The 54514-nt window shown below is 72.3% G+C and carries 54 protein-coding genes and 1 pseudogene (1 of these 55 cut by a window edge); 32 read left to right on the top strand and 23 right to left on the bottom strand.

Annotated elements, in window-relative coordinates:
- Nucleotides 1-873: the 3' portion of a DeoR/GlpR family DNA-binding transcription regulator gene (locus tag ACFCY1_RS30135; protein WP_241853005.1), read on the top strand. 84 nt of this gene lie to the left of the window's left edge; 873 of the gene's 957 nt are visible here — the last part of the coding sequence; its start codon lies off the left edge, out of view; the stop codon is at nt 871-873.
- An 86-nt stretch (nt 874-959) separates the two neighbouring features.
- On the opposite strand, the gene ACFCY1_RS30130 is transcribed toward ACFCY1_RS30135, so the two are convergent.
- The 6 genes from ACFCY1_RS30130 to ACFCY1_RS30105 all read right to left on the bottom strand — a co-directional run bounded on the left by ACFCY1_RS30130 (nt 960) and on the right by ACFCY1_RS30105 (nt 6538).
- On the bottom strand, nt 960-2735 hold the full coding sequence (locus ACFCY1_RS30130; protein WP_049655764.1) for a biotin carboxylase N-terminal domain-containing protein: 1776 nt from the start codon (nt 2733-2735) through the stop codon (nt 960-962).
- 236 nt (nt 2736-2971) lie between these two features.
- Complete coding sequence (locus ACFCY1_RS30125; protein ID WP_049655766.1) at nt 2972-3706, bottom strand: hypothetical protein; 735 nt, start codon at nt 3704-3706, stop codon at nt 2972-2974.
- A gap of 65 nt (nt 3707-3771) precedes the next feature.
- On the bottom strand, nt 3772-4374 hold the full coding sequence (locus ACFCY1_RS30120; RefSeq protein WP_074003898.1) for a nucleoside triphosphate pyrophosphatase: 603 nt from the start codon (nt 4372-4374) through the stop codon (nt 3772-3774).
- Nucleotides 4375-4421: 47 nt separating this feature from the next.
- Nucleotides 4422-4562, bottom strand: coding sequence for a morphogenic membrane protein MmpB (gene mmpB, locus ACFCY1_RS30115; protein ID WP_375876648.1), 141 nt, complete (start codon nt 4560-4562; stop codon nt 4422-4424).
- Nucleotides 4563-4700: 138 nt separating this feature from the next.
- Nucleotides 4701-4919, bottom strand: coding sequence for an acyl-CoA carboxylase epsilon subunit (locus ACFCY1_RS30110; RefSeq protein WP_049655770.1), 219 nt, complete (start codon nt 4917-4919; stop codon nt 4701-4703).
- Between the two features lie 29 nt (nt 4920-4948).
- The gene (locus ACFCY1_RS30105; RefSeq protein WP_049655771.1) at nt 4949-6538 is read right to left on the bottom strand and encodes an acyl-CoA carboxylase subunit beta; all 1590 of its coding nucleotides are present in this window, start codon (nt 6536-6538) and stop codon (nt 4949-4951) included.
- 232 nt (nt 6539-6770) lie between these two features.
- On the opposite strand from ACFCY1_RS30105, the gene ACFCY1_RS30100 reads away from it, so the two are divergent.
- The 3 genes and pseudogenes from ACFCY1_RS30100 to ACFCY1_RS30090 form a co-directional block, all read left to right on the top strand.
- Nucleotides 6771-7664 carry a biotin--[acetyl-CoA-carboxylase] ligase gene (locus tag ACFCY1_RS30100; RefSeq protein WP_375876646.1) on the top strand — a complete coding sequence of 298 codons (894 nt, stop codon included), beginning with the start codon at nt 6771-6773 and terminating at the stop codon, nt 7662-7664.
- A 173-nt stretch (nt 7665-7837) separates the two neighbouring features.
- Nucleotides 7838-8962: an adenylate/guanylate cyclase domain-containing protein gene (locus ACFCY1_RS30095; RefSeq protein ID WP_049655773.1), complete on the top strand. Its 1125-nt coding sequence runs from the start codon at nt 7838-7840 to the stop codon at nt 8960-8962.
- Between the two features lie 392 nt (nt 8963-9354).
- Nucleotides 9355-10581, top strand: a pseudogene (locus tag ACFCY1_RS30090) (diguanylate cyclase domain-containing protein); the annotation flags it as partial.
- A 623-nt stretch (nt 10582-11204) separates the two neighbouring features.
- On the opposite strand, the gene ACFCY1_RS30085 reads toward ACFCY1_RS30090, so the two are convergent.
- On the bottom strand, nt 11205-11825 hold the full coding sequence (locus ACFCY1_RS30085; protein WP_049659404.1) for a TetR/AcrR family transcriptional regulator: 621 nt from the start codon (nt 11823-11825) through the stop codon (nt 11205-11207).
- Nucleotides 11826-11953: 128 nt separating this feature from the next.
- Between ACFCY1_RS30085 and ACFCY1_RS30080 the strand changes: the two genes are divergently transcribed.
- On the top strand, nt 11954-13123 hold the full coding sequence (locus ACFCY1_RS30080) for a macrolide family glycosyltransferase (RefSeq protein WP_375876656.1): 1170 nt from the start codon (nt 11954-11956) through the stop codon (nt 13121-13123).
- Between the two features lie 132 nt (nt 13124-13255).
- Nucleotides 13256-14833: a histidine ammonia-lyase gene (gene hutH, locus ACFCY1_RS30075; RefSeq protein ID WP_375876645.1), complete on the top strand. Its 1578-nt coding sequence runs from the start codon at nt 13256-13258 to the stop codon at nt 14831-14833.
- A 46-nt stretch (nt 14834-14879) separates the two neighbouring features.
- Here the strand turns inward: hutH and ACFCY1_RS30070 are convergent, their stop codons facing one another.
- Nucleotides 14880-15305: a hypothetical protein gene (locus tag ACFCY1_RS30070; RefSeq protein WP_049650040.1), complete on the bottom strand. Its 426-nt coding sequence runs from the start codon at nt 15303-15305 to the stop codon at nt 14880-14882.
- A gap of 299 nt (nt 15306-15604) precedes the next feature.
- Between ACFCY1_RS30070 and ACFCY1_RS30065 the strand changes: the two genes are divergently transcribed.
- Together ACFCY1_RS30065 and ACFCY1_RS30060 are read left to right on the top strand one after the other, a co-directional pair.
- Nucleotides 15605-16474, top strand: coding sequence for a MurR/RpiR family transcriptional regulator (locus ACFCY1_RS30065; RefSeq protein WP_074003893.1), 870 nt, complete (start codon nt 15605-15607; stop codon nt 16472-16474).
- Nucleotides 16475-16546: 72 nt separating this feature from the next.
- On the top strand, nt 16547-16867 hold the full coding sequence (locus ACFCY1_RS30060) for a hypothetical protein (protein WP_375876644.1): 321 nt from the start codon (nt 16547-16549) through the stop codon (nt 16865-16867).
- Nucleotides 16868-16872: 5 nt separating this feature from the next.
- Here the strand turns inward: ACFCY1_RS30060 and ACFCY1_RS30055 are convergent, their stop codons facing one another.
- Nucleotides 16873-17445, bottom strand: coding sequence for a Uma2 family endonuclease (locus ACFCY1_RS30055; protein ID WP_117488143.1), 573 nt, complete (start codon nt 17443-17445; stop codon nt 16873-16875).
- A 181-nt stretch (nt 17446-17626) separates the two neighbouring features.
- On the opposite strand from ACFCY1_RS30055, the gene hutU reads away from it, so the two are divergent.
- The 6 genes from hutU (at nt 17627) to ACFCY1_RS30025 (ending at nt 24001) form a co-directional block, all read left to right on the top strand.
- Nucleotides 17627-19294, top strand: coding sequence for a urocanate hydratase (hutU, locus tag ACFCY1_RS30050; protein WP_117488141.1), 1668 nt, complete (start codon nt 17627-17629; stop codon nt 19292-19294).
- 20 nt (nt 19295-19314) lie between these two features.
- Nucleotides 19315-20496, top strand: coding sequence for an allantoate amidohydrolase (locus ACFCY1_RS30045; RefSeq protein ID WP_375876655.1), 1182 nt, complete (start codon nt 19315-19317; stop codon nt 20494-20496).
- Nucleotides 20487-21854, top strand: a complete 1368-nt coding sequence (locus ACFCY1_RS30040; protein ID WP_375876643.1) for a formimidoylglutamate deiminase — start codon at nt 20487-20489, stop codon at nt 21852-21854. The genes ACFCY1_RS30045 and ACFCY1_RS30040 overlap by 10 nt, the downstream gene beginning before the upstream one ends.
- A 32-nt stretch (nt 21855-21886) precedes the next feature.
- Nucleotides 21887-23062: an imidazolonepropionase gene (gene hutI, locus ACFCY1_RS30035; RefSeq protein ID WP_375876642.1), complete on the top strand. Its 1176-nt coding sequence runs from the start codon at nt 21887-21889 to the stop codon at nt 23060-23062.
- Between the two features lie 233 nt (nt 23063-23295).
- Nucleotides 23296-23493, top strand: a complete 198-nt coding sequence (locus ACFCY1_RS30030) for a hypothetical protein (RefSeq protein ID WP_375876641.1) — start codon at nt 23296-23298, stop codon at nt 23491-23493.
- The gene (locus ACFCY1_RS30025; protein ID WP_375876640.1) at nt 23477-24001 is read left to right on the top strand and encodes a DUF6879 family protein; all 525 of its coding nucleotides are present in this window, start codon (nt 23477-23479) and stop codon (nt 23999-24001) included. Before ACFCY1_RS30030 ends, ACFCY1_RS30025 begins: the two co-directional genes overlap by 17 nt.
- Nucleotides 24002-24218: 217 nt before the next feature.
- Here the strand turns inward: ACFCY1_RS30025 and ACFCY1_RS30020 are convergent, their stop codons facing one another.
- Together ACFCY1_RS30020 and ACFCY1_RS30015 are read right to left on the bottom strand one after the other, a co-directional pair.
- Nucleotides 24219-24614 (bottom strand): low molecular weight phosphatase family protein, encoded by a 396-nt coding sequence (locus ACFCY1_RS30020; protein ID WP_375876639.1) that lies wholly within the window; start codon nt 24612-24614, stop codon nt 24219-24221.
- A gap of 16 nt (nt 24615-24630) precedes the next feature.
- Nucleotides 24631-26058 (bottom strand): ASCH domain-containing protein, encoded by a 1428-nt coding sequence (locus tag ACFCY1_RS30015; protein WP_375876638.1) that lies wholly within the window; start codon nt 26056-26058, stop codon nt 24631-24633.
- 608 nt (nt 26059-26666) lie between these two features.
- On the opposite strand from ACFCY1_RS30015, the gene ACFCY1_RS30010 reads away from it, so the two are divergent.
- Genes ACFCY1_RS30010 through ACFCY1_RS30000 form a run of 3 tightly spaced genes read left to right on the top strand, consistent with a single transcriptional unit; the run spans nt 26667 to nt 28270 of the window.
- On the top strand, nt 26667-26945 hold the full coding sequence (locus ACFCY1_RS30010) for a hypothetical protein (protein WP_359827286.1): 279 nt from the start codon (nt 26667-26669) through the stop codon (nt 26943-26945).
- A complete protein-coding gene (locus tag ACFCY1_RS30005) occupies nt 26914-27414 on the top strand; it encodes a DUF6879 family protein (RefSeq protein WP_375876637.1) in 501 nt (166 codons plus the stop codon). The genes ACFCY1_RS30010 and ACFCY1_RS30005 overlap by 32 nt, the downstream gene beginning before the upstream one ends.
- Nucleotides 27415-27418: 4 nt before the next feature.
- A complete protein-coding gene (locus tag ACFCY1_RS30000) occupies nt 27419-28270 on the top strand; it encodes a helix-turn-helix domain-containing protein (RefSeq protein WP_375876636.1) in 852 nt (283 codons plus the stop codon).
- 96 nt (nt 28271-28366) lie between these two features.
- Here ACFCY1_RS30000 and ACFCY1_RS29995 read toward each other — a convergent pair whose 3' ends face one another.
- The 3 genes from ACFCY1_RS29995 to ACFCY1_RS29985 form a co-directional block, all read right to left on the bottom strand.
- On the bottom strand, nt 28367-28567 hold the full coding sequence (locus tag ACFCY1_RS29995; protein ID WP_375876635.1) for a DUF397 domain-containing protein: 201 nt from the start codon (nt 28565-28567) through the stop codon (nt 28367-28369).
- A 63-nt stretch (nt 28568-28630) separates the two neighbouring features.
- Nucleotides 28631-28831: a DUF397 domain-containing protein gene (locus tag ACFCY1_RS29990; RefSeq protein ID WP_375876634.1), complete on the bottom strand. Its 201-nt coding sequence runs from the start codon at nt 28829-28831 to the stop codon at nt 28631-28633.
- Nucleotides 28824-29690 carry a helix-turn-helix domain-containing protein gene (locus ACFCY1_RS29985; protein ID WP_375876633.1) on the bottom strand — a complete coding sequence of 289 codons (867 nt, stop codon included), beginning with the start codon at nt 29688-29690 and terminating at the stop codon, nt 28824-28826. Before ACFCY1_RS29985 ends, ACFCY1_RS29990 begins: the two co-directional genes overlap by 8 nt.
- A 286-nt stretch (nt 29691-29976) precedes the next feature.
- Between ACFCY1_RS29985 and ACFCY1_RS29980 the strand changes: the two genes are divergently transcribed.
- Both ACFCY1_RS29980 and ACFCY1_RS29975 read left to right on the top strand, forming a co-directional pair.
- Nucleotides 29977-30342: an ATP-binding protein gene (locus tag ACFCY1_RS29980; RefSeq protein WP_074003885.1), complete on the top strand. Its 366-nt coding sequence runs from the start codon at nt 29977-29979 to the stop codon at nt 30340-30342.
- Complete coding sequence (locus ACFCY1_RS29975) at nt 30339-30593, top strand: hypothetical protein (RefSeq protein WP_049650026.1); 255 nt, start codon at nt 30339-30341, stop codon at nt 30591-30593. Before ACFCY1_RS29980 ends, ACFCY1_RS29975 begins: the two co-directional genes overlap by 4 nt.
- Before the next feature lie 159 nt (nt 30594-30752).
- Here the strand turns inward: ACFCY1_RS29975 and ACFCY1_RS29970 are convergent, their stop codons facing one another.
- From ACFCY1_RS29970 to ACFCY1_RS29960, 3 genes are all read right to left on the bottom strand, one after another.
- Nucleotides 30753-31268, bottom strand: coding sequence for a DUF6879 family protein (locus tag ACFCY1_RS29970; protein ID WP_375876632.1), 516 nt, complete (start codon nt 31266-31268; stop codon nt 30753-30755).
- Nucleotides 31269-31335: 67 nt separating this feature from the next.
- Nucleotides 31336-33363 (bottom strand): prolyl oligopeptidase family serine peptidase, encoded by a 2028-nt coding sequence (locus ACFCY1_RS29965; protein WP_375876631.1) that lies wholly within the window; start codon nt 33361-33363, stop codon nt 31336-31338.
- 109 nt (nt 33364-33472) lie between these two features.
- Entirely contained in the window at nt 33473-34996 is a 1524-nt protein-coding gene (locus ACFCY1_RS29960; RefSeq protein ID WP_074003878.1) for a peptide MFS transporter, read from the bottom strand.
- A gap of 330 nt (nt 34997-35326) precedes the next feature.
- On the opposite strand from ACFCY1_RS29960, the gene ACFCY1_RS29955 reads away from it, so the two are divergent.
- Together ACFCY1_RS29955 and ACFCY1_RS29950 are read left to right on the top strand one after the other, a co-directional pair.
- Complete coding sequence (locus ACFCY1_RS29955) at nt 35327-36001, top strand: response regulator transcription factor (protein WP_030058577.1); 675 nt, start codon at nt 35327-35329, stop codon at nt 35999-36001.
- Nucleotides 36002-36059: 58 nt separating this feature from the next.
- Nucleotides 36060-37304 carry an ATP-binding protein gene (locus ACFCY1_RS29950; protein ID WP_049650022.1) on the top strand — a complete coding sequence of 415 codons (1245 nt, stop codon included), beginning with the start codon at nt 36060-36062 and terminating at the stop codon, nt 37302-37304.
- Between the two features lie 144 nt (nt 37305-37448).
- On the opposite strand, the gene ACFCY1_RS29945 is transcribed toward ACFCY1_RS29950, so the two are convergent.
- Nucleotides 37449-38009: a GtrA family protein gene (locus ACFCY1_RS29945; RefSeq protein ID WP_049650021.1), complete on the bottom strand. Its 561-nt coding sequence runs from the start codon at nt 38007-38009 to the stop codon at nt 37449-37451.
- Between the two features lie 259 nt (nt 38010-38268).
- Between ACFCY1_RS29945 and ACFCY1_RS29940 the strand changes: the two genes are divergently transcribed.
- Genes ACFCY1_RS29940 through ACFCY1_RS29930 form a run of 3 tightly spaced genes read left to right on the top strand, consistent with a single transcriptional unit; the run spans nt 38269 to nt 41180 of the window.
- Complete coding sequence (locus tag ACFCY1_RS29940) at nt 38269-39408, top strand: 5-(carboxyamino)imidazole ribonucleotide synthase (RefSeq protein ID WP_049650020.1); 1140 nt, start codon at nt 38269-38271, stop codon at nt 39406-39408.
- Nucleotides 39405-39929: a 5-(carboxyamino)imidazole ribonucleotide mutase gene (gene purE / locus ACFCY1_RS29935; protein ID WP_049650019.1), complete on the top strand. Its 525-nt coding sequence runs from the start codon at nt 39405-39407 to the stop codon at nt 39927-39929. The genes ACFCY1_RS29940 and purE overlap by 4 nt, the downstream gene beginning before the upstream one ends.
- 36 nt (nt 39930-39965) lie before the next feature.
- Nucleotides 39966-41180 (top strand): dipeptidase, encoded by a 1215-nt coding sequence (locus ACFCY1_RS29930; protein ID WP_375876630.1) that lies wholly within the window; start codon nt 39966-39968, stop codon nt 41178-41180.
- On the opposite strand, the gene ACFCY1_RS29925 is transcribed toward ACFCY1_RS29930, so the two are convergent.
- Both ACFCY1_RS29925 and ACFCY1_RS29920 read right to left on the bottom strand, forming a co-directional pair.
- Complete coding sequence (locus ACFCY1_RS29925) at nt 41177-41605, bottom strand: CoA-binding protein (protein WP_375876629.1); 429 nt, start codon at nt 41603-41605, stop codon at nt 41177-41179. The two genes, ACFCY1_RS29930 and ACFCY1_RS29925, sit on opposite strands and share 4 nt — an antisense overlap.
- Before the next feature lie 42 nt (nt 41606-41647).
- Nucleotides 41648-42985 (bottom strand): UDP-glucose/GDP-mannose dehydrogenase family protein, encoded by a 1338-nt coding sequence (locus ACFCY1_RS29920; RefSeq protein ID WP_117488108.1) that lies wholly within the window; start codon nt 42983-42985, stop codon nt 41648-41650.
- A 286-nt stretch (nt 42986-43271) separates the two neighbouring features.
- On the opposite strand from ACFCY1_RS29920, the gene ACFCY1_RS29915 reads away from it, so the two are divergent.
- The 3 genes from ACFCY1_RS29915 (at nt 43272) to ACFCY1_RS29905 (ending at nt 45766) form a co-directional block, all read left to right on the top strand.
- On the top strand, nt 43272-44438 hold the full coding sequence (locus tag ACFCY1_RS29915; RefSeq protein WP_049650015.1) for an acyl-CoA dehydrogenase family protein: 1167 nt from the start codon (nt 43272-43274) through the stop codon (nt 44436-44438).
- 110 nt (nt 44439-44548) lie between these two features.
- On the top strand, nt 44549-45055 hold the full coding sequence (locus tag ACFCY1_RS29910) for a GNAT family N-acetyltransferase (protein WP_375876628.1): 507 nt from the start codon (nt 44549-44551) through the stop codon (nt 45053-45055).
- 51 nt (nt 45056-45106) lie between these two features.
- On the top strand, nt 45107-45766 hold the full coding sequence (locus tag ACFCY1_RS29905; protein WP_375876627.1) for a class I SAM-dependent methyltransferase: 660 nt from the start codon (nt 45107-45109) through the stop codon (nt 45764-45766).
- 48 nt (nt 45767-45814) lie between these two features.
- On the opposite strand, the gene ACFCY1_RS29900 is transcribed toward ACFCY1_RS29905, so the two are convergent.
- Nucleotides 45815-46192: a MerR family transcriptional regulator gene (locus tag ACFCY1_RS29900; protein WP_049650041.1), complete on the bottom strand. Its 378-nt coding sequence runs from the start codon at nt 46190-46192 to the stop codon at nt 45815-45817.
- 222 nt (nt 46193-46414) lie between these two features.
- Between ACFCY1_RS29900 and ACFCY1_RS29895 the strand changes: the two genes are divergently transcribed.
- A complete protein-coding gene (locus tag ACFCY1_RS29895; RefSeq protein WP_049650012.1) occupies nt 46415-46909 on the top strand; it encodes a peptidylprolyl isomerase in 495 nt (164 codons plus the stop codon).
- A 294-nt stretch (nt 46910-47203) separates the two neighbouring features.
- Complete coding sequence (locus tag ACFCY1_RS29890) at nt 47204-47785, top strand: hypothetical protein (protein WP_049650011.1); 582 nt, start codon at nt 47204-47206, stop codon at nt 47783-47785.
- Between the two features lie 31 nt (nt 47786-47816).
- On the opposite strand, the gene ACFCY1_RS29885 is transcribed toward ACFCY1_RS29890, so the two are convergent.
- Complete coding sequence (locus tag ACFCY1_RS29885; protein WP_049650010.1) at nt 47817-48302, bottom strand: hypothetical protein; 486 nt, start codon at nt 48300-48302, stop codon at nt 47817-47819.
- Between the two features lie 38 nt (nt 48303-48340).
- A complete protein-coding gene (locus ACFCY1_RS29880; protein WP_375876626.1) occupies nt 48341-49699 on the bottom strand; it encodes an LCP family protein in 1359 nt (452 codons plus the stop codon).
- Nucleotides 49700-50148: 449 nt separating this feature from the next.
- Between ACFCY1_RS29880 and ssuE the strand changes: the two genes are divergently transcribed.
- From ssuE to ACFCY1_RS29865, 3 genes are all read left to right on the top strand, one after another.
- Nucleotides 50149-50703, top strand: coding sequence for an NADPH-dependent FMN reductase (gene ssuE, locus ACFCY1_RS29875; RefSeq protein WP_049658692.1), 555 nt, complete (start codon nt 50149-50151; stop codon nt 50701-50703).
- Nucleotides 50704-51028: 325 nt separating this feature from the next.
- Complete coding sequence (locus ACFCY1_RS29870; RefSeq protein WP_049658694.1) at nt 51029-51817, top strand: ABC transporter ATP-binding protein; 789 nt, start codon at nt 51029-51031, stop codon at nt 51815-51817.
- A gap of 16 nt (nt 51818-51833) precedes the next feature.
- On the top strand, nt 51834-54404 hold the full coding sequence (locus ACFCY1_RS29865) for an ABC transporter permease (protein WP_375876654.1): 2571 nt from the start codon (nt 51834-51836) through the stop codon (nt 54402-54404).
- Nucleotides 54405-54514 lie beyond the last annotated feature (110 nt).

Below are 54514 nucleotides of genomic sequence, written 5' to 3'. Positions count from 1 at the left end.
CGGGCGCTGGAGGCAGAAGGGCTCCTCGACCGCCGGCACGGCGGCGCGGTGCTCCCCGGCGGCTTCAGCCGCGAACCCGGATACCCGCAGAAGACCCACCTGTCCGCGGCGGAGAAGAGCGCCATCGCGGACTTCGCCGCCGGCCTGGTGGAGGAGGGGGACGCGGTGGTGGTCGGCGCCGGCACCACCACCCAGGAGCTGGCCCGCCGGCTGGCCCGGGTGCCCGGGCTGACGGTGGTCACCAACTCGCTGCTCGTCGCCCAGGCCCTGGCGCACGCCAACCGGGTCGAGGTGGTGATGACCGGCGGCACCCTGCGCGGCTCCAACTACGCGCTGGTGGGCAGCGGCGCGGAGCAGTCCCTGCAGGGGTTGAGGGTCAACAAGGCCTTCATCTCCGGCAGCGGTCTGACGGCCGAGCGCGGGCTGTCGACGGCGAACATGCTGTCCGCGAGCGTGGACCGGGCCATGGTGCTGGCGGCCGCCGAGGTGATCGTCCTCGCCGACCACACCAAGCTCGGCGCGGCCGGCATGTTCCAGACCGTCGCCACCGAGACCATCACCCGCCTGGTCACCGACGAGCAGGCCACCGCGGACGACAGCACCGTCCGCGAGCTGGACGCGCTCGCCGACTGCGGGGTGCAGGTCGACCTGGCCCCGCTGGGCGCCGGCCCGGGCGGTGACGCCCCGGTGCACGGCACCGGCAGCGGCCCGATGCACCAGCCCCAGCCCGGCCCGATGGCCCGCCGCGGCGGCCCGCCCCCCGGCGGCGCCCCGCTGCCCGGCCAGCGCCGCCCCGGCGCGCACGGCGGGCCCGTCGCCCCGGGCGGCATGCCCGCCAGGCTGGCCGAACTGGGCCTGCCGCGCGGGCGCTGAGCCCGTACGGTTACGGTCCGCGGAAACGGGACCGGTCCGCACACCCCCCGAGGGGCGTACGGACCGGTCCGGGGTCAGGGACGGTGTCAGTCCTTGATCTCGCAGAGCGCGGCGCCGCTGCTGACGCTCGCGCCGACCTCGGCCTTGAGGCCGGTGACGGTGCCCGCCTTGTGGGCGTTCAGCGGCTGCTCCATCTTCATCGCCTCCAGGACCACGATCAGCTCGCCCTCGGCGACGACCTGGCCCTCCTCCACGGCGACCTTGACGATGGTGCCCTGCATCGGCGAGGCCAGGGTGTCGCCGCTGACGGCCGAGCCGGCCTTCTTGGCACCCACCCGGCGCTTGGCCTTGGCGGAGCCCGCCGCACCGGCCGCCGGGGCCGCCGTGACGCCCAGCGAGGACGGCAGCGAGACCTCGATCCGCTTGCCGCCGACCTCGACCACCACGGTCTCCCGGGTCTCGGCCTCCTCGCCGTCACCGGCCGCGCCGGCGAACGGCGGGATGGTGTTGTCGAACTCGGTCTCGATCCACCGGGTGAAGACCGTGAACGGCCCGTCGCCGCCGTGCACCTCGGGCGCGAACGCCGGGTCGGTGACGACCGCCCGGTGGAACGGGATGGCGGTGGCCATGCCCTCCACCTTGAACTCGGCCAGCGCGCGGCGGGCCCGCTCCAGGGCCTGCTTGCGGTCGCGGCCGCTGACGACCAGCTTGGCCAGCAGCGAGTCCCAGGCCGGGCCGATGACCGAGCCGGTCTCCACGCCCGAGTCCAGGCGCACGCCCGGGCCGGACGGCGGGGCGAACAGCGTCACGGTGCCGGGCGCGGGCAGGAAGTTCCGGCCCGGGTCCTCGCCGTTGATGCGGAACTCGAAGGAGTGGCCGCGGACCTCGGGGTCGCCGTAGCCGAGCTCCTCGCCGTCGGCGATCCGGAACATCTCGCGGACCAGGTCGAGGCCGGTGACCTCCTCGGTGACCGGGTGCTCCACCTGGAGACGGGTGTTGACCTCCAGGAAGGAGATCGTGCCGTCCAGCGCGACCAGGAACTCGCAGGTCCCGGCGCCCTCGTAGCCGGCCTCCTTCAGGATGGCCTTGGACGCCCGGTACAGCTCGGCGTTCTGCTCGGCGGTCAGGAACGGCGCGGGCGCCTCCTCGACCAGCTTCTGGTGGCGGCGCTGGAGCGAGCAGTCACGGGTGGAGACGACCACCACGTTGCCGTGCTTGTCGGCCAGGCACTGGGTCTCCACGTGCCGCGGGTTGTCCAGGTAGCGCTCGACGAAGCACTCGCCGCGGCCGAAGGCGGCGACGGCCTCGCGCACCGCGGACTCGTACAGCTCGGGGATCTCCTCCAGCGTGCGGGCGACCTTGAGGCCGCGTCCGCCGCCGCCGAAGGCCGCCTTGATGGCGACCGGCAGGCCGTGCTCCCGGGCGAAGACGACGACCTCGTCGGCGCCCGAGACCGGGTCCGGCGTGCCGGCCACCAGCGGGGCACCGGCCCGCTGGGCGACGTGCCGGGCGGTCACCTTGTCGCCGAGGTCGCGGATGGCCTGCGGCGGCGGGCCGATCCAGATCAGACCCGCGTCGAGGACGGCCTGGGCGAAGTCGGCGTTCTCCGACAGGAACCCGTAGCCGGGGTGGACGGCGTCCGCACCGGAGTCGGCGGCCGCCTTGAGGACCTTGGCGATGTCCAGGTAGCTGGTAGCGGGGGTGTCACCGCCCAGCGCGTAAGCCTCGTCGGCCGCGCGGACGTGCAGCGCATCCCGGTCCGGCTCGGCGTAGACGGCGACGCTGGCGATACCGGCGTCCGAGCAGGCACGGGCGACGCGGACAGCGATTTCCCCGCGGTTGGCGATGAGCACCTTGCGCACTGTGGCTCCCTTCTTGAACCTCGTTGAGTTTATGGATTCCTGGGCAGTACCGGCGAGTAGCCCCGGGTTGTGAACTATCCCACACGCTCGGTGATGGGTTTTCCGGGCCCGTGGGCGGCCCCGTGGACGACGTCGCAGGTCGGCGCCGGTCTGCCCGGATCGGCGGGGGCCACAGCGGGTGACCGGCCCGCGGCGCGGCGGGAGGGTGGCATGGGCCACAGTCTCGCGCGGGCCGCTCAAGCGGCGCCGGAGCGGGCGGCGGGCCGCCGCAGCGCCTCGGCCGTCACGTCGGCCGCCACCTCGACCATGTCCGGCCCGTACGCCTCCGGGTTGACCACCCGCAGGACGAGCGCGAAGGTGCCGTCCTGCCCGTGCCTCCGGGCGAGTTCGCGGTGGTGGGCGACCAGGTAGCGCACCCCGGCCTGGTTGGCGGTGCCGGTCTGGCCGGAGACCAGGAACACCGGGCGGCCGCCGTCCGGGGTGGCGATCCGGGCGAGCAGGACGTGCGTCTCGTCCGGGCCGGCGGTGAAGTCCCGCTCGCCCACCACGAGGACGTTGCTGCCCGGGCCCGGCCCCGAGGTGATCAGCACGCCCGGCAGGCCCCAGGCGAGGTGCGCGGCCATCCGCTCGTTGCTGACCGGACCGCCCAGGCACAGCTCGGTCTTGGCGCCCAGGCCGCGGTGCGCGGCGTCGTGGGCCACCAGCTCGGGCCGCGCCCCGCACTCCTCGACCAGCCCGGCCAGCCACATCAGTGCGTACGCGTCGCGCCGGGTCACGGTGTGGGCGTGCGAGCCCGTCCCGATGCTGCGCGGCACCACGATCAGGCACTCGCTGCCGCCCGGCAGCCCGAAGAACGCCCGCACCCGCTCGACCCTGCGGCGCCGCCGCAGCGCCTGGGCGAGCCAGCCGAGTCCGGCGCTGATCGCGCTGGCCACCAGGCCGAGCACCACGTTGAGCACGCTGTCGGTCATCTGCCGCGTCCCCTCCCCGTTCGAACGCCGGTCAGCTTAGGGGCACCGCCGCGGTGTTCGGCAGGTCAGTTCGCCCACAGATCCGTGATGCGCACGTCGAGGTCGGCGAGCAGCCGGCGCAGCAGCGGCAGGGAGAGGCCGATGACGTTGCCCGGGTCGCCGTCGATGCCGTCGATGAACGGCGCGGAGCGGCCGTCCAGGGTGAACGCCCCGGCCACGTACAGCGGTTCGCCGGAGGCCACGTACGCGGCGATCTCGGCGTCGTCCGGGGTGCCGAAGCGGACGGTGGTGGAGGCGGTGGCCGAGGACTGCCGGCCGGTCGCGGTGTCGATCACGCAGTGGCCGGTGCGCAGCACGCCGGAACGCCCGCGCATCGACTGCCAGCGGGCCAGCGCCTCGGTGGCGTCCGCGGGCTTGCCGAGGGCCCGGCCGTCCAGTTCCAGGACGGAGTCGCAGCCGATCACCAGCTCGCCGTCGGCGAGTTCGGCGGCGACGGCCTTCGCCTTGGCCTCGGCCAGGACGAGGGCGAGCTCGGCGGGGGTGGCGGCGGTGATCGCGTCCTCGTCGACGCCGCTGACCACCACGCGCGGGTCGAGGCCCGCCTGGCGCAGCAGCCCGAGGCGGGCGGGGGAGGCGGAGGCGAGGACGAGGGGGCGCTGGTCGGTCATGTCCACCAGCGTAGGGGGTGCCGGTGTCCGCCGTTCGGGTGAACGGCTCAGGTGAAGGAGCGGGAGATTATGATCAGCACGGCGCCGACCAGCACGAGGGCGGCGAGCACCTTGCCGGCCCGCTGCATCCGCTCCTGCATCCGACGGGCCTCGGGCGAGGGCTCGTCACGGGGGTCTGACCAGAGCACCCGTCCAGAGTGCGCCGCGCGGGGGTGCGGGCGCCTGAGTATCCGTACTCAGGTTTCGGGCAAAGCGGGCGCCGGGCGCCCGGTACGGCACGGAGGGGGAGGGCGGCGGGGCCGTCCTCCCCCTCCACGCCGCGGAGTTCAGTGCGCCCAGCCCGAGGTCCGCCAGGCGTTCGGGCCCGGACGGGCGGCGAGACGGAGCCGGCGGGCGCGGTCGCCCCAGGGGGAGTCCGGGCCGGCGCCGGCCCTGCGGGCCGCCTCGGCGGCGGCCTGTGCGGCGGCGGCCCGGGCCTGGACCACCGCCAGGACGGTGGCCAGCTCCTCGGGGGTCGGCTGCCCGTGCAGCACGTGGATCGACATGGCTGGTTCTCTCCCGACAGGGACGGGGCCTACAGGGGGATATTGCCGTGCTTCTTCGGCGGCAGCACCTCGCGCTTGCCGCGCAGCGCCCGCAGGCCGCGGACGATGTGCCGGCGGGTCTCGCTCGGCGCGATCACCGCGTCCACGTAGCCGCGTTCGGCGGCCAGGTAGGGGTTCAGCAGGGTTTCCTCGTACGAGGCGATCAGCTCGGCCCGCTTCTCCTCGGCGGTGCCGGCCGCCTCGGCCTCGGCGATCTCCCGGCGGTGCAGGATGTTGACCGCGCCCTGCGCGCCCATCACGGCGATCTGCGCGGTCGGCCAGGCCAGGTTGAGGTCGGCGCCCAGGTGCTTGGAGCCCATGACGTCGTAGGCGCCGCCGAAGGCCTTGCGGGTGATCACGGTGATCAGCGGGACGGTGGCCTCGGCGTAGGCGTAGATCAGCTTGGCGCCGCGCCGGATGATGCCGTCCCACTCCTGCTCGGTGCCGGGCAGGAAGCCGGGCACGTCCACGAAGGTCAGCACCGGGACGTTGAAGGAGTCGCAGGTGCGGATGAAGCGGGCGGCCTTCTCGCTGGCGTTGATGTCCAGGCAGCCGGCCAGGTCCATCGGCTGGCTGCCGACGATGCCGACGGACTGGCCCTCGACCCGGCCGAAGCCGGTGATGATGTTGCCCGCGAACAGCGGCTGGGTCTCCAGGAACTCGCCGTCGTCGACGATGTGCTCGATCACCTTGCGCATGTCGTACGGCTGGTTCGCCGAGTCCGGCACGATGGTGTCGAGTTCGAGGTCCTGCGCTGTGACGGTGAGGTCGGCCTGCTCGGGGTAGGACGGCGGGTCGCTCAGGTTGTTGGAGGGCAGGTACGAGAGCAGGCTCTTGACGTACTCGATCGCCTCCTTCTCGTCCGCGGCCAGGTAGTGGGCGTTGCCCGACTTGGTGTTGTGGGTGCGCGCGCCGCCCAGCTCCTCCATCGCGACGTCCTCGCCGGTGACGGTCTTGATCACGTCGGGGCCGGTGATGAACATGTGCGAGGTCCGGTCGGCCATCACCACGAAGTCGGTGATCGCGGGGGAGTACACCGCGCCGCCCGCGCAGGGGCCCATGATCAGCGAGATCTGCGGGATGACGCCGGAGGCGTGCACGTTGCGGCGGAAGATCTCGCCGTACAGGCCGAGCGAGACCACGCCCTCCTGGATCCGGGCGCCGCCGGAGTCGTTGATGCCGATGACCGGGCAGCCGGTCTTCAGCGCGAAGTCCATCACCTTGACGATCTTCTCGCCGAAGACCTCGCCGAGCGAGCCGCCGAAGACGGTGAAGTCCTGGGCGAACACGGCGACCTGGCGGCCGTCCACGGTGCCGTAGCCGGTCACCACGCCGTCGCCGTACGGCCGGTTCCTCTCCTGGCCGAAGTTGGTCGAGCGGTGCCGGGCGAACTCGTCGAACTCCACGAAGGAGTCCTCGTCCAGCAGTTCCACGACCCGTTCGCGGGCGGTCAGCTTGCCCTTGGCGTGCTGCTTCTCCACGGCCTTGGACGAGCCGGAGTGCACCGCCTCGTCCAGCCTGCGCCGCAGGTCGGCGAGCTTGCCGGCGGTGGTGTGGGGGTCGTACGGCGCCTCGGTCATCCGGTGGCTCTCCCTGATCCATGGCCGCGACCTGTTCGAGTGCGCGCGGGGCCGGGTGGTGGGCCCGCGCATGAGGGCAGGGCGGCGCTACGAACTACCGCTGGGTAGCGTAGCCAGCGCGGAGGGCTGTCCGGCACGTCCCGGCGTCATGACCATCGACACAGTTCTGTTGACGGGTGTTCTGCGGGACGATGGGGCGGCCTACGTCCCGGACCCGCTCTAGGGTTTTCCCATGACCGCACCCGAGACCCCCCGCCGCAGCGGACTGCGCGGCTTCGGCCACGCCGGACCGTCGCCCTGGACCGACCTGGACCGTCCGCCGCTGGACGAGGAGGCGCTGCGCCGCGACCTGCTCGTCCCGGGCGGCCTGTGGACCTCCCTGGACGTCGTCGCCGAGACCGGCTCCACCAACAGCGACCTCGCCGCCCGGGCCGCGGCGGGCGCCGGGCAGGGCGCGGTGCTGGTGGCCGAGGCGCAGAGCGCCGCCCGCGGCCGGCTGGACCGGCGGTGGACCGCCCCGCCCCGCTCCGGGCTGTTCCTGTCCCTGCTGCTGCGCCCAGAGGAGGTGCCGCTCGAGCGGTACGGCTGGCTGCCGATCCTGGTCGGGGTGGCCGCGGCCAGCACGCTGGGCCGGGTCGCCGGGGTCGAGGTCGGGCTGAAGTGGCCCAACGACCTCCAGACGGAGATCGACGGCGCGGAGCGCAAGCTCGGCGGCGTCCTCACCGAGCTGGCCGGCGGCGCGGTGGTGGTCGGCATGGGCCTCAACGTCTCGCTGCGCGCGGAGGAGCTGCCCGTCCCCACCGCCGCCTCGCTCGCGCTGGCCGGCGCCACGACCACCGACCGGGGCACCCTGCTGCGCGCCCTGCTGCGCGAACTCGCCGAGCTGTACCGGGAGTGGACGGCCGCCGCGGGCGACCCGCACGCCAGCGACCTGCTGCGCGCCTACGTGGACCGCTGCACCACGCTCGGCCGCCAGGTGAAGGTGCACCTGCCGGGCGACCGCGAGCTGGTCGGCGAGGCCGTCGCGGTGGACGGCGACGGGCGGCTGGTGGTCCGCACACCCGACGGCGTACGCCGGGCGGTCGGCGCGGGCGACGTCGTCCACGTACGCCCCGAGCCCCGCTGAACGGCACTCTTCACCTCTCCTTGACCCGGGCTGATGCCCCGGATCCGACGATTCCGTGCGAACATTCCACCTGGCAGCGGTGTGAGGCGCGCCACTGCCCGCCCGGGTGGCGGAGTGCGCGCCCGGACAGGTAGGACACGAGGCGAGTGCGGCGATCGCACGGGGACGGACCGGTGGCAGAGGACGGCAGCAGCGGCGCGACGGCGGGCAGCAACGACCCCACGGTCGCGCTCGAACTGGAGCGCCTGATCCTGGACGCGCCGCGCCGCTACACCCCGTACCAGGCCGCGCGCGCCGCCGACGTCCCGATGGAGCTGGCCACCCGCTTCTGGCGCGCCATGGGCTTCCCGGACATCGGGCAGTCCCGGGCGCTCACCGACGGCGACGTGATCGCGCTGCGGCGGCTGGCCGGCCTGGTCGAGTCCGGGCTGCTCAGCGAGTCGATGGCGATCCAGGTGGCCCGCTCCACCGGCCAGACCACGGCTCGGCTGGCCGGCTGGCAGATGGACACCTTCCTGGAGAACCTCACCCAGGCCGTCGAGCCCGGGCTGACCCGCGCCGACGTCGCGTACCCGCTGGTCGAGCTGCTGCTGCCGGAGCTGGAGCAGTTCCTGGTGTACGTCTGGCGGCGCCAGCTGGCGGCCGTCACCGGCCGGGTGGTGCAGGCCGCCGAGGACCACGAGATCACCAGCGGGCGGCTCGCCGTCGGCTTCGCCGACCTGGTCGGCTTCACCCGGCTGTCCCGGCGGCTGGAGGAGGAGGAGCTCGGCGAGCTGGTCGAGACCTTCGAGAACACCTGCTCGGACCTGATCGCCGGCCAGGGCGGCCGGGTGATCAAGACGCTCGGCGACGAGATCCTCTACGTCTCCGAGGACCCGGCGACCGCCGCCGAGATCGCGCTGAGCCTGATCGAGGCGCTGGCCGGGGACGACACCATCCCGCCGCTGCGGGTCGGCATGGCCTTCGGCACGGTCACCTCGCGGATGGGCGACGTCTTCGGCACCACCGTCAACCTGGCGAGCCGGCTCACCTCGATCGCGCCCAAGGACGCGGTGCTGATCGACGGCGAGTTCGCCGCCGCGCTGGAGCAGAACGGCAGCGTCGCCCCGGCCGACGCGGAGGGGCCCGGCCTGGCCGAGGCGCTGTCGGCCGCGGCCGGGATGCCCGCCTCCGGGCTGCCGATCCCGGGACCGGACGCCGGGGCGCGGTTCCACCTGCAGCCGATGTGGCGGCGGCCGGTGCGGGGGCTCGGCCTGGTCGAGCCGTGGCTGCTCACCCGGCGGCTGAAGGCCGAGTAGCGCCTGCGCGCGGGGCCGTACGCGGCGGTGGCCGTAGGCGGGTGGCGGCCGTACGCGGTGGTGGCCGTACGCGGGTGGCGCGCGTACGGCGGGCCCGCGCGGGGAAGACGCATCCGGTGGACGTACGGGGACGCGCGCTTCGGCCGTCCGCGGGCAGACGCATGCGGTGACGGCGTTCGTGGGCACGCTTCCCCACGGCGGACGGGCGGTTGCGGGTGCTGAACGGTTGAAACCCGTACGTTCTGCTGCGGGTCCGCCCGGGCAAACGGGGCATAAGCGAACGAAACCGCCCTAGTCTTGGTGCAAGCGGCCGGTCGGGTGCGGCCGGCCGACGGGGGTCCGGCAGGACCGAGCACAGGGAGCGAGGCGAGCCGGTGAGCAGCGAGGCGATCATGACGGACCGCGACTGCGACTGCGGCGGCTCGCGGCACTCCGACCCGCTGCCCGACCTGAGGCTGCAGTCCGTGGTCGAGCTGGCCCAGGACATGGCCGCCGCGCTCACCCCGCTGGAGGCCGTCCGGGCCGCCGCCGCCCGGGCCACCGAGGCGCTCGGCGCCACCATGGCCGCCGTCTCCGTCTGGGACCGCGAGTCCGGCCGGCTGCGGGTGCTGGTCAACCACGGCGACCTCGCCCCGGGCGAGGAGGAGCTGCCCGAGGACGAGTCGTACCCGGTCGCCGACTTCCCCGAGATCGTCACGTACCTGGAGGAGCGCTGGACCACCGGGCGGCTGCCGCGCGCCTGGTTGCAGAGCGCCGAGAACAGCGTGCAGCACGCCGGGCACGCCCACCCGACGGCCGGCGCGTACTGCCAGGAGCGCGCTGCGGCGCTGCGCCGGCGCGGGCGGGCCTGCTGCGTGGTCGCGCCGGTCGTGCTGCACGGCCAGGCCTGGGGCGAGCTGTACCTCGCCCGGTCGGCCGGGATGCCGGAGTTCACCGAGGCCGACGCCGACTACGCGACCCTGCTCGCCGCCCAGGTCTCCGCCGGGCTGGCGCAGACCGAGCGCCTCGCCGACCTGCGCAGGCTCGCCTTCTCCGACCCGCTCACGGGCCTGGCCAACCGGCGCGCCGTCGACGCCCGGCTGGAGAGCGCGCTGGAGGCGCACAACCGGGACAACACCGTGGTCTCCCTGGTGGTCTGCGACGTCAACGGGCTGAAGCGGGTCAACGACCAGCTCGGCCACGAGATGGGCGACCGGCTGCTGGAGCGGTTCGCCCACCAGCTCTCGCTGGCCGCCGCCAAGCTCCCCGGCAGCCTCGCCGCCCGGCTCGGCGGCGACGAGTTCTGCCTGCTCGTGGAGGGGCAGAAGGCCGACGAGGTGGTCTCCGTCGCCGAGGAGCTGTGCGCCCGGGCGCTCGCGCTCTCCGAGGGCGAGGGCGTGGCCTGCGGGGTCGCCTCCACCGGGGACTCGATCGGGCCCGTCACCACCCCCGACCGGCTGTTCCGGCTCGCCGACGCCGCCCAGTACCGGGCCAAGGCCGCCCGGGCCGCCCACCCCGTCGTCGCCGGGCGCAGCCACGGCCCCGGCTTCTCGCCCGACCCCACCGTGCTGCTCGCCGACGCCGCCGACCCGCACCACCGGGCGGACGGGCGGCGCGGGCCGAACGGCCGGGCCGGGGCGGGCGACCGGCGGCGGTTCCGCGGCGCCGCCCACAGCGCCGACCCGGGGCAGCTGCTCACCGCCGTGCTCGCCTCCCTCGACCAGGCCGCCACGGCCCGGGCCGTCCACCCCGCGGACACCCTCGGCAAGCTGGTCGTCGTCGCCGAGGCCTCCGCCCGGCTGCTGGACGCCGTCGGCTGGTGGGTCTCGTACGTCCCGCCCGGCTCCCACCTCATGCGCACCGCCCAGCACGCCGTCTACCGGATGACCAGCGGCCCCAGCAGCGTCCGCGCGGAGACCCAGCGGGCCCAGATCGAGGCCCCCGACGCGGTCTTCGACCTCCGGCACTACCCGATGACCCGCCGCGCCGTCCGCGGCGGCTCCTTCGCGCTGCGGGCGGGCGCGGCCGGCAACGACCCGGCGGAGGAGGCGATGCTCGTCGTCTCCGGGTACCGGGGCATGGTCGCCGCGGGCGGCCAGAACCCGGCCGGCGGCTGGCTGGTGGAGCTCTTCGCCGACGACGCGACGCTGCCGCTGGGGCAGGCCGCCTCCGCCATGCGCGCCCTGGTCTCGGTCGCCCTGGCGGGGCCGGCCTCGCCGCCGGCGGTCTGAGGGACCGGCCGCGGTGGTGGCCGTCCGCTGGTTCAGGCGCCGGAACCGCCGCCGGCGGACGGCGGGTTGAGGGCCCGCAGGGCGGCGTCGACCAGGCGGTCGGCGTGCTCGTGGGTGAGCGGGCCGAGCCGGTACTGCCAGCGGTAGTAGAGCGGGCCGTAGACGATTTCGACGGCCAGGTCGAGGTCGGTGTCGGGGGCGATCTGGCCGGCCTCGCGGGCGCTGCGGAGGCGGTCGCGGGTGACGGCCAGCAGGGGGTCCAGCAGGCGGGTGCGGTGCTCGGCCTGCAGCGCCGGGTCGTTGAGGATCTCCGCCATGATCGCCCGGTAGGTGCGGTCGGTGTCCGGGTCGGCCAGTTCGTCGCTGGTGGGGCGCAGGACGGCGCGGAGGTCGGCGGCGAGGTCGCCGGTGTCGGGGAGCGCGATGCCGCCCTCGTGCTCGCCGGCGGCGAGGAAGGCGTCGAAGACCACGGCGCCCTTGGAGGGCCACCACCGGTAGATGGTCTGCTTGCCGACGCCGGCCCGGGCGGCGATCGCCTCGATGGTCAGCCTGCCGTAGCCGATCTCGGCGACGAGTTCGGTGGTGGCGGCGAGGACGGCGGCGTGCGCGCGCTCGCTGCGTCGGGCGGGGTCGGGAGCTGTTCTGGAGGCCATGGGAAAAATTCTATGCGAAACAACGAGACGAGACGTATTGTCTTCCCATGCCATCGCGAGACGGATCGTCTCGTCTCATCCCCCCTTCCCCGGAGGTGCCCGTGAACCGCCCCCCTGCACACATCCTGATGGTCTCCATTCCCGCCCATGGGCATGTCAATCCCAGTCTCGCGGTGATCACCGAGCTGGTCGCCCGGGGCCACCGGGTCAGCTACGTCAACGACCCCTCCTTCCGGGAGGTCGTCGAGTCCACCGGCGCGACCTTCGTCCCGTACCCGACCAAGCTGCCGCTCACCGACGACCCGGCCGGCTGGCCGTCGGACCTGGTGGCGATCCAGGAGGTGTTCCTGGACGACACGCTGTCGATGTGGCCCGTCCTGCTGGAGGCCTTCGAGGACGACCGCCCCGACGTGGTGCTCTACGACATCGGTGGCTTCGCCGGGCGGGCGCTCGGCGAGCGGCTGGGCGTGCCGGTGGTGCAGCTGTCGCCCGCCTTCGTCGGCTGGGAGGGCTTCGAGGAGGACCTCGCGGCGATGTTCGAGCCGATGCGCAACGGCCCGGGCGGCCCTGAGCACTACCGCCGGTACGCCGACTGGCTGGTCGAGGCGGGCGCGGTGCAGCGCGACGTGGAGGGCTTCAAGAACCGCCCCGAGCGGTGCGTGGCGCTCGTCCCGCGCGCCCTCCAGCCCAACGTCGACCGGGTCGACGAGCGGCGGATCAGCTTCGTCGGGCCCTGTTTCGGCGACCGCGCCCACCAGGGCGAGTGGCAGCGGCCGGAAGGCGCCGAGAAGGTGCTGCTGGTCTCGCTCGGCTCGGCCTTCACCCACCAGCCCGCCTTCTACCGGGCCTGCGTGGAGGCCTTCGGCGACCTGCCGGGCTGGCACACCGTGCTCCAGGTCGGCAAGCACACCGACCTGGCCGAGCTCGGCGAGGTGCCGGACACCGTCGAGGTGCACCGGTGGGTGCCCCAGCTGTCGGTGCTCTCCCAGGCGGACGCCTTCGTCACCCACGCGGGCATGGGCGGCTCCAGCGAGGGGCTGTTCCACGCCGTGCCGATGATCGCGGTGCCGCAGGCCGCCGACCAGTTCGCCAACGCGGACGCCCTGGTCGGCCTCGGCGTCGCCCGCCGGCTGGACACCGAGCAGGCCACCGCGGAGGCGCTGCGCGCCGCCCTGCTGGAGCTGACCGGCGACCCGGCGGTGGCCCAGCGGCTGGCCGAGCTGTCCGCCGCCGGCCGGGCCGAGGGCGGCACCACCCGGGCCGCGGACCTGATCGAGGCCGAGCTGCGCGTGTCGTGACGCCGCCCGTGCCGTGATGCGGGGGGCGATAGGGGGCCGCGGTGTGCGGCGCCGATCCGGAGGGCGGAGAATCCGGATGGCGAGCACCTGTTGTCATATCTTCATTCACCTGATGAGATGGTGTATATGGATATGCACAGTGCTGTGGCCCCCGACGCTCCGCTGGTCCTGGTCGGCAAGGCCGACGTCGGTGCCGAGGACGTCCTGGCCGTCGCCCGGGGGAACGCCCGGGTCGAGATCGGTCCCGACGCGCTGGCCGAGATGGCGGCCGCCCGTGCGCGGATCGACGCCCTCGCGGCCGAGCCGCGCCCCGTCTACGGCGTGTCGACCGGCTTCGGCGCGCTCGCCGTGCGCCACATCAGCCCCGAGCTGCGCGCCCAGCTGCAGCGGTCGCTGGTGCGCTCGCACGCCGCCGGCATGGGGCCGGCGGTCGAGCGCGAGGTGGTCCGCGCGCTGGTGTTCCTGCGGATGAAGACGCTGGCCTCCGGCCGTACCGGCGTCCGGCCGCTGGTCGCGCAGACCATGGCCGCCCTGCTCAACGCGGGCATCACCCCGGTGGTGCGGGAGTTCGGCTCGCTCGGCTGCTCCGGCGACCTCGCGCCGCTCTCGCACTGCGCGCTGGTCCTGATGGGCGAGGGCACCGCCACCGGCCCGGACGGCGTGGAGAAGCCCGCCGCCGAGCTGCTCGCCGCCGCCGGCATCGAGCCCGTCGAGCTGCTGGAGAAGGAGGGCCTCGCCCTCATCAACGGCACCGACGGCATGCTCGGCATGCTGGTGATGGCCATCGCCGACCTCCAGCGGCTGTTCACCACCGCCGACATCACCGCCGCGATGAGCCTGGAGGCGCTGCTCGGCACCGACAAGGTGCTCGCCCCCGAGCTGCACGCCCCGATCCGCCCGCACCCGGGCCAGGCGCTGAGCGCCGCCAACATGCTCGCCGTCCTCAAGGACTCCGGCCTCACCGGCCACCACCAGGACGACGCCCCGCGGGTCCAGGACGCCTACTCGATCCGCTGCGCCCCGCAGGTGGCCGGCGCCGGCCGGGACACCGTGGCGCACGCCCAGCTGGTCGCCGCGCGCGAGCTGGCCGCCTCGGTCGACAACCCGGTGGTGCTGCCGGACGGCCGGGTGGAGTCCAACGGCAACTTCCACGGCGCCCCGGTCGCGTACGTGCTGGACTTCCTCGCCATCGCCGCCGCCGACCTCGGCTCGATCTCCGAGCGCCGCACCGACCGGCTGCTCGACAAGGCCCGCTCGCACGGCCTGCCGGCCTTCCTGGCCGACGACCCGGGCGTGGACTCCGGCCTGATGATCGCCCAGTACACCCAGGCGGCGCTGGTCAGCGAGAACAAGCGGCTCGCCGTCCCGGCCTCGGTCGACTCGATCCCGTCCTCCGCGATGCAGGAGGACCACGTGTCGATGGGCTGGTCGGCCGCGCGCAAGCTGCGCCAGGCGGTGGCCAACCTCGGCCGCATCCTGGCCGTCGAACTGACCGCCTCCGCCCGCGCGCTGGAGATCCGCCGGCAGGCCGACGGGGCCGGCGGGCTCGCCCCGGCCACCGCGGCCGCGCTGGCCGCCGCCCGCGAGGCGGGGGTCGGCGGCGCCGGCCGCGACCGCTTCCTCTCGCCGGACCTGGAGGCCGCCGCCGAACTGGTCGCCTCCGGCGAGCTGGTGCGCGCGGTCGAGCGGGTCACCGGTCCGCTGGCCTGACGTCCGTCCGACCGGGCCGATGGCGCCGCCACGGGGTGACGGGGACTCAGTCCCAGTCGTCGCTCCGCGGCGAGCGCTCCCCGCGGCCCCCGCGGTTGCGCAGCTCGCCCAGGGCGGCGGCCAGGTTGACCCCGACGATGCCCGCCCAGCAGACCACCAGGCCGGCGAAGCCGCCGCTCTCCGGACTGCCCGCGATCGCCGTCAGCGGGACGCCGATGACCAGCGAGGTCACCGCGAGCCCGGTGTTGGAGCGCTTGCCGAAGCCCGAACGGCGGGGGTGGCCCCGGTGCTCGGAGCGCGGCTCGTCGTCCAGCCGCTTGGCCACCGAGCGCTCGACCCGGGCGTCCAGACGGGCGTCGAGCCGCCTCATGAAGGAGTCGACGAGTTCGTCCTCGTACTCCTTGCCGAGCTCCTTGCGGGCCTGGAGGGTGGCGTCGAGGTCGCGCCGCAGTTCGTCCTGACGAGTGTCCATAGGACCAGAGTGGGGCCGCGGGGGCGTCCGGTCCATCCGTTCGCGGGAGGAATCCGGGCGGGCTCAGGGAGAAATCAGGGTTGCCCCGCTCCGGCCCGGGTTTGTCCGACCCCGGCCCGGGTTTGCCCGACCCCGGCTCAGGTCTGTCCGACCCCGGCCCACCCGGCCCGGACCACCGCCGGGCCGTCCGACCCGCGGGGCGTCCCACCGGACGTCCCGCCGTACGAGACGTCTTTGCCAGGCGCCGCCCGCTCCTGCACAGTCGTCGTCCGAACCGCACGCACCCGGAGGTACCGCTGATGACCGCCACCGACGAGGCCGGCAGCGTCGGCCCCTCCGCCCGGCTGCTCCAGCTCTTCGAGGGGCACCGGCTGACGCCGACCCAGCGCCGGATCGCCCACTCGCTGGTGCGGCACGCCACCGAGGCGCCGTTCCTGTCCAGCGTGGAGGTCGCCGAACTCGCGGGCGTCAGCCAGCCGTCCGTCACCCGCTTCGCGGTCGCGCTCGGCTACGACGGCTACCCGGCGCTGCGCAAACAGCTGCGCGAACTCGGCGGCGGCGAACCGGCCGCGCCGGAGACCCCGGACGACGCGGTGCGCAACGAGCACCAGCAGGCCGTCCTCGCCGAGATCGCCCACCTGCGCCACCTCGCCGAACTCCTCGCCGACCCGGAGCCGATCATCCGGGCCGCCCGGCTGCTCGCCGCCTCCCGCCCGCTGCCGGTGCTCGGCCTGCGGGCCGCCTCGGCGCAGGCGCGCGGCTTCGCCTACTTCGCGTCCAAGGTGCACCCGGACATCCGGCTGCTGGACGAGGGCGGCAGCATGCTCGCCGACCGGCTGGAGCAGGCCCGGGCGGCCGGCGCCAGCGCGCTGCTCTGCTTCGCCCTGCCGCGCTACCCGCGGGAGCTGATGGACGCGCTGACGGTGGCCCGCGAGTGCGGGCTGACGGTGCTGACCGTCGCCGACAGCGCCTTCGCGCCGGTCGCCAAGCTGTCCGACCTGATGCTGCCGGCCGCCGTCGGTACCGGGCTGGTCTTCGACACCGCGTGCGCGCCGATGATGCTCGGCCGGGTGCTGCTGCAGTCCATGTGCGACGAACTCCCGGGTGCGGAGGCCCGGTTGGAGGCGATCGAACAGTCGGCGGCGGCGCGCGGACTCTTCCTGGAATAACCGCGGCCCGCGGTGGCGGTGGGGGAGTAGCCGCCACGAACCCGGGCATCCCCCCTGCAGGGGGTGCCGCCCATGCGCGTGATCCACGAGATGAAGTTCGTCGCCCGCCTCTCCTCGGGTGCCGACGAATGGTCCTGCCCCACCTGCGGACGCCGCGTCACCCTGCGGCGCCTGCCCGAACCCGAACTGACCGTCCTCGACCCGGGCGACGAGTCCGCCGTCCACGTCGGCGTCATCGAACCCGACGCCCGCGCCGCCGCGGCCGCCGAGAAGTACGGCCTCGGCCCCGTCCAGAACATCCCCCGCCCGCCATCCCCGCCCACCCCCGACGCCGACGACCGCCGCTGGCTCGCCGAGATCGGCATCGACTGGGACGGCGGCGCGGCGGCCTGAAGAGGTCAGCGACGAGGGGTGTAGATCGGAAGCTCGTCGGTCTGCAGTTCTGCGGGCAACGGGTCGGTGAGTGGAATGGGCTCGCCGTACTTGCCGTGAAGCACGCCCTGGTACTCGCCGTCGCGTGGATGCGTGTAGAGCGTCCAGGTGCCGTCGCGAGGGTCGGCGGCGACCAGGACGGCCACACCCGCGATGGCGTACCACTCGGTCTTGGCGGCGATGCCGCTGATCCGCTCGGAGGTGGAGATCACCTCCAGGGCGAAGGCGACGTCACCCGGGTCCGCCAGCCATTCGTCGTCGTCGCCCCAGTCCTTCGGGAAAACGACCAGGTCGGGAGTGGCGTAGTCGTCCTCGTTGTCCGGCATGCAGATCGACGAGTTCTCGTAGACGCGCAGGTCCTTGGGCAGCTTGGGGATGAGCTGGTCCCGTAGAACCTGCACGGTTCCCGCGTGCTTGCCGCGAGGCGTCGGGGACATCACCAGGGTTCCTCCGATGATCTGGACGCGAAGTCCTGTGCGCTGCTCGATCTCCTCCGCCACATCCCGGAGTCTGCCGGGCCGCACGGTGATGGCCGTCATCGTGTCCTCCGTTCTCTGGAGCTGGGCCGAGTGGCTGGTGTCCGCCGGGTTCAGGCTAGCGCGCCAAGTGGGCCGGTGCCGGGGCTGATCGGATGGTTCCGGGGTCTGGTCGAAAGCCGACTGTTTAGTTATATTCAATCGAACATAGCTTGAATGAATCCATCCGCAGGGAGGCCGGACTATGGTGCAGCAGGCGAGCGGGCCGCGAGAGGTGCGCGCGGCGCGGGGGACGGGGCTGACGGCGCAGGGGTGGCAGCAGGAGGCCGCCCTGCGGATGCTGATGAACAACCTCGACCCGGAGGTGGCCGAGCACCCGTCGAAGCTGGTGGTGTACGGCGGGACGGGCAAGGCGGCGCGGGACTGGCGGTCCTTCGACGCCATGGTGCGGACGCTGGAGGGGCTGAAGCAGGACGAGACCATGCTGGTCCAGTCCGGCCGGCCGGTCGGCGTGATGCAGACCCACGAGTGGGCGCCGCGGGTGCTGATCGCCAACTCCAACCTGGTCGGCGACTGGGCCAACTGGGAGGAGTTCCGCCGGCTGGAGAGCCTCGGGCTCACCATGTACGGGCAGATGACCGCCGGCTCGTGGATCTACATCGGCACCCAGGGCATCCTCCAGGGCACCTACGAGACCTTCGCGGCCGTCGCCGGCAAGCGCTACAACGGCTCGCTGGAGGGCACCATCACCCTCACCGCCGGCCTCGGCGGGATGGGCGGCGCCCAGCCGCTGGCCGTCACCATGAACGGCGGCGTGGCGATCTGTATCGACTGCGACCCGTCCCGGATCGCCCGCCGGATCGAGCACCGCTACCTGGACGTCGAGGCCAAGGACCTCTCCCACGCGCTGGAGCTGGCCACCGCCGCCCGCGACAAGAAGCAGCCGCTCTCCATCGGCGTGCTGGGCAACGCCGCCGAGCTGGTCCCGCAGCTGCTCGCGATGGACGCGCCGATCGACATCGTCACCGACCAGACCAGCGCCCACGACCCGCTGGCCTACCTGCCGGTCGGCGTCGCCTTCGAGGACATGGCGGACTACGCCGCCGCCAAGCCCGCCGAGTTCACCCAGCGGGCCCGCGAGTCGATGGCCGCGCACGTCGAGGCGATGGTCGGCTTCCTGGACCGCGGCGCCGAGGTCTTCGACTACGGCAACTCGATCCGCGGCGAGGCCCAACTGGCCGGGTACGACCGCGCGTTCGCCTTCCCGGGCTTCGTCCCGGCGTACATCCGCCCGCTGTTCTGCGAGGGCAAGGGCCCGTTCCGCTGGGCGGCGCTGTCCGGGGACCCGCAGGACATCCACAAGACCGACAAGGCCGTCCTCGACCTCTTCCCGGAGAACGAGTCGCTGGCCCGCTGGATCAAGCTGGCCCAGGAGAAGGTGCACTTCCAGGGCCTGCCGGCGCGCATCTGCTGGCTCGGCTACGGCGAGCGCGACAAGGCCGGCGAGCGCTTCAACGACATGGTCGCCTCCGGTGAGCTGTCCGCCCCGATCGTGATCGGCCGCGACCACCTGGACTGCGGCTCGGTGGCCTCCCCGTACCGGGAGACCGAGGCGATGCTGGACGGCTCCGACGCGATCGCCGACTGGCCGCTGCTCAACGCCATGGTCAACGTCGCCTCCGGCGCCTCGTGGGTCTCCATCCACCACGGCGGCGGCGTCGGCATCGGCCGCTCGATCCACGCCGGCCAGGTCACCGTCGCCGACGGCACCGCGCTGGCCGGGGAGAAGATCCGCCGGGTGCTCACCAACGACCCGGGCATGGGCGTCATCCGGCACGTGGACGCCGGCTACGACCGGGCCACCGAGGTCGCCGCCGAGCGCGGTGTCCGCGTCCCGATGGGCGAGCTGTGACGGTCCCGTCGTTCGAAGAGATGTGGGCGGAGCTGCTCCCCGTGGGCCGCTCCGCCGCCTCCGGCGGCTACCGCCGCTTCGCCTGGAACTCCGCCGACGCCGAGTGCCGCGCCTGGTTCGAGCAGCAGGCCCGCGGCCGCGGCCTGGCGTACGAGCTGGACCGCAACGGCAACCAGTGGGCCTGGCTGGGCGATCCGACCGCCGGCGGCGCGGTCGTCACCGGCTCGCACCTGGACTCCGTCCCGGACGGCGGCGCCTTCGACGGCCCGCTCGGCGTGGTCTCCTCCTTCGCCGCGCTGGACGAACTGCGCTCCCGCGGCGCGGAGTTCACCAGGCCCCTGGCGATCGTCAACTTCGGCGACGAGGAGGGCGCCCGGTTCGGCGTGGCCTGCATCGGCTCCCGGCTGACCGCCGGGGTGCTCTCCCCGGAGCAGGCGTACGGGCTGCGCGACGCCGACGGCGTCCGGCTGCCCGACGCGATGGAGAAGGCCGGCTACGACCCCACCGCGATCGGCGCGGACGGGGACCGGCTGGCCCGGATCGGCGCCTTCGTCGAGCTGCACGTCGAGCAGGGCCGCTGCCTCGCCGAGGGGCAGCCGGTCGGTGTGGCCGGGGCGATCTGGCCGCACGGCCGCTGGCGGTTCGACTTCCACGGCGAGGCCAACCACGCCGGCACCACCCGGATCGAGGACCGCCGCGACCCGATGCTGACCTACGCCAACACCGTGCTGGCGGCCCGCAAGAAGGCGAAGCAGGCGGGCGCGCGGGCCACCTTCGGCAAGGTCGCGGTCGAGCCCAACGGCACCAACGCGATCGCCTCGCTGGTGCGCGGCTGGCTGGACTCCCGGGCGGCCGACGAGCACACCCTCACCGAGCTGGTCGAGGCGATCGAGCGGGCCGCCGCCGAGCGCGGCGAGCGCGACGGCGTCCGGGTCGAGCTGACCCGCGAGTCCTACACCCCGGTGGTGGACTTCGACGGGCCGCTGCGCGACCGGCTGGCCAAGCTGCTGGACGCCCCGGTGCTGCCCACCGGCGCGGGACACGACGCCGGCATCCTGGCTTCGGCGATCCCGACCGCCATGCTGTTCGTGCGCAACCCCACCGGCGTCTCCCACTCCCCGGCCGAGCACGCCGAGCAGGCCGACTGCCTGGCCGGGGTCGCCGCCCTCGCCGACGTACTGGAGGACCTGGCGTGTCATTGACCCCGTCGAGCCCCGTGGCGTACTGGGCCCAGTACGCCTGGCTGCCGCACGACAACGGGCCGGTGGTCGAGCGGGACGTGCTGATCACCACCGGCCCCGGCGGGACGATCGCCGCCGTCGTCCCGGACAGCGGCCCCTGCCCGCCCGGCGCCGTCCGGCTCGACGGGCTGCTGCTGCCCGGCCAGGCGAACGCCCACTCGCACGCCTTCCACCGGGCGCTGCGCGGGCACGTCCAGGTCGGCTCCGGCACCTTCTGGACCTGGCGCGACACCATGTACCGGTTCGCCGGCGCGCTGGACCCGGACCGCTACCTGGCGCTCGCCACCGCCGTCTACGCCGAGATGGCGCTGGCCGGTGTCACGGCGGTTGGCGAGTTCCACTACCTGCACCACGCGCCCGGCGGCGCCCGGTACACCGACCCGAACGCGATGGGCGAGGCGCTGATCGAGGCCGCCGCCCGGGCCGGCATCCGGATCACCCTGCTGGACACCTGCTACCTGTCCTCCGGTTTCGGCGCCGAGCCGACCCACCCCCAGCTGCGGTTCAGCGACGGCGACGCCGAGGCCTGGGCCGCCCGGGCGGACGCGCTCAAGCCGCGCGAGCACGCCCGGATCGGCGCCGCCGTCCACTCGGTGCGGGCCGTTCCGGCCGAGCAGCTGGACACCGTCGCGCACTGGTCGGCGGTGCGTGGGGCGCCGCTGCACGTCCACCTGTCCGAGCAGACCGCCGAGAACGACGCCTGCCTGGCCGCGCACGGCGTCACCCCGACCCGGCTGCTCGCCGACCACGGCGCGCTCGGCCCGCGCACCTCGGCCGTGCACGCCACCCACCTGACCGACGAGGACGTCAGGCTCCTCACCGACTCCTCCACCACGGTCTGCATGTGCCCCACCACCGAGCGGGACCTCGCGGACGGCATCGGCCCGGCCCGCCGGCTCGCCTCGGCGGGCTCCCCGATCACCCTGGGCAGCGACAGCCACGCGGTGATCGACCCGTTCGAGGAGGCCCGCGCGCTGGAGCTGGACGAGCGGCTGCGGACGCGGACGCGCGGCCACTGGACGGCGAACGCGCTGCTGCGGGCCGGCACCGAGGACGGGCACGCCTCGCTCGGCTGGCCGGAGGCCGGACGGATCGAGGCCGGGGCGCTCGCCGACTTCACGGTGATCGCGCTGGACACCGTCCGTACGGCGGGCCCGCCGCCCCGGCTGGGCGCCGAGATCGCCGTCTTCGCGGCCTCGGCGGCGGACGTGCGGCACCTGGTGGTCGGCGGCCGGCACGTCGTCCGGGACGGCGTGCACCTGCTGGTGGCCGACGTGCCGGGTGCGCTGCGCTCGGCGATCCGCGCGCTGGACTACTGACCCCCGTTCAACCCCCTTCGGAAGGCGTTGTCTTGAGCACCACGACCACCCTGATCACGGGCATCGGCAGCCTGGTCACCAACGACCCCGGGCAGGGCGCCGGGCCGCTCGGCCTGCTCACCGACGCGGCCGTGGTGGTCGACGGCGGCACCGTCGCCTGGGTCGGCCCGGCGGCCGACGCCCCGGCGGCGGACGAGCGCTTCGACGCCGGGGGCCGGGCGCTGCTGCCCGGCTTCGTCGACTCGCACGCCCACCTGGTGTTCGCGGGCGACCGCACCGCCGAGTTCAACGCCCGGATGTCCGGGCAGGCGTACTCGGCGGGCGGCATCCGGACCACGGTGGCGGCCACGCGGGCCGCTTCGGATGCCGAACTGGAGGCCAACCTGGCCGGGTTCGTCCGGGAGGCGGTGCGCCAGGGCACCACCACCATCGAGTGCAAGTCCGGCTACGGGCTGACGGTCGAGGACGAGGCGCGGGCGCTGCGGATCGCCGCCGGGTACACCCCGGAGACGACGTACCTGGGCGCCCATGTGGTCGCCCCGGAGTACGCCGAGGACCCGGCCGGGTACGTGGAGCTGGTGACCGGCGAGATGCTGGACGCCTGTGCGCCGCACGCCCGTTGGGTGGACGTGTTCTGCGAGAAGGGTGCGTTCGACGGGGACCAGGCGCGGGCTGTTCTGACGGCGGGGATCGAGAAGGGCCTCACGCCGCGCGTGCACGCCAACCAGCTCACCTACGGGCCCGGCGTGCAGCTGGCGGTGGAGCTGGGGGCCGCCTCGGCGGACCACTGCACCCACCTGACGGACGAGGACGTGGCGGCGCTGGCCGGCTCGGCGACGGTGGCCACCCTGCTGCCGGGAGCGGAGTTCTCCACCCGGGCCGAGTACCCGAGCGGGCGCCGACTGCTGGACGCGGGCGCGGTGGTGGCGCTGTCCACGGACTGCAACCCGGGCTCCAGCTTCACCAGTTCGATGGCGTTCTGTATTGCCGTGGCGGTGCGCGAGATGGGCATGACCCCGGACGAGGCGGTCTGGGCGGCGACGGCGGGCGGCGCCCGCGCCCTGCGGCGCAGTGACGTCGGGACGGTGGCGGTCGGCTCGCGGGCGGACCTGCTGCTGCTGGACGCGCCCTCGCATGTGCACCTGGCCTACCGTCCGGGTGTCCCCCTGACGGCCGCGGTCTGGCGCGCGGGCGTCCGCGAGGTCTGAGCGGTGGGTTCGCGTCGCCCCGTCGAGCAGCGGCTCGGCGGGGCGACGTGCTGTCCGTCTGCGGTCGCCAGGGTGCGCGGGTTCCTCGGCCGGGACACGGCAGCGCTTCCGGGCAGGCCGTGATCATTAGTCCAGGACGGGAATACTGCCCGAACCGTGTGGACAGGACACGCGGCCAGTCCATAGCGTCTCGCCCAGGCGGTCCAATCCGGGCCGAGCTGAAGGGGGTTGGCATGGCTCACCAGCGGCTCACGGGTGTCGGCGTCGGAGACTGCAAGGAGGGAGACTGCCCGAACGTCTACCTCACCGACCGGGGCACCCTCGTCTTCCAGGGGAACCAGTACGCGGAGCTGGCGGTGCTGGTACACGAAGGCGTCGTGGAGCTGCCCGAGCATGTCGTGAAGGAGGCCATTCGTGTTCTTGGATGGTGAGGACTGGCAGAGGCTTCTGCATGGTTTCTCGCGGTCGGCGTTCCGGCTTGAGACTCTGCCCGCTTACAAGGTCGCGGGGGAGGCGGAAGAGATCGAGGAGTTCCTGAACGGGTACCGGATCGACCCCGGTACCTACTCGTCCGGCTGGACCGACAGGCTCAGGGCTCATACCGCGGCCGGCCGTACGGTTCAGCGCGTACACATCGTTACCCGGCCGCTGAGTGACTACCTGCGGTACGAGTTCATGTACTACACACCGCATGCCAGGGCCGGCGAGGACATCCGCATTCTCGACCTGACCGACAGGCCGAACCCGGGCCTTCCGGCCCAGGATTTCTGGGCCTTCGACGATTCGACCGTGGTCCTGATGAACTACGAACCCGACGGAACGCAGATCAACCGCGTGCTTGTCGAGGACGACGTCGAGAAGTACCGGGAATGGCGGCGGATCGCCGTGGCTGAGTCGGTGCCCTTCATGGACTATGTGGAAGAGCACGGGTGGCAATAGACCCGGAAGAGCTGGGGCTATGACCTGTGGTGATGCCGTTCGGCGGAGCCAGATCGCCACGCGATCGCCGCACCTCGGCCAGCCGTCACGCATCACGTCGCTCGAACAAAGCAAACCGCCCCGGCCTTCTCGGCTGGGGCGGTTCTCTCATCTGCTCGAACTGACCGTTAGCGCCACGGGGGAAGCGACGGGCAGCCCGGGCTGCTCGGGATGGCGGTTAGGCCGCGTAGAACAGGGCCGTGGCTTCCTGGATCTCCAGGACGGCAGCGGCGAAGTCCTCGGGACCGCCGCCCCACGGGTCGGTGATGCCCGAGCCGAGGATGCGAACGGGCCGGTGCGGACCGGCGAGCGCTTCGACCGCGAGAGCGGTTTCGTCGTCCACCGCGACCAGGGCGTCAGCCCAGTCAAGTAGCTCCGTGTCCAGCACGGCGCCCCGGTGCCCGGTGAGGTCGTAGCCGAAGGCGGCGGCGGCCTCGATCATCAGCGGGTGCGCGGGCTTGGCCACGTGCCAGTCGCGGGTGCCCGCCGAGCGCACGTCCAGCGCGCCCCCGGACCGCTCCGCGATGATCAGGGCGGCGATCGGGGAACGGCAGTGGTTTCCCTTGCAGACCACCAGGACCCGCCTTCGCCTACTCACCGGGGTTCACTCGCTCGATCTCGAACGTGATCACGCCGAGGGCTTCCTTCTCCGGCGGGAAGATCGCGTGGATTGCCCGCAACTGCTCGGCCTCGGTCGCGTGCGGGTTGACCGCCTTCACGTCCTCGGTGCCGAACATCTCCTTGAAGGTCCTGTACGTGCCGATGCGCTTCACCTTGGTCAGGCACTCCTCACCGCGACAGGTGAAGTTGAGCAGGTCCCCGACCCTGATTCGCTTCATCGAGGCGTAGGCGACCCGGACTTCGACGGTCTTGGAGCCGTCGGCGATCAGGTCGAAGTACTGCTTGTAGATCTGGATGTTGCGGGGACGGCCATGCGCCTGGGATTGGTTCCTGGCAGGCTGGCGGGTGGTCATCAGGGCTTCCAATGCGGTCGTGGTGTAGGACCGGAAGAAGTGCCTCGGGCTGCTGAGCATCAGCTCACCGGCACCCGTGAGCGCTTCGACGTAGTCCGCTTGCGTGCCGGGCCAGGCGCCCGGGTCGAGCAGCCATTCCGCGGTGCTGCCTCCCGTCGCGTCTCCGGCTTCGGCAGCCGCGCGAAGGAGGCTCTTGGAGAGTTTCCCGCCGTCGCTGCCGAGGATCTGGGGGGTGAAGACACGTAGCGGCACCGGAGCGGCCGGCGCCCCGATCGCGACGTGGGCGCCGTCCACCAGTTGGCAGCCGAACGCCCAGTCGCCGCCCTTCACCATCACGTGCAACGTGCCGTCGTCGGGGCGGTAGGACCGTTCCTTGACCACGTTCCGGTACAGGGTGGAGAGGTCCAGGTACCCGCCGCCGAGCGGCGTGACGTCCACCTCGTAGCGGCCGTGCTCGTGGCACATCGCTTCGAACAGTGCCCCGGAGCCGTCCAACTCCAGTAGCCGCGTGTGGTCGGCGTACTTCTGGGCCCACCCGCACACCGGACACGGCAGCCGGATGTGTGCCGTACCGCTGGCCGGAGCCAGCCAGAACCGGATCTGATCCAGGAACTCCAGCGTCCGCAGGAACTCGGCCCGGAACTCCGGACCCGCCTGCTGCTCGGTGTAGCTGCTGACCCGGTACTCCACGCCCGTGCGGCTGGTCATCGCGTCCAGAAGAGGGGCGTAGTACTCAGCGACCAGAGCGCGGATGCCGTGATCACCGAGCTGGTGGTGGTAGGTGAGCTGGTACATGCGGCCGCCATCGGTGATGGTCTCCGCCGGGGCGTTGTCCAGTGCCACGAAGTCCACGGCCGCATCGACCCCGAACTCATCGCGGGCCCGCTCGGCGACCAGGAACGACAGGCTCTGCACCAGGTGCGTGCCGATGTGCGGACGCCCGTTGAGCTGCGTCCCCACGGTGAACTCGATCCGTTCCGTCCCGGTCTCCAGGAGGCGGGGACGGAGCACGTCCAGGGCATCGTCAACGGCGTTGGCCAGCACGGTGTTCGGCGACCTGAGGAGGTCGATGGTGTTCAAGTGGTGCCTCCGCTCTGCTCAGGAACCGGCTGCGGCCGGCTCAGTGCTGGTGTCGGTGGCGCATGCGCTCGGCATGCAGGGTCCTGAACCGCTCCACAACGGCGCTCACGACATCTGGCGCTTCCGGGGTGTTGGGCGGCTTGGCGGACGTTGAGGACTCGCCCGCCTCGGTCGGCGGGGGAAGGGCGACCGCGTCATTCACCGGAGCTCCCAGCGCGACACCGGGGACACCCACATTCCGGCGGCAGCGGGTACCGCACCGGCCGGGACTCCGACTGTGCCACCCGGTACTCGTTCAGGATCGCGGTCATCTTCTGCGGACTGGCACGTTCTCTGCTCCGGCGCGAGCCGGCGGACCTCACAGCAGCGGACATACCTGGCTCCCTCTCCTTCGCCGATGCGTAGGGGCGTGGAGTAGACCGTACGAACCTCGGCCAGCGGCACTCAACAAAGTTGCTCATAGTTGCTGGAACCCCTCTGAGCGAGCTTCGGTGCCGTCGAACGCTTGACCTTGGGGTGGTCATAGGGCGAAGGTCGGAGGTGACACGCGGCCGGATCGCGGGGGGAGCAACATGCGGCAACACAGCAGCGACGGCGACGACTTGACCGCTACGTTCTTCTGCACGGACCCCAACTCTCAGGGTGGCGTCGAGTGCGAGACGTTCTATGAGACCGACCGTGACTCATGGATCGTGCAACTCAAGAAGCGCGGGCCGAAGGTTCGGGATCAGCTCGTCGCACTTGCCGACGACGAGACGTTCGGGGAGTTGTCCGGGCGGACCATGGATGTGTTCGTGCGGAAGTACGTCAGGGAGCGTTATGGAATTGATCTCGGCGGCACGCCGAATTGAGCTGCTGTTCGGTGAGCCCGCCCAAGAGGTCCGAAAGCTTGAGCTACGGGACTTCTACGAGGTGGACCGCCCGTTGTTCGAGGCATGGCGCTCAAGTGACCGTGGGACGGTCGAGGAGACGATGCGTGGACATCGGGCGTTCCTGACCGGGAAGGCCGCCGCCGGCTTCCCTTACCGGCGTGTGCGGGTCGTCTCCGAGCCCCTCTCGGACTACCAGCGGATGGCGGTCGAGCTGGCCGACCCCACGGAACGTCTTCGGTGGCTTCCCCGCCGTCTCGTGTCGGCTCTGCCCTTGCCGGGGAACGACTGCCTGATCCGGGATGACCTGGTGGTCTTCAACCTCATCGGAGGAGACAACCAACAGGCCGACATCCAGCTCTCAACCGATCCGGACGTGATCCGGTTCTGCAACGATGCGTTCGAGCAGGCATGGTCGCTCGGCGTCCCCAATGGTGAGTACAAGCCGTAGCGACATGTCCGACCAGGAACCATCCGAGTCCGCAAGGCGCGCTTTCGGGACTCAGCTCAAAGAACTCCGTCGGGATGCCCATCTCTCGGGTGTCGAGCTCGCGCAACGCTGTGGCTGGCACAAGACCAAGGTGTCGAAGATCGAGCACGGGACGCAGATCCCGACCGAGGAAGACATCCGACGATGGGCAACGGCTTGTGCCGTCGAGGGGCAGACTCCCGAACTCATCGCAATGAGTCGTGAGATCGAGCAGATGTGGACCGACTACAAGCGATGGCACCGACCGGGGATGAAGCGTCTCCAGTTTCAAGCCATGGACTTGTACGCGAAGACCAAGCTGCTCCGGGTGTACGAGTCGCTGTTCGTCCCCGGTTTCCTACAGACGGTCGAGTACGCCAAGGCGCAGTTCACCATCCATGCCAAGCTGCACGGCCTGCCGTTGGATGACGTGGAGGAAGCGGCACAGAACCGCATGGTCCGGAAGCGGTTCCTCGGCACCGGGGCGCCGATATTCTCGTTCCTCCTGGAAGCCTCAGCGCTAACCAACAATACGGGTGGCGCTGAGGTGATGAACGGGCAACTTGACCACCTCCTGGAAGTGTCCAGGCTCCCGTACGTGTCCATCGGGGTCATCCCGCAAGGTCGGCCACGGTCGCTCTACCCTGGCGAGGGCTTCTACCTGTTCGACGAGAGCTTGCTAAAGCAGGAGTTCTGGTCGGGGGCATTCCAGACGTCCAGGCCCGAGAACATCTCGTACTTCGTCCGCGTGTTCGCCGCTCTGCGGGACCAAGCGGTGTTCGGTACTGCGGCCCGAAACGAGATCGAAGCGGCCCGTGGCCGTCTTCAAGGGGCCTGAGAGCGCCACCCCGGGGCATCGTCAGAGTCGGCCTGTACGCCGGGTTCATGTCGCCCCCGTCGAGCAGCGGCTCGGCGGGGGCGATGTGCGTTCCCTTCAGGGGTTGGTGGTGAGGTGGTCGAACTCGCCGGCCTTGGCGCCCTGGAGGAAGTTGGCGAACTTGGGGTGGGTGGTGCGGACGATGACGTCTGCGTCGTCGGACTCATGGAGTTCAACTACCCCGTCGGCAGCCCGGACCTCAACGCATGCGTTGCTGGAGCCGGAGTAACTGGACTTCTGCCATGCGGGGCTGGTCATGAGGCCCAGGCTAGCCACCGGCGGCCTCTTGCGGGGGAGCAAGAGGCCGCCGGAACGATTCACTCAGGCGTTGGTGATCAGGTGGTCGAACTCGCCGGCCTTGGCGCCCTGGAGGAACGTGGCGAGGTTGAGGGGGGTGGTGCGGACGATGACGTCGCCCTCATCGGACTCGCGCACTTCGATCAAACCGTCGACGGAGCGCACCTCGACGCAGTTGTCGCTTGCGGCAGAGTAGCTGGACTTCTGCCACGCGGAGCTAGACATGCTGGCCTGCCATTTCTTCCTTGATCGACTGCAGGAGGTCACGTGACTTCTCCTCGGAGAGTGCCGTGGAGCCCATCATGGCAAGGAGAGCGCGGAACCTTGTGAGGTGGGCGGGGCTGTCGAAGAGCTGGCCGCCATGGCCTGTGTCCATCTGCGCAGCGTCGAGGTCCGTTATGGGCCCTTCGGCATAGATGAAGTTCTCGCACGGGCTCGGGACAGCACCGGAGGCGAACGGTACGACTCGGACCGAGATGCTGGGCTGTTCCGAGTCGGCGAGGAGTGCCTCGATCTGTTCGATGTTGACCTTCGGATCACTGAACTGCATGCGCAGGGCAGCCTCGTGGATGAAGGCCGTATACGGCGTCGCTCCGGATCGGACGATGCGCTGTCGCTGCATGCGAAAGGCCGTCTTGAGATCGACCTCGTGACGCAGCGGTGGCGGGTAGGCCTGAGCGAACAACGCTGCCGTGTAGGCGCCGACTTGGAGTAGGCCAGGCACGAAGGTGGTCCCGTAGGTCGAGAGCCTCCGAGCGTGACCCTCCAGTTCGGCGACGTCGAGGAAGTCTGCTGCCAGAGTCTCCCGATACTCCTCCCACCATCCGGGCTTGCTGCGCTCGGTGATGATGTCGGCGAGCGCGTCGATCAGCGGCTGGTTGGAGCACATGCATGTCGTGGCGATCGTGTGCAACCGCTCCACGCTGATGCCGATTCTTCCGGCCTCCATCTGCGTCACCTGCGCTGGGCTCATGCCGACGAGGCGGCCGAGCTCGCTGCCACCGAAGCTGGCCTGCTCACGCATCCTTCGCAGCTCTGCACCGAGCCGTCGCTGACGGAGCGTCGGGTTTGCGCGTGGAGCCATGACTTCCTTCCGGGGTGGGTCGTCCCAGTCTGCCGCGCGTCTTGCCGGTCGGTCCATCTGGGGCGGCCAGTACCACGATAGAGGGAAGATCTGAGCTTGGGGTAAAACTTGATCTCACTTTGGGCTATCGTCATTCTCAGGTCAATCCGACGGACCGTCAGTAATCCCTGTGTCCAAGGCAGTAGGCGCCTGCTGCCCGCACGCCGAAGAGCAACCGCCGCCCCGGCCTGGCTCACGGTGACGACCGTCATCCCCCTCCCCACGCCACAGCCTCACGGAGGTTCCCGTGTGCACCCGTAACACCCCCTCGCTCACCCTCTCCCGCCAGGCCCTGCGGGACGCGATGACCCGTAGCGGCGGCTGGGACGCCGACAGCATCTTCAACGCCGAACTCGCCCTGATGGAGCTCGTCGTCAACGCCTGGCGGCACGGCGACACCCCCGCGCCCGTCGTCTGGTTCTCCGTCCTCGGCCGCACCCTCCGGGTCACCGTCTCCGACGAGAGCGACGCCCTCCCCCGGCGGCGAACCCCCGCCGACTCCGCCGAGTCCGGCCGGGGCCTCCAACTCGTGGAGGGCCTCACCCACCGCTGGGGCGTCGACCCGCAGAAGCGCGGCAAGTCCATCTGGTACGAGCTGGACTGCCGCGCGTGACCGGCTACCCCGTCCTGCCGGAGGACCCCCGGATGCGTGACTACACCAAACCCCACCTCATGGCCCTTCTGGGCGAGTTGCACAGGCGCGGCCTGCCGCACGGGCTCCTCTGGGGGTCCGCCTCGCCGGGTGAGACCACCATCGACGGACGCATCCTGATCGACTTCGGGAACGCTCCGGTGAGCACTTTGCTCAACCTCCTCCGCCTGCTCCGCGAACTGGACGATGACGACGAGGCGTGGCGCCAGTGAAGTTCTTCATCGGCGCGATCCTCCTCGCCCTCCTCGCCCTCGGCGTCCTCGCGACCCTCAGGATGCCCCGCCCCGAGGCGCGCGACGAGCAGTACTGAAACACGCGAAGGCCCTCGCCCACCCAGGGCGAGGGCCTCGCGGGCATGGAGCCGGTCTTCGTCAGATCTCGTACAGATGGTGCGGGAGCGCTCGCTCCCAGACTGCTTCGAACGCGGTGGTGCACAGCGTCACGGCGTCCGGCTCTGTCGTGATCTCGTCCTCGACCACGGTGCCGTCCCCGGAGAAGTGGTGCACTCGAAGCGGCGCACCGTCGAACAGCCAGAAGTCGTTCCCGGGCAGGGGGATGCTCGTGGCCTGCCGCCGTGGCAGCCAGCGGACCTGCTCGCCGGCCGTGACGTTGGCGTGGGTGACGTAGTGCTCCCACCGGATGTACTCGGACACGGGCTCGGAGACCACCCGGGCTCGGCGAATGACCACGCCCCGCGCCACGGCGTCCGTGATCAACTGGTCATAGGGATGCCACCAGGACGCCTGGTCCTCCCAGTTGATCCGCTCACCGCGCTGCCAGGCCTCGAACCGATCCGTCGGAGCGTACGAGTCCCGCAGCTCCAGATGGACGGCGGACCGCCGGCACTGCTCAAGCAGCTCAGCGAAGCCGGGCACGCTCGACGGCATCACATGCCTCCCCTGATCATGAGCACCGGCCCGTTCGCTGGGCAGGCGTTCGGTGGCGCGGTGCTGATCACTTCATTCCCAACGAGCGGCGCAGGAAGTGCAGTTCGTGGTGCAGCAGGTTTTCCACCACCGCCTCGTCCGTCGGCCGGTGGCCGGTGGCGCGTAGGGGGAGGAGCTCGTGCGGGCGGCCGGCGGCGAGGAGGGCGGCGGAGAGCCGCAGGGTGTGGGCGGGGTAGACGTTGTCGTCGGCGAGGCCCTGGATCAGCAGCAGCGGGCGGCTCAGCTTCGGCGCCTCGGCGATCAGCGAGCCGCTGTCGTAGTGCTCGGGATGCTCGTCGGGGTGGCCGAGGAAGCGCTCCTGCCAGTGGGTGTCGTAGAACCGCCAGTCGGTGGGGGCGGCCCCGGCGGAGGCGGCGTGGAAGACGTCCGGGCGCCTCAATACGGCGAGGGCGGCGAGGTAGCCGCCGTAGGACCAGCCGCGGATGCCGACCCGGTCGAGGTCGAGCAGTCCGGGCCGCAGCCGGGCGGCCGCCCGCAGGCCCTCGACCTGGTCCGCCAGCGGGAGCGTCGCCTTGTCGCCGTACACGGCCTTCTCCCAGCGGGGCCCGCGGCCGGGGGTGCCCCGGCCGTCCACCACGAGGACCGCGAAGCCCTGGTCGGCGAACCACTGGGAGACCTGGTCCCACCAGAGGCCGCCGGTGGTGGCCTTCTGCGTCGCGGGCCCGCCGTACGGGTCGAGCAGGACGGGCAGCGGGCCGTCCCCGGGGCGGTGGCCGGCGGGGAGGAAGAGTGCGGCGCGCAGGGCGTGTGGGCCGAGCCTGAGCAGCTCGGGCGCGGCAGTGACGACGGGCGGCTCGGCGTACGAGGTGAGCGGGCGGGGTGCCGAGCCCTCCCGCAGAGCGGTTGTGAAGCCGCCGGGGTGCCCGGGGGTGCGGGTGGTGAGCACCAGCGTGCCGCCGCGCCGCACGCCGGTGTGCAGGCCGGGGCCGTCGCTCAGCCGACGGATGCCCCCGTCCGGTCCGTACGTCCAGAGGTGGGTCTCGGTGGGCTCCTCGGAGGCGGTGAACAGCACCTGCTCGCCCTCCGTGCCGAGCACCGCGCGCAGCTGGAGCCCGGGCGGGGTGACCGGCTCGCCGCCGACGGTCAGGTGCCGGGTGTCGCCGAGGTCGGCGGTGTCCACCAGGGCGCCGCCCGCGGTGCGGGCGGGCAGGCCGGGCAGCAGCTCGACCCAGTGGGCGTCCCGGCGCTCGGCGAGCGGCCGGGTGGTGCCGTCCGGCTCGACGGCCACCACAAGGACGGTGCGCTGGTCGCGGCTCTGCACGGCGGCGTACGGGCCGTGGCCGTCCCAGCCGGCGGCGGTCAGGTACTCGAAGGCGGTGCGGTCCCAGCGGACCTCGGTGTCGCTGCCGTCGAGGCCGAGCAGCCGCAGCGAGACCTCGGCGTTGGCGGTGCCGGCGAGCGGGTAGCGGACGGCGCGCGGCGGGCGGTGCGGGTCGGCGGGGTCGGCCGGGAAGAGCCGGGCGAGCGGGCGGTCGTCGACCCGGGCGACCAGCAGCGCGGTGCCGTCGGGGGACCACCAGTGGCCGCGGTCGCGGTGCATCTCCTCGGCGGCGACGTACTCGGCGAGCCCGTAGGAGACGTCCTCGGCCTCGGGTTCGGCGAGCGGGCGGTCGTCGGTGCCGTCGACGCCGACCACCCGCAGGGCGCCGCCGCGGACGTAGGCGATCCGGCGGCCGGTCGGGTCGAGCCTGGGGTCCTGCGGCGGGCCGGGGACGGGGACGGCGCGGACGGTGCCGGCGGCGGTGTCGGCCAGCCACAGGGCGCCGTCCAGGGCGAAGGCGGCGAGCGTTCCGGCGGCGTCGGTGCTGTACGCGGCGATGCCCTCGTCGGCGCCCAGCGCGGCCGGGTCGGCGAGCAGCCGCTCCTGGCCGGTGGCGGTGTCCAGGGCCCAGAGGCAGGCGAGCGGGTCGGTGCCGGAGCGGCCGCGCAGGAAGAGCACGGTGGCGCCGTCCGCCGAGGGCTCGGGCCGGGTGGGGACGCCCAGGGTGAAGCGCCGGGTGCGGGCCAGCTGGCGGGGTAAGGAGGGGGTCGTCATGCCGGGCACCATAGGCACGGCCGACGGGCTCCTGTCGAGCGGGAAAAGCACTCGGGGCCGCCGCGGATCCTGGAATCCACGGCGGCCCCGGAGCGGGCGGGGACGGGCGTCAGTGCACGTCGCCCATGAGGGCCTGGACCTTCTTGCGGTAGGTGAAGATGGCGAACCCGGCGAGGGCCGCGAGCGACGCCTGCATCGCGATGATCCCGGTGCCGTTGAGGCTGACGCCGGCCAGCGAGAGCAGGCTGGTGGTGCAGTCACCGGCGGTGACGGCGAGGAACCAGACGCCCATCATCTGGGAGGCGTACTTGCGCGGCGCCATCTTGGTGGTGACCGAGAGGCCGACCGGGGAGAGGCAGAGCTCACCGATGGTCTGGATCAGGTAGATCGAGACGAGCCAGAGCGGGGAGACCAGGGTGCCGTTGTCCGCCATGGTCATCGGGATGATGAAGACGAAGAACGAGACACCGACCAGGAGCAGGCCGATCGAGAACTTCACGATGGTGTTCGGCTCCTTGTCCCGGCGGGACAGCCAGAGCCACAGCCAGGCGAAGACCGGCGCGAACGCCATCACGAACAGCGGGTTCAGCGACTGGTACCAGGTGGCCGAGAAGCCGAGGCCGAACAGGGAGTCCGCGGTCTTCTTGTCCGCGAACAGGGAGAGCGTCGACCCGCCCTGGTCGTAGATCATCCAGAAGATCGCAGCCGCGGCGAAGAACCAGATGTACGCGGACATCTTGGACTGTTCGTCGGAGGTCAGGTCCTTGTCGCGCTTGATCCGGGTCAGCACGGTGATCGGGATCAGCAGACCGGCGATGGTCAGCGGGACGAGGGCCCAGTTCAGCGTGTAGACGCCCAGGCCGGCCACGACGCCGTAGAAGGCGGCGACGCCGAGCACCGTCAGGCCGGCCTTCTTCAGCAGGCGCTTGCGCTCCTCGGGCAGCAGCGGGTTGGGGACCTCGCTGCTCACCGGGTTCAGGTGGCGGCTGCCGAGCAGGAACTGGGTCAGGCCGAGGGCCATGCCGATCGCGGCCAGACCGAAGCCCAGGTGCCAGTTGTACTCCTTGCCGATCGTCCCGATGACGAACGGGGCGACGAAGGCACCGAGGTTGATGCTCATGTAGAAGACGGTGAACCCACCGTCGCGGCGCGGGTCCTCGGGGCCGTTGTAGAGCTGGCCGACCATCGTGGAGATGTTGGCCTTCAGCAGCCCGGAACCGAGCGCGACCAGGAGCAGGCCGAGGAAGAACGCCGCCTGGCCCGGGACGGCCAGCGCGATGTGGCCGGACATGATCACGAACCCGGCGATGGCGACGGTCTTGCGGGCGCCCCAGACCCGGTCGCCGAACCAGCCGCCCGGGTAGGCCATGAGGTAGACCATCGAGACGTAGACGGAGTAGATCGCCGTCGCCGTCGTCGCCTTCATGGCGAGGCCGCCGCCCTGGCTGCCGACGGCGGCGTCGGCGCCACCGGAGACCAGGTAGTAGATGAGCAGGGCGCGCATGCCGTAGTAGGAGAAGCGCTCCCACATCTCGGTCATGAACAGCGTGGCGAGACCTCGGGGATGCCCGAGGAAGGTCTTGCCGCTGGGAGATGCCGACGTCGCGTCGGTGTCCAGGGTCTTAGACGCCATGAGTAGTGGTTCCTTGCCTGACAGCGTCCGCGTAGGGGGGTGGGCGGCGGACGTGGACCAAACCACTCTACGTGGCGACATTTGGCTCTATCAGATGACAAAAGTCTTGAATCAGGTATGTGAATGGCAAAGTTGGCGACAAATCTGCCCGATCTATCGATGGTAGACGGGCGTGTCTTCCTTCGGTTTCAAGATCCAACAGGCGATTCTTCACCGAAGGGCCGGTCTGTTGCGCCCTGTTGAGCCCGATTGCGGCCTTGTATAACGATCACGCTCTGTGAACTACCTCACAGGGCGTACGGGGATACCCCGGCGGACTACCATCACCACATGACCTGTGTGCTGCTCGCCGAGGACGATCCGGCGATCTCCGAACCGCTCGCCCGGGCCCTGCGACGCGAGGGCTATGAGGTGCTCGTCCGCGAGGACGGTCCGACCGCACTCGCCGCCGGCCTCACCGAGGAGGTCGACCTCGTCGTCCTGGACCTCGGCCTGCCCGAGATGGACGGCCTGGAGGTCTGCCGCCGCCTGCGTGCCGACGGCAAGAGCTGCCCCGTCCTGGTGCTCACCGCCCGCGCGGACGAGGTGGACACCGTGGTCGGCCTGGACGCCGGTGCCGACGACTACGTCACCAAGCCCTTCCGCCTGGCCGAACTGCTCGCCCGCGTCCGGGCCCTGCTCCGGCGCGGCAACGTCGACCAGCTCACCACCGGCGCGCACGGGGTGAAGATCGACATCGAGTCCCACCGCGCCTGGCTCGGCGACGAGGAGCTCACCCTCTCCGCCAAGGAGTTCGAGCTGCTGCGCGTCCTGGTCCGGGACGCCGGCCGGGTGGTCACCCGCGAGGAGATCATGCGGCAGGTCTGGGACACCACGTGGTGGACCTCCACCAAGACCCTGGACATGCACATCTCCTGGCTCCGCAAGAAGCTCGGCGACGACGCGGCCAACCCGCGCTACATCGCCACCGTGCGCGGCGTGGGGTTCCGGTTCGAGAAGAATTGACCCTGACGGAGACCGGGCCCTCGGCCCGCGGCGGCGGAACAACCCGGGGAGCGGCAGCGTGAAGCGCAGGATGATCAACTCGCTGCTGGGCGTCGTCCTGGTGGTCGTCGTGGTGTTCTGCGTGCCGCTCGCCCTGGTCGAGAAGCGGACCATCGTCAACTCGGCCCAGGACCGGGTGGACGCCGCCGCCGTCCGGGTGCTCGCCCTGGTCGAGAGCCGGCTCGCCGCGGGCGAGCCGGTCACCGGGCGGGCCTTCGAGAGCCAGGTCACCGAGGGCAGCTACGTCGAGGTGCAGGTGCCCGGCCAGCCGGTGGTCTCCGCCGGCGAGCGCCCGGCCGGGAACCACCTGCTGAAGGCCGTCGAGCGCGGCAACAGCGGCGAGACCGTCACCGTCGAGCAGTCCCGCGAGGACGTCGACCACGAGATCGCCAACAACCTGCTGCTGCTCGGCGTGGTCGCCCTGCTCGCCGTCCAGGCCGCGGTGGCGCTCGCCGTCTGGCAGGCCAAGCGGCTCGCCCGGCCGCTCACCGATCTCGCCGAGACCGCCGAGCGGCTCGGCTCCGGCGACCCGCGCCCGCGCGACCGCCGCTACGGGGTGCCCGAGCTCGACCGGGTTGCCGAGGTGCTGGACACCAGCGCCGAGCGGATCGCCCGGATGCTCACCGCCGAGCGCCGGCTCGCCGCCGACGCCTCGCACCAGCTGCGCACCCCGCTCACCGCGCTCTCCATGCGGCTGGAGGAGATCACCGCCCTCGCCGAGGAGCCGGAGACGGTCAAGGAGGAGGCGACCATCGCCCTCCAGCAGGTCGAGCGGCTCACCGACGTGGTCCAGCGGCTGCTCACCACCCAGCGCGACCCGCGCAGCCCCACCGCCGTCGCCTTCGACCTGGACGAGGTGATCAAGCAGCAGGTGGAGGAGTGGGGCCCGACGCTGCGGGAGCAGGGCCGGGTGCTCTCCCTGGAGGGGCTGCACGGGGTCACCGCGGTCGGCACCCCGGGGACGGTCGCCCAGGTGCTGGCCACCCTGATCGAGAACTCGCTGATGCACGGCGCCGGGACGATCACCCTGCGGATCCGGCCCTCCGGCACCTCGGTGGTGGTCGAGGTCCAGGACCAGGGCGCCGGCGTGCCGCCGGACCTCGGCAACCGGGTGTTCGAGCGCGCGGTCAGCGGGCGCAACTCCACCGGCATCGGGCTGGCCGTCGCCCGCGACCTCGCGGAGGCGGACGGCGGGCGGCTCGAACTGCTCTCGCTGAAGCCGGCGGTGTTCGCGCTCTTCCTCGGGCGCAGCCACCAGGACTGAGGGCCTGAGGCCGACCGGGACACGGCAGGATCCGGCAGGGGGATCCGGTGGGGGGATACGGCCGGGGATACGGCGAGCCCCGGCGGCCGGGTTCGGCGAGCCGGGGCTGCGCGGGGTACGAGGGCGGTGCGAGGACCGCGGGGCCTACTCGGCCTTGGCGAGCCGGATCCGCTCGGTGGCCAGCATCAGCTCGGCCTGCGCGGCCAGCTCCTGGCCGGCGGCGGCGCCCACCGACTGCTGGGCGGGCAGCTCGACGGTCTCCGGCACGGCCTTGAACACCCAGGTGCGGTACGAGACGAAGCGGAACACGGTGGCCACGGCGAGGCCGATCACCTTGGCGCCGATCTGCTCGTAGTGCGAGCGCAGGTCGAGCACGTACACCGAGAAGCCGAGGACGCCGGTCTCGATCAGCATGCCGATGCCGCTGTAGACCAGGAAGAGCGTGATCTCCCGCTTGCGGGAGGCGGCGTCGCGGTCCCGGTAGAGCCAGTAGCGGTAGCCCAGGTAGTTGGTCGCGATCGCGATCACCGTCGCGACGATGTTCGACCGCACCGAGGCCAGGCCCATGCCGTTGAGGCAGACCCAGAACACGGCGAAGTTGACCACCACGCCGCTCAGGCCGACGATGCCGAACTTCACCACTTCGCCCTTGAGCCCACGCAGCTTCTGCGCGAGTGAGGGTTCCGAAGCCGCGTTCGTCGCCATACCGGAGTGCCTCCATGTGCCTGCTGGTCGAAAGGGCCGGTCGCGGTCGCGCGGCCGCCCCTTGAGCCCTGCGTGCACGCACATGATCGGACCGCGCAGACCAGGACCTAGCCGTCCAGGCTACCCGCTTCCATCGAACGGCTCAGCCCCCAGGGCGCCAGGTTGACATCTACGCGCGTCCGCTCCAGCGGCCCCACCTGCGGCTCCACCGCCCCCGACCGGCCCGGATATCCTGGGCCGCGTGACTTCCCCGGGCAATGTGAATTTTCCAGTGGTGGGCATGATCGGTGGCGGGCAGCTGGCCCGCATGGCACACCAGGCGGGCATCCCGCTCGGGGTCAGGTTCAAACTCCTCGCCGACACGCCCCAGGACTCCGCCGCACAGGTGGTCTCCGACGTCGTCCTCGGTGACTACCGCGACCTCGACACCCTGCGCGCCTTCGCCGCCGGCTGCGACGTGATCACCTTCGACCACGAACACGTCCCCACCGAGCACCTGCGGGCCCTGGAGGCCGACGGCATCGCCGTCCGCCCCGGCCCGGAGGCGCTGGTCAACGCCCAGGACAAGGGCGTGATGCGGGCCAAGCTGGACTCCATCGACGTGCCCTGCCCCCGGCACCGGCTCGTCGCCGACCCGGCCGACGTGACCGCCTTCGCGAACGAGGGCACCGGCTACCCGGTCGTCCTGAAGACCGTCCGCGGCGGCTACGACGGCAAGGGCGTCTGGGTCGTCGACGACGAGGAGCAGGCGCACGCCCCGTTCCTGGCCGGCGTCGCGGTGCTGGCCGAGGAGAAGGTCGACTTCGTCCGCGAGCTGGCCGCCAACGTCGTCCGCTCGCCCAGCGGCCAGGCCGTCGCCTACCCGGTGGTGGAGAGCGTCCAGGAGAACGGCGTCTGCGCCGAGGTCACCGCCCCCGCGCCGGACCTCGACCCGGCCCTGTCCGACGAGGCCCAGCAGCTCGCCCTGCGGATCGCCGGGGACCTCGGCATCGTCGGCCACCTCGCCGTCGAGCTGTTCCAGACCCGCGACGGCCGCATCCTCGTCAACGAGCTGGCCATGCGCCCGCACAACTCCGGGCACTGGACCCAGGACGGCGCCGTCACCTCGCAGTTCGAGAACCACCTGCGGGCCGTCCTCGACCTCCCGCTGGGCGACCCCCGCCCGCGCGCCAGGTGGACCGTCATGGTCAACGTCCTCGGCGGCGACTACCCGGACATGTACCACCCCTTCCTGCACTGCATGGCCCGCGACCCCGGGCTGCGGATCCACATGTACGGGAAGGACGTGAAGCCCGGCCGCAAGGTCGGCCACGTCAACGTCTTCGGGGACGACCTCGAAGACGTCCGCGAGCGCGCCCGCCACGCGGCCGCCTACCTGCGAGGAACGATCACCGAATGACCAACCCCCTCATCGGCATCGTGATGGGCTCGGACTCCGACTGGCCGGTCATGGAGGCCGCCGCCCAGGCCCTGGACGAGTTCGAGGTCCCGTACGAGGTGGACGTCGTCTCCGCCCACCGGATGCCCCGCGAGATGGTCGCGTACGGCGAGCAGGCCCACGGGCGCGGCCTGAAGGCGATCATCGCGGGCGCCGGCGGCGCGGCCCACCTGCCGGGCATGCTCGCCTCGGTCACCCCGCTGCCCGTCATCGGCGTGCCGGTGCCGCTGCGGTACCTGGACGGCATGGACAGCCTGCTGTCGATCGTCCAGATGCCGGCCGGCGTGCCGGTGGCGACCGTCTCGGTGGCCGGCGCGCGCAACGCCGGCCTGCTCGCGGTGCGGATGCTCGCCGCCTTCGACCCCGAGCTCACCGAGAAGATGACCGACTTCCAGGCCGAGCTGAACAACCAGGCCACCGAGAAGGGCAGGAAGCTGCGCGCCAAGGTGGCCGGTTCCGCGTCCTTCGGCTTCGGCAAGTAGTTCGGCCACCCGCGGGCGTGGGGTAGAACAGCACGCATGACCGCTGACCTGGACTCCCCCACCCCGCTGGACCGCGCCCGCGCCCTGCTGCGCACCGCCCCCGTGGTGGACGGCCACAACGACCTCCCCTGGGCGATGCGCGAGCAGGCCGGGTACGACCTCGGCGCGCTCGACCTCGCCGCCGACCAGAGCGACCGGCTGCACACCGACCTCGCCCGCCTCGCGGAGGGCGGCGTCGGCGCCCAGTTCTGGTCCGTCTACGTTCCCTCCTCGCTGGCCGGCGACCACGCCGTGAGCGCCACCCTGGAGCAGATCGACTTCGTCCACGCCCTGGTGGAGCGCTACCCGGACCGGCTGCGCCTGGCCCGTACCGCCGCCGACATGGAGGCCGCCCGCGCCGAGGGCCGGATCGCCTCCCTGATGGGCGCCGAGGGCGGCCACTCCATCGACTGCTCGCTGGCCACCCTGCGCGCCCTGTACGAGCTGGGCGTCCGGTACCTGACGCTCACCCACAACGACAACGTGCCGTGGGCGGACTCCGCGACCGACAAGCCGGCGGCCGGCGGGCTGACCCGGTTCGGCGAGGAGGTCGTCCGGGAGATGAACCGGCTCGGCATGCTGGTCGACCTCTCGCACGTCTCCGCCGACACCATGCGCGACGCCCTGCGGGTGAGCGAGGCGCCGGTGGTCTTCTCCCACTCCTCCTCGCGCGCGGTCTGCGACCACCCGCGCAACATCCCGGACGACGTGCTCGCCCAGCTGCCCGCCAACGGCGGCGTGGCGATGGCGACCTTCGTGCCGAAGTTCATCCTGCCCGCCGCCATCGAGTGGACCGTCGCCGCCGACGGGAACATGCGCGCCCACGGCTTCCACCCGCTGGACACCACCCCGCCGGCCATGGAGCGCCAGCGCGCCTTCGAGGCCGCCAACCCGCGCCCGATCGCCACCCCGGCCACCGTCGCCGACCACCTCGACCACATGCGCGAGGTGGCCGGCATCGACCACATCGGCATCGGCGGCGACTTCGACGGCACCGCCTTCCTGCCGGACGGCCTGGACTCGGTGGCCGGCTACCCCAACCTGGTCGCCGAACTCCTCGGCCGCCACTGGTCGGAGGCCGACCTGGCCAAGCTCACCTGGCACAACGCCGTCCGCGTCCTGCGCGACGCCGAGTCGGCGGCCGCCGGGCTGCGGGCGGGCCGCCGCCCCTCCATCGCCACCATCGCGCAGCTGGACGGCCCCTCGGCCTAGACGGAGGGGCCCTGGCCGAGGCGCGGGATCTCGATGGCCGGGCACCTGTCCATCACCATGGCCAGCCCGGCCTCCCGGGTCCGCCCGTAGGCGGCCTCGTCCACCACGCCCAGCTGGAACCAGACCGCCTTCGCCCCGGCGGCGACCGCCTGGTCGGCCACCTCCCCGGCCAGCGCGCTGTTCACGAACACGTCCACCACGTCGACCGGGAACGGGATCTCGGCGAGCGAGGCGTAGCCCCGCTCGCCGAGGACCGTCTCGGCCTTCGGGTGCACGGGCACGATCCGCTTGCCGTACTCCTGGAGCACCCGGGCCACCCCGTACGCGGCCCGGGCGGTGTTGGTGGACAGGCCCACCACCGCCCAGGTGTCACCGGTGCGGGTGAGGATCTCGCGGACCGCCGCGTCGTCGCCGTAGCTCGTCATGCCGGTGGGAACGCCGGGCGGCGGTGCGGGATTCCTGCCCGGTCAGCTCGGGCGGCCCAGGGCGCGGTAGGTCCAGCCGGCGGCGCGCCAGGCCTCGGCGTCCAGGACGTTGCGGCCGTCGAGGAGGCGGCGTTCGGCGACCACGGCGCCGAGGACGGCCGGGTCCAGCTCGCGGAACTCGGACCACTCGGTGAGGTGGAGGACGACGTGGGCGCCCTCGGCGGCCTCCAGGGCGGAGTGGGCGTAGGCGAGGGAGGGGAACATCTTGCGGGCGTTGTCCACGGCCTTGGGGTCGTAGACGGTGACCTGGGCGCCCTGGAGCTGGATCTGGGCGGCCACGTTGAGGGCGGGGGAGTCCCGGATGTCGTCCGAGTTGGGCTTGAAGGCGGCGCCGAGGACGGCGACCCGGCGGCCCAGGAAGCCGCCGCCGCACTGCTCGCGGGCCAGCTCGACCATCCGGGAGCGGCGCCGCATGTTGATCGAGTCGACCTCGCGCAGGAAGGTCAGCGCCTGGTCGGCGCCGAGCTCGCCGGCCCGGGCCATGAACGCGCGGATGTCCTTGGGCAGGCAGCCGCCGCCGAAGCCGAGGCCGGAGTTGAGGAACTTGCCGCCGATCCGCTCGTCGTAGGCGAGCGCCTTGCTGAGCTGGGTGACGTCCGCGCCGGCCGCCTCGCAGACCTCGGCCATCGCGTTGATGAAGGAGATCTTGGTGGCCAGGAAGGAGTTGGCGGCCGCCTTGACCAGTTCGGCGGTCGCGTAGTCGGTGACCATGAACGGCACCCCGGCCGCGATCGGCTCCGCGTACACATCGCGCAGCAGCCGCTCGGCCCGCTCGCTGTGGGCGCCGACCACGATCCGGTCCGGCCGCAGGGTGTCCCGCACGGCGAAGCCCTCGCGCAGGAACTCCGGGTTCCAGGCGAGTTCGGCGCCCTCGCCGACCGGCGCCAGCGCGGCCAGCCGCTCGGCCAGCCGGGCCGCCGAGCCGACCGGGACGGTCGACTTGCCGACCACCAGGGCGGGGCGGGTCAGGTGCGGCGCGAGCTCGTCCAGCGCGGTGTCGACGTACGACATGTCGGCGGCGAACTCGCCCTTGCGCTGCGGGGTGTTGACGCAGATGAAGTGCACGTCGCCGAACTCGGCGGCCTCCCGGGCGGAGGTGGTGAAGCGCAGCCGTCCGGTCGAACCCTCGTGCCCTGCCACGTGCTTGAGCAGCAGTTCGGACAGCCCGGGCTCGTACATCGGGACCCGCCCTGCGGTCAGCATGGCGATCTTGTCCGGGTCGATGTCCAGGCCCAGCACCTCGAAGCCGAACTCGGCCATCGCGGCGGCGTGCGTGGCGCCGAGGTAGCCGGTGCCGATCACGGAGATGCGGAGGGTCACGGGTTCTCCTTGGATGCGGACGCGACCAGTACGGATGCCCTGATGCTATCCGCCCGCCGGGGGCGCCCCGGGATCACCTGCACGCCGGAGGGGCCGTCCCGCCGGTCGCCCCCGGAGCGCGGACATGAACGACCGGGCCGCCGCTGGACGCTAGGCAGCCGCAGGTCGGCGCCCTAGGATCTCTACTGAACGGTAGTTAACCGCGGATTCGACTCGCACCGGGCGTCGATCGGACCTCGATCGGGCCTCGCCCGGGCGTCGGTCACTGAACGACGAGGCAGGCATCATGGCGGGCAGCGCAGGGGCGGCTGACTTCGATCTCTTCCGGATCTCCGAGGAGCACGGGATGCTCCGTGAGGCGGTGCGTTCGCTGGCCGAGGCGAAGATCGCTCCGTTCGCGGCGGAGGTGGACGAGCAGGGGCGGTTCCCGCAGGAGGCGTTGGACGCGTTGCGGGGCAACGACCTGCACGCGGTGCACGTGCCGGAGGAGTACGGCGGTGCGGGGGCGGACGCGCTGGCGACGGTGATCGTGATCGAGGAGGTGGCGCGGGTGTGCGCGTCGTCCTCGTTGATCCCGGCGGTGAACAAGCTGGGGTCGCTGCCGGTGCAGCTGTCGGGTTCGGAGGAGTTGAAGGCGAAGTACCTGGGGGCGCTGGCGCGGGGCGAGGGGATGTTCTCGTACTGCCTGTCGGAGCCGGAGGCGGGTTCGGACGCGGCGGGGATGAAGACCCGGGCGGTGCGTGACGGGGACTTCTGGGTGCTGAACGGTGTGAAGCGCTGGATCACCAACGCGGGGGTGTCCGAGTTCTACACGGTGATGGCGGTGACGGATCCGGAGAAGCGGTCGAAGGGCATCTCGGCGTTCGTGGTGGAGAAGGGCGACGAGGGGGTGTCCTTCGGTGCGCCGGAGAAGAAGCTGGGTATCAAGGGGTCGCCGACGCGTGAGGTGTACTTCGACAACGTGCGGATCCCGGCGGACCGGATGATCGGTGCGGAGGGGACGGGTTTCGCGACGGCGATGAAGACGCTGGACCACACCCGGGTGACGATCGCGGCGCAGGCGATCGGGATCGCGCAGGGTGCGCTGGACTACGCGAACGGGTATGTGCGGGAGCGCCGGCAGTTCGGGAAGGCGATCGCGGAGTTCCAGGGTGTGCAGTTCATGCTGGCGGACATGGCGATGAAGCTGGAGGCGGCGCGGCAGTTGACGTACGCGGCGGCGGCGAAGTCGCAGCGGGGGGACGCGGATCTGACGTTCTTCGGTGCGGCGGCGAAGTGCTTCGCGTCGGACGCGGCGATGGAGATCACGACGGACGCGGTGCAGTTGCTGGGCGGGTACGGGTACACGCGGGACTACCCGGTGGAGCGGATGATGCGGGACGCGAAGATCACGCAGATCTACGAGGGGACCAACCAGGTCCAGCGGATCGTGATGGCCCGCAACCTCCCGTAACGCGCACACACACGCACCGGCGTACAGCCACGGCCCCCGACCGCCCGTCCGCGGTCGGGGGCCGGAAAACCGTGCGACGGCGGGCGGCCGCGCTCCGTAGGCTGCCCGCCATGTCCTCCACGCCCGCCGCGACGACCACGCCGTCCGCACCGCCCGCCACGCTCAGCCTGGCCCCGATCACCCCCGAGAACATCGACGCCGCCCTCGCCCTGCGGGTCCGCCCCGACCAGGAGCACCTGGTGGCGCCGGTGGTGAAGTCGCTGGCCGAGGCGTACGCGTACGGGGAGACGGCCTGGCCCCGGCTGATCCTGGAGGACGGGCGGCCGGTCGGCTTCGTGATGGCCTTCTTCGACATCGTCTTCCACCCCGACCGCCCCGGCGACCGCCCCCGCTCAGGCCTGTGGCGGCTGCTGGTCGACGCCGGGCAGCAGCGCGGCGGGTACGGCCGCTTCGCCGTCGAGCAGGTCTGCGCCGAGATCCGCCGCCGCGGCGGCACCCGCGCCACCGTCACCTACCACCCGGGCCCGGACGGCCCGGCGGAGTTCTACGCCCGCCTCGGCTTCCGCCCGACCGGCGAGCTCAGCGGCGACCAGGCCGTCGCCGAACGGGAGTTGTAGGACCGCCACGGCCTGCCGCGGGCCGGCGGCCGCCGGGTAGGGTCCGGGGCCATGACCGAGCCGGGCTTCCTCACCGAGACCAGGGCGTTCTACGACGCCGTCGCCACCGAGTACACCGACCTCTTCCGGGACGCGCTGGACCGCATGCCGATGGACCGGGCGATGCTGGCGCTCTTCGCCGACCTGGTCCGCGCCGAGCGGCCGGATGGCAGGACGGCCGAAGTCGGCTGCGGCCCGGGCCGGATGACCGGGCCCCTGCACGGCCTCGGCGTGGACGTGCACGGGATCGACCTCTCGCCGCGGATGGTCGAGCTGGCCCGGAAGGCCCACCCGGAGGTGCCGTTCAGCGTCGGCTCGATGTTCGACCTCCCCTTCCGGGACGGGGAGTTGACCGGCGTGGTGGCCTGGTACTCGATCATCCACACCCCGGCGGAGCGGCTCCCCGAGGTGTTCGCCGAGTTCGCCCGGGTGCTCGCCCCCGGCGGCCACCTGATGCTCGCCTTCCAGGTCGGCGACCGGCCCCTGCACCTGGAGCGGCCGTTCGGGCAGCCGGTGTCGCTGGACTTCCGCCGGCTGCGGCCGGAGCACGTCGAGGAGCTGGCCCGGGAGGCCGGCCTGCCGGTCACCTCCCGTACGGTCCGGGAGCCGGAGGGCGACGAGAGGACCCCGCAGGCCTACCTGCTGGCCCGCAAGCCGGTGGCCGGGGGCTGAACCGGAGGCCGGATGCCGAACGCCGCGCCGAACGCCGACGGCCGCACGTCAGGCGGCCGGGGCCGACGGCTGCCCGGAGGCGGTCGCGATCACCTCGTCCAGCACCTCGCGGGAGCGGAGCAGGTCGTCGATCGTCCGGTCGATCCGCTGGCGCTCCGCGGTGAGCTCCTCGACCAGGAGCGGGGTGGCGATCTCGTTCGGGCTGCCGTCGGAGTCCCGCATGCAGGGGAGGATCTTGTAGATGGTCCGGCTGTGCAGTCCGGCCGCGAACAGCTCCTGGATGTGCACCACCCGGTCGACGGCGGCCTCCGGGTACTCCCGGTGGCCGCCCTCGGTGCGGCGGGCGGCCAGCAGGCCCTGCTGCTCGTAGTAGCGCAGCGAGCGCTCGCTCACACCCGTCCGCCGGGCCAGTTCGCCGATCCGCATGCCGTCCACCCCGTCCCGTGCCGTGCCGTGCCGCCGTCGCCGTCCGCCGTCGCCGTTCACCGGCCCCGCCCGCCGTCGCGGATCGGGCCGCCCGGAAACCTGACATCGATGGTAGCTTCCCGGTCCCGGCGCGGGGGGCGGAACCGGATAACACAGCGGTGTCCGGCCCGGCCCGACCGGGGGTGACGCGCGAGGAACAGGCGATCGTGCCATGATCCCTGCATGTCTTCCAACGTTTTCTTCGACATCGAGATCAACGGCGAGGCGGCCGGCCGGATCGTCTTCAAGCTCTACGACGACGTCGTCCCCAAGACCGCCCAGAACTTCCGCGAGCTGGCCACCGGCCAGAACGGCTTCGGCTACGAGGGCTCCGGCTTCCACCGCGTGATCCCGGCCTTCATGCTCCAGGGTGGTGACTTCACCAACCACAACGGCACCGGCGGCAAGAGCATCTACGGCGAGAAGTTCGCCGACGAGAACTTCAAGATCAAGCACGACCGCCCGGGTCTGCTGTCGATGGCCAACGCCGGCCGCAACACCAACGGCTCGCAGTTCTTCATCACCACCATCGTCACCGACTGGCTGGACGGCAAGCACGTCGTCTTCGGCGAGGTCCTCGAGGGCATGGACCTGGTCAAGAAGATCGAGGGCCTCGGCTCGCAGAGCGGCCGCACCTCGGCCAAGATCACCATCGCCAAGTCCGGCGTGGTCGCCTAAGCACCGCCGCCACCTGGCACGCACCGCCCCGGAGCGGGACGTCGGATCTTCCGATCTCCCGCTCCGGGGCGGTTTCGCGTCCGCCCCCGTACCCGCGCCCGCGCCCGGACGCCGCCCGGTTCCCGCCCCCTTTCGCGCCGGGCGCCGCCGTGCGGCGGGCAGGGTAGCCCGGAGCGCGGCCGTCCGGGCCGGAACCGGGCAATCGTGCGGCCTGCCTGCGCCGGAGCCCTACGCTCGATTCGGACGCGGCCCCAGCCGCGGCCGAACTCGACTCTGCGGCAAGGTGGTTGACCGATGATGGAGCAGGGCGCCGACGACGGCGAGGTGACCTACGAACAGGTGACGGTGGTCTCCCTGGCCGGCTGCGAGCCGGTCGGCCCGGCGCGGTTCGCCGTCCGGGTCGCCCGCGAGGGCATGACCGTCAAGCGGGTGGCGGGCTACTGGGTGCGCTGGGACGAGCGGTGGGGCCCGGAGGAGGTCCGCCACCACTCCCGCTGGATCGCGGACGAGGAGTACGTGCGGCCGGACACCGGCAGCCTGGAGGGCACCCTCGCGGTGATGGTCGCCGCGTACTGGACGGACCCGGCGGGCGCCTTCCCGCGCCGCCCGGGCACCGAGACCGTGGTGACCTTCCGGCCGGGCGAGACCGAGCACGAACTGGTGCTGGAGCAGCCCGCGCCGCCCGTGTCGGCGGCCGCCGCCGCGCACCGCCCGGCCTCGCTGTCGGTGCAGCTGACCCACGCGCGGTGGCTGGGCGGCGACGGGCAGCCGATCCACTACGGCTTCTCGGGCGCGACCGAGGAGGCGGCCGGCGGCGAGGGGGAGTGGCTGGTCCGCTTCCCGGAGTGCGGCACCGGGCTGCTGCCGTACGTCTAGGCCGCATGGCACGTCCCGTACCCCCGCGGGTTCAGGCGGGGCTCGGAGCGGGCCGGGCCGGTGCCGCCGCGGGCCCCCAGTCGCCCGCCCGCGTCCCCACCTTGCGCGCCGGTGCGCCGGCCCAGATCTCGCCGGGGCCGGTCGAGCGGGTGAGCACCGCGTTGGCCCCGACGACGGTGCCCGCGCCGACGGTCAGCACGCCCTCCTTGCACACCACCTTGGCGCCCGCGCACAGCACCGCCCCGTCCTCGACCACCACCCGCCGCATCGCGCTCTCCTCCTGCGGCACCCACGGGTCGGCCCGGCCGATGGTCACGCCGTTGTAGAGCGTCACGCCGGCGCCGAGGGTGGTGTACGGGTGCAGCACGGTGCCGAAGCCGCGGTGGAAGACCATCAGCCCGGGCCCGATCTCGCAGGCGGCGGGCACCTCCATCCCGTACAACGCGAGCGCCTCCTGGACCAGGCGGCCCAGGAGGCGGTGGCGACGGCGGCGGATCAGTGCGGTGACGAGTGGCATCCACTCATTGTGGTGGAGCGGTCACGCGAAGTGGCCGACTACTTGAACTCCGGCACCGCGGTGTCGTTCTTGAAGGCGTCGAAGACCTGCTTGGACTTGCCGGCGTCCCAGAGCACGGCGGACTCGCCGGTCTTGGTCCGGTAGTCCGGGTTGCCGATCGGCACGGTCAGCGACTTGCCGCTGCCGCCGTTGACGTCCTTCATGGCGAGGAAGAGCGAGCCGAGGTCGGTCAGCCCGCAGTCCTCGTCGACGATCAGGGTGCCGAGCGCGGAGTCGACCAGCGGGTAGAAGGTGAACGGGTTCATCAGGTTGCCCGGGGAGGCGGCCTGGTGGGCGAGGGCACCGAGGAACTTCTGCTGGTTGCGCATCCGGCCGAGGTCCTGGTCGGCCATCTGGTGGCGCTGGCGGACGAAGGCCAGGGCCTGCTTGCCCGTGAGGGTCTGGTCGCCGGCCTTGAGGTCGAGCCCGGAGTCCTTGTCCTTGACGTCCTGGTCGATCTTCATCTCGACGCCGCCGATCGAGTCGACGATGCCGACGAAACCGCCGAAGCCGATCTCGGCGTAGTGGTCGATCCGTATGCCGGTGTTCTGCTCGACGGTCTGGACCAGGAGGCGGCCGCCGCCGTTGCCGAAGGCCGAGTTGATCTTCGCGGTGGTGCCCTTGACCGGCTTGCCGTTGCTGCCCGGGTGCTCGGGGATCGGCACCCAGGAGTCGCGCGGGATGCTCATCAGGGTGTTCCCGTTGTCCCCGACGTGCAGGATCATCATCGAGTCGCTGCGCTTGCCCTCGGTGTCGTGCCCGGTGTGCAGGTCGTCCTGCTCGGAGTCGGTGAGGCCCTGGCGGCTGTCGGAGCCGACGATCAGCCAGTTGGTGCCCTTGCCCGCGGCGGGGCGGCCGGGGTAGTCGGCGAGCACGTTCTCGTGGTTGAGCTTGGAGTCCGCCCAGAACCAGGTGGAGACGGCGGTCACCATGACGGCGATCAGCAGGCCGAAGACCGACCACTTCACGATCCGCCGCCGCGGCCAGCGCCGGGCCTGGGCACCGGGCGGGCGGGTGCCGCCGGGGCCGCCGGGGCCGCCGGGGCGGCCCTGACCACCCTGGCCCCCCTGCCCGCCGGGACCGCCGGGCCCGCCCGGGCCACCGGGGCCACCGGGGCGCCCCGGGCCGCCGGGACGGGCGCCGGGTGCGCCGGCCCCCTGCGGCGGGACGCCGCCCAGCCGGGACTGCCCCGGTTGCCCCGGCTGCCCCCCGGGCTGTCGCGGCTGCCGTGGCGCGGCCGCCCCCGGCCCGCGCGGGTTCAGCGAGGACGGCAGCGGCGGCTCGGCCGAGCCGCCTCCACCGCTGCCGCCGTACGGGTTCCCGCCGCCCCCCGGGCGGCCCTCCTGCCACGTGTTCATGCCGACGAGGATGCCCGACCCCGGTCGGGCTGACTCCCCCCGGGGGGCCCACCAGGCCTCTTGTAGCAGTTTTGGTGCACGCCCCGAATCGTTCCGCCGAAACATCCGGACACCCGCCGTTCCAGCGGCTGAAACGTTTCTTGACCAGCTCGAACACAGCGTGTTTGCATTCCAGGCATGGATCAGCGTTGGGCACTCACGCGTCGGCGGCACGTCGACCTGCGGCGCGGTGTGGCCTGTTCGCTCTGTCGCGGCTGACACGCGCCCGTCGGGTCCCCGTACTCCCCGCAGGCCCCGCACGTCCGCCGACGTAGCGCCCCGGTGCCCCGCAACGCCCCCCCCGCACCGTTCCCGCACCGCCCCCGGTACCGGCCCCCACCGCGGCGCCTTCCCCCGCCGCCGCACTCCGCCGCACCGCGCCGCCCCGCTTCCAGCCAGAGGTGAAACCCATGGCCGTCGTCCTGTCCGTTTCCGGCTCCCCGTCCGCCACCTCCCGCACCACCCGCCTGCTGCGCCACGTCGACGCGCGGCTGGCGGAACGCGGCCACCACGTCGTCCCCTTCGAGGCCCGCAGCCTGCCCGCGCACGCGCTGCTGTCGGGCGACTTCGACCACCCCGAGATCGTCGCCGTCACCGAGCTGTTCGCCCGCGCCGACGGCGTGGTCGTCGGCACCCCCGTCTACAAGGCCGCCTACTCGGGCCTGCTGAAGGCCCTGCTGGACGTGCTCCCGCAGTACGCCCTGGCCGGCAAGGCCGTCCTGCCGCTCGCCACCGGCGGCTCGCCCGCGCACGTCCTCGCGGTGGACTACGCGCTGCGCCCGGTGCTCAGCTCGATGGGCGCCGGCCACATCACCCAGGGCTGGTTCGTGCTCGACCGCCACATCACCGCCCGGGAGGACGGGACGACCCTGGTGGAGCGCGAGACCGAAACGCTGCTGGCCCCGGTCGTGGACGGCTTCGCCACGGCCCTGGAGCGGCTGGCCGCACCCGCGCTGACGAGCTGACGGACCGTCGCCGCCGGCCCGTACGGGGCGTCCCCGAGACGGGCCGCGGCGACCCCTAGGGGGAGCCGCTCCGTGGCCCGTAGAACCTTGGTTGAGAGGCTTCATTCCGGCGGATGACGAGCGCTCCGCCGCCGACTCCTAACGTGGTTCACACATCCCCACCCGCCAGGAAGCGGCCCGGTTGCGCCGGGTCCGGTGGCCAGGTCCACCGGGAGGGTGGAGACAACTCCCGGTCGAGGACTACCGCCCGCGCCATGTCGCGCGGCGGGCGGGCCCGTGAGGCTGGGGGCCAACGGGTGAGCGCATCTTCCTTAGGAGTGTCCCAGTGACGACGGCAGCAGCAGCCGTGTACGACCCCCAGCTTCCCGGCGGGGCGCCCGCCGTCGCCGCGTCGGCCCGTCAGGTCACCAAGGCGTACGGCTCGGGCGAGACCAGGGTGACCGCGCTCGACGCGGTCGACGTCGACATCCAGCGCGGCCGGTTCACCGCGATCATGGGGCCGTCGGGCTCCGGCAAGTCCACCCTGATGCACTGCCTGGCGGGCCTCGACACGGTCACCTCCGGGCAGATCCGGATCGGCGACACCGAGATCACCGGCCTGAAGGACAAGCAGCTCACCAGGCTCCGGCGCGACAAGATCGGCTTCATCTTCCAGGCCTTCAACCTGCTCCCGACGCTGAACGCGCTGGAGAACATCACGCTCCCGATGGACATCGCCGGGCGCAGGCCCGACCAGGCCTGGCTGGACCAGGTGGTGGAGACGGTCGGCCTGTCCGGCCGGCTCAAGCACCGCCCCGCCCAGCTCTCCGGCGGCCAGCAGCAGCGCGTCGCGGTGGCCCGGGCACTGGCCGCCCGCCCCGAGATCATCTTCGGCGACGAGCCCACCGGGAACCTGGACTCCCGGTCCGGTGCCGAGGTGCTGACCTTCCTGCGCCGCTCGGTGGACGAACTGGGCCAGACCATCGTGATGGTCACCCACGACCCGGTCGCCGCCGGCTACGCGGACCGCGTGCTCTTCCTCGCCGACGGCGTGATCGTGGACGAGATGTACGCGCCCACCGCCGACTCCGTCCTCGAACGCATGCGCCGTTTCGACGGCAAGCGCACCAGCTGAGCGGCGGGACGACACCATCATGCTGCTCAAGACCTCACTGCGGAGCTTCCTCGCCCACAAGGGCCGGATGGCGCTCTCGCTCATCGCCGTCGTGCTGTCGGTGGCCTTCGTCTCCGGCACCCTGGTGTTCTCCAACACCGCCACCGGCACCTTCGACAAGCTCTTCGCCGCGACCTCCTCCGACGTCTCGGTCCAGCCGCCCAAGCCGGCCGAGGACGAGGAGCAGCAGGCCGCCGTCAAGCCGCCGACCGTCCCGGTCGCGCTGGAGCGGCAGGTCGCCGCGCTGCCCGGGGTGAAGAGCGCCGTCGGCCAGGTCCTGGTCGAGAACGCCGTCATGATCAACCCGGCCACCAACAAGCTGGTCGGCCCGACCACCGGCGCGCCCACCCTGCTCGGCAACTGGACCGACACCCCGGGCAACCCGCTGAAGGTCACCTCCGGCCACACGCCGCGCGGCCCGACCGAGCTGCTGCTGGACGCCGACACCGTGAAGAAGGCCAAGCTCGCCCTCGGTGACACGCTCAGGGTCGAGAACCCCCTCGGCCGGCACGACTTCACCATCGTCGGCATCGGCACCTTCACCACCACCAACCCGGGCGCGGCGCTCGGCTTCCTGGACACCCCGACCGCCCAGCAGGCACTGCTCGGCGGGCCGGCCTTCAGCACCGTCGAGGCGTACGGCGACGGCAGCCGCGGCGACGACCGGCTCAAGGCCGACGCGCTGGCCCAGCTCGGCGGCGGGTACCAGGTGAAGACGGCGGCCGAGCAGAAGGCCGACCGCAGCGAGCAGGTCGGCAAGGGCCTCGGCTTCATGAAGTACGCGATGCTCGGCTTCGCCTTCGTCTCGGCGATCGTCGGCGCCTTCCTGATCGTCAACACCTTCTCGATGCTGGTCGCCCAGCGCACCCGGGAGATCGGCCTGCTGCGCGCCATCGGCGGCAGCCGGCGGCAGGTCAACCGCTCGGTGCTGGTCGAGGCGCTGATCCTGGGCGTGCTCGGCTCGACCCTCGGGGTCGCGGCCGGCCTGGGCGTGGCGGTCGGCCTGATCAAGCTGATGACGGCGATCGGCATGGACCTGGAGGCGGCCGACCTGCAGATCGGGCCGGACGTGTTCGTCGCCGGGTACGCGCTGGGCATCGTGGTCACCCTGGTCGCGGCCTGGTTCCCGGCCCGCCGGGCGAGCCGGATCTCGCCGATGGCCGCGCTGCGCGACCACGGCACCCCGGCGGAGGCCCGGGCCAACCTCGTCCGCACCGGCCTCGGCCTGCTGCTGACGGCGGGCGGCGGCGCGGTGCTGGTGCTCGGCGCGGGGGCGGAGAAGGCGGCCACCGGCGGCCGGTACCTGGGCCTCGGCGTGGTGCTCACCCTGATCGGCTTCGTGGTGCTCGGCCCGCTGCTGGCCTCGGCCGTCGTCCGGGTGCTCGGCGCGCTGCTGCCGGCGCTGTTCGGCCCGTCCGGCAGGCTCGCCCAGCGCAACGCGATGCGCAACCCGCGCCGCACCGGCGCCACCGCCGCCGCGCTGATGATCGGCCTGGCGCTGGTGATCGCCTCCGCGGTGTTCAGCTCCTCGGCCGTCACCTCGACCAGCGCGCAGATCGACAAGTCGGTGGGCGCGGACTACATCGTCTCCGGCGGCCGTACCGCGATCACCCCCGAGATGACGGACGCGGTCCGGAAGACCCCGGGCATCGACCACGTCACCACCCAGCGGTTCTTCGCCGCCAAGGTCCAGCTGCCGGACGGGCAGAAGGCCAAGACCCCGCTGACCGCCGTGCCGCCGTCCTTCTTCGGCACCGACTTCCGGCCGACCGTCGACTCCGGTGCGGTGGACTCGCTCCAGCGCGGCTCGCTGGGCATCGGCGCCGCCTTCGCCAAGGACCACGGCCTGAAGGTCGGCGACCAGGTCACCGTCGACTACGGCCAGGGCCGCACCCAGACGGTGCCGGTCGGCGCGGTCTTCGGCAAGGGCGAGCTGTTCGGCGACGGCTCCTTCGTGGCCATGGACACCATGGAGAAGGTCGTCCCGGCCGCCGAGCAGCCGCCGGTGTGGACCTTCTTCGCCAAGGCCTCCCAGGGCGCCGACGTCGACCGGACGCTGACCGCGCTGGAGGACGGGCTGAAGGAGTACCCGCAGCTCACCATCAAGGACCGGGCCGGCTACAAGGAGCTCGCCCAGTCCCAGATCAACACCCTGCTCTACCTGATCTACGGGCTGGTCGCCCTCTCGATCACGGTCGCGGTGCTCGGCGTGGTCAACACCCTGGCGCTGTCGGTGGTCGAGCGGACCCGCGAGATCGGCCTGCTGCGGGCGATCGGGCTCTCCCGCCGCCAGCTGCGCCGGATGATCCGGCTGGAGTCCGTGGTGATCGCGGTGTTCGGCGCCGTCCTCGGCACCGGACTGGGCCTCGGCTGGGGCGTCACCGCCCAGCGGGTGCTGCGGGACCAGGGCCTCGGGACGCTCTCCGTCCCGACCGTCACGGTGGCGGTCACGCTGGTCGCCTCGGTGCTGATCGGCCTGTTCGCCGCACTCGTCCCGGCCTTCCGGGCCGGACGCATGAACGTCCTCGCGGCCATCGCGACGGACTGACCCGGCGCCGGGGGGCGCCGGGCCCGGACCACGGGGGAACGGGGGAACGGGGGGACCCACGGGGGACCGGGGGGCACGGGGGACAGGGGCCGGGTGCGCACAGCACCCGG

The sequence above is a fragment of the Kitasatospora sp. NPDC056273 genome, from assembly GCF_042268845.1.
GTDB lineage: Bacteria > Actinomycetota > Actinomycetes > Streptomycetales > Streptomycetaceae > Kitasatospora.
The sequence above is the reverse complement of the archived record's forward strand: the minus strand, read 5'-3'. Positions and strand labels throughout refer to the sequence as shown.

Excerpts from the sequence above, each read along its gene's own strand:
- ACFCY1_RS30100 (WP_375876646.1), top strand. The coding sequence starts at position 6,771 with ATGACCGCACCCGAGACCCCCCGCCGCAGCGGACTGCGCGGCTTCGGC.
- ACFCY1_RS30085 (WP_049659404.1), bottom strand. The coding sequence starts at position 11,825 with ATGGCCTCCAGAACAGCTCCCGACCCCGCCCGACGCAGCGAGCGCGCG.
- ACFCY1_RS30105 (WP_049655771.1), bottom strand. The coding sequence starts at position 6,538 with ATGACCGAGGCGCCGTACGACCCCCACACCACCGCCGGCAAGCTCGCC.
- ACFCY1_RS29890 (WP_049650011.1), top strand. The coding sequence starts at position 47,204 with ATGATGGAGCAGGGCGCCGACGACGGCGAGGTGACCTACGAACAGGTG.
- ACFCY1_RS30055 (WP_117488143.1), bottom strand. The coding sequence starts at position 17,445 with ATGACGGCCATCACCGTGCGGCCCGGCAGACTCCGGGATGTGGCGGAG.
- ACFCY1_RS29995 (WP_375876635.1), bottom strand. The coding sequence starts at position 28,567 with ATGACCAGCCCCGCATGGCAGAAGTCCAGTTACTCCGGCTCCAGCAAC.
- ACFCY1_RS29900 (WP_049650041.1), bottom strand. The coding sequence starts at position 46,192 with ATGCGGATCGGCGAACTGGCCCGGCGGACGGGTGTGAGCGAGCGCTCG.
- ACFCY1_RS30005 (WP_375876637.1), top strand. The coding sequence starts at position 26,914 with ATGGAATTGATCTCGGCGGCACGCCGAATTGAGCTGCTGTTCGGTGAG.
- ssuE (WP_049658692.1), top strand. The coding sequence starts at position 50,149 with ATGGCCGTCGTCCTGTCCGTTTCCGGCTCCCCGTCCGCCACCTCCCGC.
- ACFCY1_RS29880 (WP_375876626.1), bottom strand. The coding sequence starts at position 49,699 with ATGAACACGTGGCAGGAGGGCCGCCCGGGGGGCGGCGGGAACCCGTAC.
- ACFCY1_RS30065 (WP_074003893.1), top strand. The coding sequence starts at position 15,605 with ATGACCGCCACCGACGAGGCCGGCAGCGTCGGCCCCTCCGCCCGGCTG.
- ACFCY1_RS30125 (WP_049655766.1), bottom strand. The coding sequence starts at position 3,706 with ATGACCGACAGCGTGCTCAACGTGGTGCTCGGCCTGGTGGCCAGCGCG.
- ACFCY1_RS29885 (WP_049650010.1), bottom strand. The coding sequence starts at position 48,302 with ATGCCACTCGTCACCGCACTGATCCGCCGCCGTCGCCACCGCCTCCTG.
- ACFCY1_RS29925 (WP_375876629.1), bottom strand. The coding sequence starts at position 41,605 with ATGACGAGCTACGGCGACGACGCGGCGGTCCGCGAGATCCTCACCCGC.
- hutH (WP_375876645.1), top strand. The coding sequence starts at position 13,256 with ATGCACAGTGCTGTGGCCCCCGACGCTCCGCTGGTCCTGGTCGGCAAG.
- ACFCY1_RS29915 (WP_049650015.1), top strand. The coding sequence starts at position 43,272 with ATGGCGGGCAGCGCAGGGGCGGCTGACTTCGATCTCTTCCGGATCTCC.
- ACFCY1_RS30110 (WP_049655770.1), bottom strand. The coding sequence starts at position 4,919 with ATGTCGATCCACGTGCTGCACGGGCAGCCGACCCCCGAGGAGCTGGCC.
- ACFCY1_RS29945 (WP_049650021.1), bottom strand. The coding sequence starts at position 38,009 with ATGGCGACGAACGCGGCTTCGGAACCCTCACTCGCGCAGAAGCTGCGT.
- ACFCY1_RS29930 (WP_375876630.1), top strand. The coding sequence starts at position 39,966 with ATGACCGCTGACCTGGACTCCCCCACCCCGCTGGACCGCGCCCGCGCC.
- ACFCY1_RS30060 (WP_375876644.1), top strand. The coding sequence starts at position 16,547 with ATGCGCGTGATCCACGAGATGAAGTTCGTCGCCCGCCTCTCCTCGGGT.
- ACFCY1_RS29955 (WP_030058577.1), top strand. The coding sequence starts at position 35,327 with ATGACCTGTGTGCTGCTCGCCGAGGACGATCCGGCGATCTCCGAACCG.
- ACFCY1_RS29990 (WP_375876634.1), bottom strand. The coding sequence starts at position 28,831 with ATGTCTAGCTCCGCGTGGCAGAAGTCCAGCTACTCTGCCGCAAGCGAC.
- ACFCY1_RS29910 (WP_375876628.1), top strand. The coding sequence starts at position 44,549 with ATGTCCTCCACGCCCGCCGCGACGACCACGCCGTCCGCACCGCCCGCC.
- ACFCY1_RS29965 (WP_375876631.1), bottom strand. The coding sequence starts at position 33,363 with ATGACGACCCCCTCCTTACCCCGCCAGCTGGCCCGCACCCGGCGCTTC.
- ACFCY1_RS30010 (WP_359827286.1), top strand. The coding sequence starts at position 26,667 with ATGCGGCAACACAGCAGCGACGGCGACGACTTGACCGCTACGTTCTTC.
- ACFCY1_RS30120 (WP_074003898.1), bottom strand. The coding sequence starts at position 4,374 with ATGACCGACCAGCGCCCCCTCGTCCTCGCCTCCGCCTCCCCCGCCCGC.
- purE (WP_049650019.1), top strand. The coding sequence starts at position 39,405 with ATGACCAACCCCCTCATCGGCATCGTGATGGGCTCGGACTCCGACTGG.
- hutU (WP_117488141.1), top strand. The coding sequence starts at position 17,627 with ATGGTGCAGCAGGCGAGCGGGCCGCGAGAGGTGCGCGCGGCGCGGGGG.
- ACFCY1_RS29970 (WP_375876632.1), bottom strand. The coding sequence starts at position 31,268 with ATGCCGTCGAGCGTGCCCGGCTTCGCTGAGCTGCTTGAGCAGTGCCGG.
- ACFCY1_RS29985 (WP_375876633.1), bottom strand. The coding sequence starts at position 29,690 with ATGGCTCCACGCGCAAACCCGACGCTCCGTCAGCGACGGCTCGGTGCA.
- ACFCY1_RS30045 (WP_375876655.1), top strand. The coding sequence starts at position 19,315 with ATGTGGGCGGAGCTGCTCCCCGTGGGCCGCTCCGCCGCCTCCGGCGGC.
- ACFCY1_RS29960 (WP_074003878.1), bottom strand. The coding sequence starts at position 34,996 with ATGGCGTCTAAGACCCTGGACACCGACGCGACGTCGGCATCTCCCAGC.
- ACFCY1_RS30070 (WP_049650040.1), bottom strand. The coding sequence starts at position 15,305 with ATGGACACTCGTCAGGACGAACTGCGGCGCGACCTCGACGCCACCCTC.
- ACFCY1_RS30000 (WP_375876636.1), top strand. The coding sequence starts at position 27,419 with ATGTCCGACCAGGAACCATCCGAGTCCGCAAGGCGCGCTTTCGGGACT.
- ACFCY1_RS29895 (WP_049650012.1), top strand. The coding sequence starts at position 46,415 with ATGTCTTCCAACGTTTTCTTCGACATCGAGATCAACGGCGAGGCGGCC.
- ACFCY1_RS29905 (WP_375876627.1), top strand. The coding sequence starts at position 45,107 with ATGACCGAGCCGGGCTTCCTCACCGAGACCAGGGCGTTCTACGACGCC.
- ACFCY1_RS30030 (WP_375876641.1), top strand. The coding sequence starts at position 23,296 with ATGGCTCACCAGCGGCTCACGGGTGTCGGCGTCGGAGACTGCAAGGAG.
- ACFCY1_RS30080 (WP_375876656.1), top strand. The coding sequence starts at position 11,954 with ATGGTCTCCATTCCCGCCCATGGGCATGTCAATCCCAGTCTCGCGGTG.